The 55956-nt window shown below is 62.3% G+C and carries 53 protein-coding genes (2 of these 53 cut by a window edge); 31 read left to right on the top strand and 22 right to left on the bottom strand.

Annotation, left to right across the window (positions count from 1 at the left end; all coding sequences use genetic code 11):
* Together ilvA and HX875_RS15745 are read left to right on the top strand one after the other, a co-directional pair.
* Nucleotides 1-943, top strand: the 3' portion of a protein-coding gene (ilvA, locus tag HX875_RS15740; RefSeq protein WP_177043834.1) for a threonine ammonia-lyase, biosynthetic. It extends 572 nt beyond the left edge of the window; only the last 943 of its 1515 coding nucleotides appear in the window; its start codon lies beyond the left edge, outside the window; its stop codon occupies nucleotides 941-943.
* Nucleotides 944-983: 40 nt separating this feature from the next.
* Entirely contained in the window at nucleotides 984-1397 is a 414-nt protein-coding gene (locus tag HX875_RS15745) for a DUF2269 family protein (RefSeq protein WP_076013032.1), read from the top strand.
* Nucleotides 1398-1517: 120 nt separating this feature from the next.
* Here the strand turns inward: HX875_RS15745 and HX875_RS15750 are convergent, their stop codons facing one another.
* Nucleotides 1518-2174 carry an HAD family hydrolase gene (locus HX875_RS15750; RefSeq protein ID WP_177043835.1) on the bottom strand — a complete coding sequence of 219 codons (657 nt, stop codon included), beginning with the start codon at nucleotides 2172-2174 and terminating at the stop codon, nucleotides 1518-1520.
* A gap of 143 nt (nucleotides 2175-2317) precedes the next feature.
* Here HX875_RS15750 and HX875_RS15755 point away from each other — a divergent pair, with 143 nt between their 5' ends.
* Together HX875_RS15755 and ptsP are read left to right on the top strand one after the other, a co-directional pair.
* Nucleotides 2318-2797, top strand: a complete 480-nt coding sequence (locus HX875_RS15755) for an RNA pyrophosphohydrolase (protein WP_003176750.1) — start codon at nucleotides 2318-2320, stop codon at nucleotides 2795-2797.
* Between the two features lie 22 nt (nucleotides 2798-2819).
* Entirely contained in the window at nucleotides 2820-5099 is a 2280-nt protein-coding gene (gene ptsP / locus HX875_RS15760) for a phosphoenolpyruvate--protein phosphotransferase (RefSeq protein ID WP_010167790.1), read from the top strand.
* A gap of 112 nt (nucleotides 5100-5211) precedes the next feature.
* Here ptsP and HX875_RS15765 read toward each other — a convergent pair whose 3' ends face one another.
* Nucleotides 5212-5958 carry an NRDE family protein gene (locus HX875_RS15765; protein WP_177043836.1) on the bottom strand — a complete coding sequence of 249 codons (747 nt, stop codon included), beginning with the start codon at nucleotides 5956-5958 and terminating at the stop codon, nucleotides 5212-5214.
* Between the two features lie 89 nt (nucleotides 5959-6047).
* Here HX875_RS15765 and HX875_RS15770 point away from each other — a divergent pair, with 89 nt between their 5' ends.
* The 3 genes from HX875_RS15770 (at nucleotide 6048) to HX875_RS15780 (ending at nucleotide 8594) form a co-directional block, all read left to right on the top strand.
* A complete protein-coding gene (locus HX875_RS15770; RefSeq protein WP_177043837.1) occupies nucleotides 6048-6830 on the top strand; it encodes a sulfite exporter TauE/SafE family protein in 783 nt (260 codons plus the stop codon).
* Between the two features lie 66 nt (nucleotides 6831-6896).
* Nucleotides 6897-7709, top strand: coding sequence for a prolipoprotein diacylglyceryl transferase (gene lgt, locus HX875_RS15775; RefSeq protein ID WP_010167785.1), 813 nt, complete (start codon nucleotides 6897-6899; stop codon nucleotides 7707-7709).
* A 51-nt stretch (nucleotides 7710-7760) separates the two neighbouring features.
* Nucleotides 7761-8594, top strand: a complete 834-nt coding sequence (locus HX875_RS15780; RefSeq protein ID WP_076013026.1) for a thymidylate synthase — start codon at nucleotides 7761-7763, stop codon at nucleotides 8592-8594.
* 93 nt (nucleotides 8595-8687) lie between these two features.
* Here the strand turns inward: HX875_RS15780 and cadR are convergent, their stop codons facing one another.
* A complete protein-coding gene (cadR, locus tag HX875_RS15785) occupies nucleotides 8688-9137 on the bottom strand; it encodes a Cd(II)/Pb(II)-responsive transcriptional regulator (protein WP_017476559.1) in 450 nt (149 codons plus the stop codon).
* Nucleotides 9138-9222: 85 nt separating this feature from the next.
* On the opposite strand from cadR, the gene HX875_RS15790 reads away from it, so the two are divergent.
* The 7 genes from HX875_RS15790 to HX875_RS15820 all read left to right on the top strand — a co-directional run bounded on the left by HX875_RS15790 (nucleotide 9223) and on the right by HX875_RS15820 (nucleotide 18247).
* On the top strand, nucleotides 9223-11493 hold the full coding sequence (locus HX875_RS15790) for a heavy metal translocating P-type ATPase (protein ID WP_177043838.1): 2271 nt from the start codon (nucleotides 9223-9225) through the stop codon (nucleotides 11491-11493).
* Nucleotides 11494-11509: 16 nt separating this feature from the next.
* Nucleotides 11510-12373, top strand: coding sequence for a LysR family transcriptional regulator (locus HX875_RS15795; protein WP_177043839.1), 864 nt, complete (start codon nucleotides 11510-11512; stop codon nucleotides 12371-12373).
* 229 nt (nucleotides 12374-12602) lie between these two features.
* Nucleotides 12603-13667: a putative 2-aminoethylphosphonate ABC transporter ATP-binding protein gene (locus HX875_RS15800; protein WP_177043840.1), complete on the top strand. Its 1065-nt coding sequence runs from the start codon at nucleotides 12603-12605 to the stop codon at nucleotides 13665-13667.
* Between the two features lies 1 nt (nucleotide 13668).
* Nucleotides 13669-15393, top strand: a complete 1725-nt coding sequence (locus tag HX875_RS15805) for a putative 2-aminoethylphosphonate ABC transporter permease subunit (protein WP_177043841.1) — start codon at nucleotides 13669-13671, stop codon at nucleotides 15391-15393.
* 23 nt (nucleotides 15394-15416) lie between these two features.
* Nucleotides 15417-16442: a putative 2-aminoethylphosphonate ABC transporter substrate-binding protein gene (locus HX875_RS15810; protein ID WP_177043842.1), complete on the top strand. Its 1026-nt coding sequence runs from the start codon at nucleotides 15417-15419 to the stop codon at nucleotides 16440-16442.
* 126 nt (nucleotides 16443-16568) lie between these two features.
* A complete protein-coding gene (locus HX875_RS15815; RefSeq protein ID WP_177043843.1) occupies nucleotides 16569-17693 on the top strand; it encodes a TIGR03364 family FAD-dependent oxidoreductase in 1125 nt (374 codons plus the stop codon).
* On the top strand, nucleotides 17693-18247 hold the full coding sequence (locus tag HX875_RS15820) for a phosphonate degradation HD-domain oxygenase (RefSeq protein ID WP_177043844.1): 555 nt from the start codon (nucleotides 17693-17695) through the stop codon (nucleotides 18245-18247). The genes HX875_RS15815 and HX875_RS15820 overlap by 1 nt, the downstream gene beginning before the upstream one ends.
* Here HX875_RS15820 and HX875_RS15825 read toward each other — a convergent pair.
* The gene (locus HX875_RS15825) at nucleotides 18244-19617 is read right to left on the bottom strand and encodes a DUF3482 domain-containing protein (protein WP_177043845.1); all 1374 of its coding nucleotides are present in this window, start codon (nucleotides 19615-19617) and stop codon (nucleotides 18244-18246) included. The genes HX875_RS15820 and HX875_RS15825 overlap by 4 nt on opposite strands.
* A complete protein-coding gene (locus HX875_RS15830; protein WP_177043846.1) occupies nucleotides 19610-20989 on the bottom strand; it encodes a DUF2868 domain-containing protein in 1380 nt (459 codons plus the stop codon). The genes HX875_RS15825 and HX875_RS15830 overlap by 8 nt, the downstream gene beginning before the upstream one ends.
* A gap of 90 nt (nucleotides 20990-21079) precedes the next feature.
* On the opposite strand from HX875_RS15830, the gene HX875_RS15835 reads away from it, so the two are divergent.
* Nucleotides 21080-21592, top strand: coding sequence for a dihydrofolate reductase (locus HX875_RS15835; protein ID WP_177043847.1), 513 nt, complete (start codon nucleotides 21080-21082; stop codon nucleotides 21590-21592).
* Between the two features lie 167 nt (nucleotides 21593-21759).
* Here the strand turns inward: HX875_RS15835 and HX875_RS15840 are convergent, their stop codons facing one another.
* A complete protein-coding gene (locus HX875_RS15840) occupies nucleotides 21760-23151 on the bottom strand; it encodes an L-cystine transporter (RefSeq protein WP_177043848.1) in 1392 nt (463 codons plus the stop codon).
* 241 nt (nucleotides 23152-23392) lie between these two features.
* Here HX875_RS15840 and HX875_RS15845 point away from each other — a divergent pair, with 241 nt between their 5' ends.
* The 4 genes from HX875_RS15845 (at nucleotide 23393) to HX875_RS15860 (ending at nucleotide 28719) form a co-directional block, all read left to right on the top strand.
* Nucleotides 23393-24451, top strand: a complete 1059-nt coding sequence (locus tag HX875_RS15845; protein ID WP_256348106.1) for a haloacid dehalogenase-like hydrolase — start codon at nucleotides 23393-23395, stop codon at nucleotides 24449-24451.
* 211 nt (nucleotides 24452-24662) lie between these two features.
* Entirely contained in the window at nucleotides 24663-25196 is a 534-nt protein-coding gene (locus HX875_RS15850) for an RNA polymerase sigma factor (RefSeq protein WP_177043849.1), read from the top strand.
* On the top strand, nucleotides 25193-26140 hold the full coding sequence (locus HX875_RS15855; protein ID WP_177043850.1) for a FecR family protein: 948 nt from the start codon (nucleotides 25193-25195) through the stop codon (nucleotides 26138-26140). The genes HX875_RS15850 and HX875_RS15855 overlap by 4 nt, the downstream gene beginning before the upstream one ends.
* A gap of 131 nt (nucleotides 26141-26271) precedes the next feature.
* Nucleotides 26272-28719, top strand: a complete 2448-nt coding sequence (locus HX875_RS15860; RefSeq protein WP_177043851.1) for a TonB-dependent siderophore receptor — start codon at nucleotides 26272-26274, stop codon at nucleotides 28717-28719.
* Nucleotides 28720-28774: 55 nt separating this feature from the next.
* On the opposite strand, the gene ilvD is transcribed toward HX875_RS15860, so the two are convergent.
* From ilvD to HX875_RS15875, 3 genes are all read right to left on the bottom strand, one after another.
* Nucleotides 28775-30616 (bottom strand): dihydroxy-acid dehydratase, encoded by a 1842-nt coding sequence (ilvD, locus tag HX875_RS15865; protein ID WP_122716573.1) that lies wholly within the window; start codon nucleotides 30614-30616, stop codon nucleotides 28775-28777.
* 259 nt (nucleotides 30617-30875) lie between these two features.
* Nucleotides 30876-32069 (bottom strand): MFS transporter, encoded by a 1194-nt coding sequence (locus HX875_RS15870; protein ID WP_177043852.1) that lies wholly within the window; start codon nucleotides 32067-32069, stop codon nucleotides 30876-30878.
* A 198-nt stretch (nucleotides 32070-32267) separates the two neighbouring features.
* On the bottom strand, nucleotides 32268-33464 hold the full coding sequence (locus HX875_RS15875) for a class I SAM-dependent rRNA methyltransferase (protein WP_177043853.1): 1197 nt from the start codon (nucleotides 33462-33464) through the stop codon (nucleotides 32268-32270).
* Nucleotides 33465-33777: 313 nt separating this feature from the next.
* Between HX875_RS15875 and HX875_RS15880 the strand changes: the two genes are divergently transcribed.
* Nucleotides 33778-34590, top strand: coding sequence for an HDOD domain-containing protein (locus HX875_RS15880; RefSeq protein ID WP_177043887.1), 813 nt, complete (start codon nucleotides 33778-33780; stop codon nucleotides 34588-34590).
* A 21-nt stretch (nucleotides 34591-34611) separates the two neighbouring features.
* A complete protein-coding gene (gene mutM, locus HX875_RS15885) occupies nucleotides 34612-35424 on the top strand; it encodes a bifunctional DNA-formamidopyrimidine glycosylase/DNA-(apurinic or apyrimidinic site) lyase (protein ID WP_010167752.1) in 813 nt (270 codons plus the stop codon).
* On the opposite strand, the gene HX875_RS15890 is transcribed toward mutM, so the two are convergent.
* The 5 genes from HX875_RS15890 to HX875_RS15910 all read right to left on the bottom strand — a co-directional run bounded on the left by HX875_RS15890 (nucleotide 35421) and on the right by HX875_RS15910 (nucleotide 40080).
* Nucleotides 35421-35672 carry a YfhL family 4Fe-4S dicluster ferredoxin gene (locus HX875_RS15890; RefSeq protein WP_003213796.1) on the bottom strand — a complete coding sequence of 84 codons (252 nt, stop codon included), beginning with the start codon at nucleotides 35670-35672 and terminating at the stop codon, nucleotides 35421-35423. The two genes, mutM and HX875_RS15890, sit on opposite strands and share 4 nt — an antisense overlap.
* A 183-nt stretch (nucleotides 35673-35855) precedes the next feature.
* Nucleotides 35856-36335, bottom strand: a complete 480-nt coding sequence (gene coaD, locus HX875_RS15895; RefSeq protein WP_003176711.1) for a pantetheine-phosphate adenylyltransferase — start codon at nucleotides 36333-36335, stop codon at nucleotides 35856-35858.
* Between the two features lie 114 nt (nucleotides 36336-36449).
* Nucleotides 36450-38045, bottom strand: a complete 1596-nt coding sequence (locus HX875_RS15900; RefSeq protein WP_177043854.1) for a GMC family oxidoreductase — start codon at nucleotides 38043-38045, stop codon at nucleotides 36450-36452.
* Nucleotides 38046-38078: 33 nt separating this feature from the next.
* Nucleotides 38079-38624, bottom strand: a complete 546-nt coding sequence (locus HX875_RS15905) for a twin-arginine translocation pathway signal protein (RefSeq protein ID WP_177043855.1) — start codon at nucleotides 38622-38624, stop codon at nucleotides 38079-38081.
* A 28-nt stretch (nucleotides 38625-38652) separates the two neighbouring features.
* Nucleotides 38653-40080, bottom strand: a complete 1428-nt coding sequence (locus HX875_RS15910) for a coniferyl aldehyde dehydrogenase (RefSeq protein WP_177043856.1) — start codon at nucleotides 40078-40080, stop codon at nucleotides 38653-38655.
* 147 nt (nucleotides 40081-40227) lie between these two features.
* Here HX875_RS15910 and HX875_RS15915 point away from each other — a divergent pair, with 147 nt between their 5' ends.
* Both HX875_RS15915 and HX875_RS15920 read left to right on the top strand, forming a co-directional pair.
* On the top strand, nucleotides 40228-40899 hold the full coding sequence (locus HX875_RS15915) for a TetR/AcrR family transcriptional regulator (protein ID WP_003213791.1): 672 nt from the start codon (nucleotides 40228-40230) through the stop codon (nucleotides 40897-40899).
* Nucleotides 40900-40938: 39 nt separating this feature from the next.
* Nucleotides 40939-41793 (top strand): sulfurtransferase, encoded by an 855-nt coding sequence (locus HX875_RS15920; RefSeq protein WP_177043857.1) that lies wholly within the window; start codon nucleotides 40939-40941, stop codon nucleotides 41791-41793.
* Nucleotides 41794-41914: 121 nt separating this feature from the next.
* Here the strand turns inward: HX875_RS15920 and HX875_RS15925 are convergent, their stop codons facing one another.
* The 4 genes from HX875_RS15925 to HX875_RS15940 all read right to left on the bottom strand — a co-directional run bounded on the left by HX875_RS15925 (nucleotide 41915) and on the right by HX875_RS15940 (nucleotide 46618).
* Nucleotides 41915-42910, bottom strand: coding sequence for a hydrolase (locus HX875_RS15925; protein ID WP_177043858.1), 996 nt, complete (start codon nucleotides 42908-42910; stop codon nucleotides 41915-41917).
* 252 nt (nucleotides 42911-43162) lie between these two features.
* Nucleotides 43163-43780, bottom strand: a complete 618-nt coding sequence (gene rsmD / locus HX875_RS15930; RefSeq protein ID WP_177043859.1) for a 16S rRNA (guanine(966)-N(2))-methyltransferase RsmD — start codon at nucleotides 43778-43780, stop codon at nucleotides 43163-43165.
* The gene (locus HX875_RS15935; RefSeq protein WP_177043860.1) at nucleotides 43780-45270 is read right to left on the bottom strand and encodes a M16 family metallopeptidase; all 1491 of its coding nucleotides are present in this window, start codon (nucleotides 45268-45270) and stop codon (nucleotides 43780-43782) included. The genes rsmD and HX875_RS15935 overlap by 1 nt, the downstream gene beginning before the upstream one ends.
* Nucleotides 45263-46618 carry a M16 family metallopeptidase gene (locus tag HX875_RS15940; RefSeq protein WP_177043861.1) on the bottom strand — a complete coding sequence of 452 codons (1356 nt, stop codon included), beginning with the start codon at nucleotides 46616-46618 and terminating at the stop codon, nucleotides 45263-45265. Before HX875_RS15940 ends, HX875_RS15935 begins: the two co-directional genes overlap by 8 nt.
* A gap of 231 nt (nucleotides 46619-46849) precedes the next feature.
* Here HX875_RS15940 and ftsY point away from each other — a divergent pair, with 231 nt between their 5' ends.
* The 4 genes from ftsY to rpoH all read left to right on the top strand — a co-directional run bounded on the left by ftsY (nucleotide 46850) and on the right by rpoH (nucleotide 50936).
* Nucleotides 46850-48265, top strand: a complete 1416-nt coding sequence (ftsY, locus tag HX875_RS15945) for a signal recognition particle-docking protein FtsY (RefSeq protein WP_177043862.1) — start codon at nucleotides 46850-46852, stop codon at nucleotides 48263-48265.
* A complete protein-coding gene (gene ftsE / locus HX875_RS15950) occupies nucleotides 48262-48933 on the top strand; it encodes a cell division ATP-binding protein FtsE (protein WP_003213784.1) in 672 nt (223 codons plus the stop codon). The genes ftsY and ftsE overlap by 4 nt, the downstream gene beginning before the upstream one ends.
* Entirely contained in the window at nucleotides 48930-49952 is a 1023-nt protein-coding gene (gene ftsX / locus HX875_RS15955) for a permease-like cell division protein FtsX (protein WP_177043863.1), read from the top strand. The genes ftsE and ftsX overlap by 4 nt, the downstream gene beginning before the upstream one ends.
* Before the next feature lie 129 nt (nucleotides 49953-50081).
* Nucleotides 50082-50936: an RNA polymerase sigma factor RpoH gene (gene rpoH, locus HX875_RS15960; protein ID WP_003176698.1), complete on the top strand. Its 855-nt coding sequence runs from the start codon at nucleotides 50082-50084 to the stop codon at nucleotides 50934-50936.
* A 210-nt stretch (nucleotides 50937-51146) separates the two neighbouring features.
* Here the strand turns inward: rpoH and mtgA are convergent, their stop codons facing one another.
* Nucleotides 51147-51869 (bottom strand): monofunctional biosynthetic peptidoglycan transglycosylase, encoded by a 723-nt coding sequence (gene mtgA, locus HX875_RS15965; protein ID WP_177043864.1) that lies wholly within the window; start codon nucleotides 51867-51869, stop codon nucleotides 51147-51149.
* A gap of 74 nt (nucleotides 51870-51943) precedes the next feature.
* Here mtgA and HX875_RS15970 point away from each other — a divergent pair, with 74 nt between their 5' ends.
* The 4 genes from HX875_RS15970 (at nucleotide 51944) to trmB (ending at nucleotide 54188) form a co-directional block, all read left to right on the top strand.
* Nucleotides 51944-52321: a DUF423 domain-containing protein gene (locus HX875_RS15970; RefSeq protein ID WP_003213781.1), complete on the top strand. Its 378-nt coding sequence runs from the start codon at nucleotides 51944-51946 to the stop codon at nucleotides 52319-52321.
* A 71-nt stretch (nucleotides 52322-52392) separates the two neighbouring features.
* Nucleotides 52393-52593: a sulfur carrier protein ThiS gene (gene thiS / locus HX875_RS15975; protein WP_010167710.1), complete on the top strand. Its 201-nt coding sequence runs from the start codon at nucleotides 52393-52395 to the stop codon at nucleotides 52591-52593.
* Nucleotides 52594-52658: 65 nt separating this feature from the next.
* Nucleotides 52659-53453, top strand: coding sequence for a thiazole synthase (locus tag HX875_RS15980; protein WP_177043865.1), 795 nt, complete (start codon nucleotides 52659-52661; stop codon nucleotides 53451-53453).
* A 9-nt stretch (nucleotides 53454-53462) separates the two neighbouring features.
* Nucleotides 53463-54188, top strand: coding sequence for a tRNA (guanosine(46)-N7)-methyltransferase TrmB (gene trmB, locus HX875_RS15985; RefSeq protein ID WP_177043866.1), 726 nt, complete (start codon nucleotides 53463-53465; stop codon nucleotides 54186-54188).
* Nucleotides 54189-54326: 138 nt separating this feature from the next.
* Here trmB and HX875_RS15990 read toward each other — a convergent pair whose 3' ends face one another.
* The 3 genes in view from HX875_RS15990 to rdgB are tightly spaced (at most 19 nt apart) and all read right to left on the bottom strand, a layout consistent with a single transcriptional unit that may run on beyond the window.
* Complete coding sequence (locus HX875_RS15990; RefSeq protein ID WP_177043867.1) at nucleotides 54327-54650, bottom strand: DUF3392 domain-containing protein; 324 nt, start codon at nucleotides 54648-54650, stop codon at nucleotides 54327-54329.
* Between the two features lie 19 nt (nucleotides 54651-54669).
* Nucleotides 54670-55872 (bottom strand): radical SAM family heme chaperone HemW, encoded by a 1203-nt coding sequence (gene hemW, locus HX875_RS15995; protein ID WP_256348107.1) that lies wholly within the window; start codon nucleotides 55870-55872, stop codon nucleotides 54670-54672.
* Nucleotides 55869-55956, bottom strand: partial view of an RdgB/HAM1 family non-canonical purine NTP pyrophosphatase gene (gene rdgB, locus HX875_RS16000; protein ID WP_177043868.1) — the 3' end only. 509 nt of this gene lie beyond the right edge of the window; 88 of the gene's 597 nt are visible here — the last part of the coding sequence; its start codon lies off the right edge, out of view; its stop codon occupies nucleotides 55869-55871. Before rdgB ends, hemW begins: the two co-directional genes overlap by 4 nt.

The following is a 55956-nucleotide window of genomic DNA, read 5'->3' on the forward strand; positions in this document are numbered from 1 at the left end:
GTACCTGCGGCCCGAAATCAAGATCATCGGCGTCGAGCCTGACGACTCCAACTGCCTGCAAGCCGCCATGGCCGTGGGCGAACGCGTGGTATTGCCGACCGTGGGCATCTTCGCCGACGGCGTGGCGGTGGCGCAGATCGGCCAGCACACCTTCGACATCTGCAAGGATTACGTGGACGAAGTGATCACCGTCAGCACCGATGAAATCTGCGCGGCGATCAAGGACATCTACGACGACACCCGTTCGATCACCGAGCCGGCCGGCGCCCTGGGCGTGGCGGGTATCAAGAAGTACGTCGAGACCCGTGGCATCACCGGGCAAACCCTGGTGGCCATCGATTCCGGGGCCAACGTCAACTTCGACCGCCTACGCCACGTGGCCGAGCGCGCCGAGCTGGGTGAAGGCCGCGAAGCCATCATCGCCGTGACCATCCCCGAGAAACCGGGCAGCTTCAAGGCCTTCTGCGAAGCCGTGGGCAAGCGCCAGATCACCGAATTCAACTACCGCTACCATTCCGGCCGTGAGGCGCACATTTTTGTCGGCGTGCAGACCCATCCGGAAAACGACCCGCGCAGCGCGCTGATCGCCAGCCTCACCAGCCAGGGTTTCCCGGTGCTGGACCTGACGGAAAACGAACTGGCCAAGCTGCACATCCGTCATATGGTCGGCGGCCATGCGGCGCACGTCAGCGATGAAGTGGTGTTTCGCTTTGAATTTCCGGAGCGTCCGGGTGCGCTGTTCAACTTTCTTAACAAATTGGGCGGGCGCTGGAACATCTCGATGTTCCATTATCGCAACCACGGCGCTGCCGACGGGCGCGTGGTGGCTGGCCTGCAAGTGCCGGCGGATGAGCGCCACCTGGTGCCTGCGGCGCTGGAGGCCATTGGCTACCCATACTGGGACGAAAGTGATAACCCGGCCTACCAGCTGTTCCTCGGTTGAGCGACTACGCTGACTGGGCGGCCTTCAAGGAATCGAGAACATGGAAACGCTGACCACCCTTAAAGTTATCCACATCGCGGCCACGGTGTTGCTGCTGCTCAGCGGCGTTGCGCTGGCGGTGCTGGCCTGGCGCAAGCGCAGTGCGGGGCCTGCCTATACCGTGCAGCGGCCATGGGTGTTTGTGTGGTTGTTGATGGGCATTTGCGTGGTGAGCATGCCGTTCACCGGCTGGTGGCTGGCGCATTTGATCGGCTGGCCGCTGGGGCAAACCTGGATTCTGGGCTCGAGTGTGATCTACACCGTGGCGGCGCTGAGCTGGTTCTGGCTGGTGGCGCGGCTTAATCGACTGCGGTTGGGCGGGGCGGGGAGTGTGAACTTCACCGTGGCGCTGGCGGTGGTGAGCCTGGTGGGGTTTGTGGCGATTGCCGGGTTGATGGGCGCCAAGCCGGTTTAAGGCTTGGGACCGAGTTGCCTTCATCGCGGGCAAGCCCGGCTCTCACATTGGACCCTGTTCACAAATCAAAATGTGTGAATACATTCAAGTGTGGGAGCTGGCTTGCCTGCGATGGCGTCCTCAGCCGCGCAGGCTAATCACCGGCCAGCCACGCTTCTGGGCTTCAGCCCGCAGATTCGGATCCGGATCCACCGCCACCGCGTGCGTCACCTGCTCCAGCAGCGGCAGGTCATTCATCGAGTCGCTGTAGAAGTAGCTGTCCTCCAGGTTGTACCCGGTCTCTTCCAGCCAACGATTCAAGCGCGTCACCTTGCCCTCGCGAAAGCACGGGATATCCGTACTGCGCCCGGTGTAACGGCCATCCTGCATCTCGCATTCCGTGGCAATCAGGGTCTCAACCCCCAGCCGCTCGGCAATCGGTGCGGTCACAAAGCGGTTGGTCGCGGTGATGATCACCAGCTTGTCGCCCGCCGCCCGATGCTTGGCCAGCAATTCAATCGCCTGTGGCAGCAGGATCGGCTCGATGCAGTCGCGCATGTAGTCGCGGTGCCATTCATCCAGCTGGGCCATCTCGGTGCGGCCGAGGATTTCCAGGCAGAAGTTCAGGTACTCGGCGTTATCCAGCTTGCCGGCCAGGTAATCCTGGTAGAACTCATCGTTGCGGGCCTTGTAGGCCACCGCGTCGAGAATCCCGCGTTCACAGAGGTAATCGCCCCAGGCGTGATCGCTGTCACCCCCCAAAAGCGTGTTGTCCAAGTCGAATAAAGCCAGGCGCATTGCAGTTACTCGCTGAAAAGTCTGTAAAAAGGCGTCCAGAATACGGTCTTTTCACAAGAGTGCACATAAGGTAAGCAGCCTCGTTGCCGCTGTATCAATCTTTGTGGAACAATGCGGTGACATGCGTTTGCGAGGTTGTTGCCGTGATCGACCCCGATGGTTTCCGTCCTAATGTCGGGATTATTCTTACGAATGATGCCGGACAGGTGCTATGGGCTCGCCGTATCAACCAAGATGCCTGGCAGTTTCCTCAAGGCGGAATCAACCCCGACGAAACCCCTGAAGACGCCTTGTACCGTGAGTTGAACGAAGAAGTAGGCCTGGAACGCGAAGATGTGCAAATTCTGGCCTGCACCCGAGGCTGGTTGCGCTATCGTTTGCCGCAACGTCTGGTGCGTACCCACAGCCAACCGCTGTGCATCGGCCAGAAACAGAAATGGTTTCTCCTGCGCCTGATCTCCAACGAGCAGCGGGTGCGGATGGATTTGACCGGTAAACCGGAGTTCGATGGCTGGCGCTGGGTCAGTTATTGGTATCCGTTGGGCCAGGTGGTGACATTCAAGCGCGAGGTTTATCGTCGCGCTCTTAAAGAGCTTGCCCCGCGCCTTTTAGCGCGCGACTGACGACGGAGTTCGACCCCGAGCCATGCTCAATACGCTGCGCAAGATCGTCCAGGAAGTTAACTCCGCCAAGGATCTCAAGGCGGCGTTGGGGATTATTGTGTTGCGCGTCAAGGAAGCCATGGGCAGCCAGGTCTGCTCGGTTTACCTGCTGGACCCCGAGACCAACCGTTTTGTCCTGATGGCCACCGAGGGCTTGAACAAGCGCTCCATCGGCAAGGTCAGCATGGCGCCCAATGAAGGTCTGGTGGGCCTGGTGGGGACGCGTGAAGAACCCCTGAACCTCGAAAACGCGGCCGACCACCCGCGTTATCGCTACTTTGCCGAAACCGGCGAAGAGCGCTACGCCTCGTTCCTCGGTGCGCCGATCATTCACCACCGCCGCGTTGTCGGCGTGTTGGTCATCCAGCAAAAAGAACGCCGCCAGTTCGACGAAGGCGAAGAAGCCTTCCTCGTGACCATGAGCGCGCAGCTCGCCGGGGTTATCGCCCACGCCGAGGCCACCGGCTCGATTCGCGGCCTGGGGCGCCAGGGCAAGGGCATCCAGGAAGCCAAGTTCGTCGGCGTACCGGGTTCGCCGGGTGCAGCCGTCGGTACCGCCGTGGTCATGCTGCCGCCGGCCGACCTGGACGTGGTGCCGGACAAGACCGTCACCGACATCGACGCTGAAATCATTCTGTTCAAGACCGCCCTCGAAGGCGTGCGCAATGACATGCGCACCCTGTCGACCAAGCTGGCCACCCAGTTGCGGCCTGAAGAGCGGGCGCTGTTCGACGTGTACCTGATGATGCTCGACGACGCGTCCCTGGGCAGCGAAGTCAAGGACGTGATCAAGACCGGCCAGTGGGCCCAGGGCGCGCTGCGCCAGGTGGTCACCGATCACGTCAACCGTTTCGAATTGATGGACGACGCCTATCTGCGCGAACGCGCCTCGGACGTGAAGGACCTCGGTCGCCGTCTGCTGGCCTACCTGCAGGAAGAGCGCTCGACCACGTTGGTGTACCCCGACAACACCATCCTGATCAGTGAAGAACTGACCGCCACGATGCTCGGCGAAGTGCCCGAAGGCAAACTGGTGGGACTGGTCTCAGTATTGGGTTCGGGCAACTCCCACGTCGCGATCCTGGCCCGGGCCATGGGCATTCCGACGGTGATGGGCCTGGTGGACCTGCCGTATTCCAAGGTCGACGGCATCGAAATGATCGTCGACGGCTATCACGGCGAGGTCTACACCAACCCCAGCGAAGTGCTGCGCAAGCAATACGCCGAAGTGGTGGAAGAGGAACGCCAGCTGTCCCAGGGCCTTGATGCCCTGCGGGAACTGCCGTGCGTGACCCTCGACGGCCACCGCGTACCGCTGCTGGTCAACACCGGCCTGCTGGCGGACGTGGCTCGGGCGCAACAGCGCGGCGCCGAAGGTGTAGGGCTGTACCGCACCGAAGTGCCGTTCATGATCAACCAGCGTTTTCCGAGTGAGAAGGAGCAGCTGGCGATTTATCGCGAGCAACTGTCCGCCTTCCATCCGTTACCGGTGACCATGCGCAGCCTGGACATTGGCGGCGACAAGTCACTGTCGTATTTCCCCATCAAGGAAGACAACCCCTTCCTTGGCTGGCGCGGCATTCGCGTTACCCTCGACCACCCTGAAATCTTCCTCGTCCAGACCCGCGCCATGCTCAAGGCCAGCGAAGGCCTGAACAACCTGCGCATTTTGCTGCCGATGATCTCCGGCACCCACGAGCTGGAAGAAGCCCTGCACCTGATCCACCGGGCCTGGGGCGAAGTGCGCGACGAAGGCGCCGACGTGCCGATGCCGCCGATTGGCGTGATGATCGAGATTCCGGCGGCGGTGTACCAGGCTAAAGAGCTGGCGCGGCAGGTGGACTTCCTGTCGGTGGGCTCCAACGACCTGACCCAGTACCTGCTGGCCGTGGACCGCAACAACCCGCGGGTGGCCGACCTTTACGACTACCTGCACCCGGCAGTGCTGCAAGCCTTGCAGAACGTGGTGCGCGACGCCCATGCCGAAGGCAAGCAAGTGAGTATCTGCGGCGAGATGGCCGGTGACCCGGCGGCGGCGGTGCTGTTGATGGCAATGGGCTTTGACAGCCTGTCGATGAACGCCACCAACTTGCCGAAGGTGAAATGGATGCTGCGCCAGATCAATTTGAGCCGGGCCAAGGAGCTGCTGGCGGAGTTGATGACCATCGACAACCCGCAAGTTATCCACAGCTCGCTGCAATTGGCGCTGAAGAACCTTGGGTTGGCGCGGATGATCAATCCGGCGTCTGCAAAAACCTTATAGATGGGTAACGCGTACGTAGCAGCTGTCGAGCCTTGGCGAGGCTGCGTCCGCGGTGTGTCAGGCACACCGCCAACGCAGCCTCGCCAAGGCTCGACAGCTGCTACGTGAGTAATTAGACCTTCAGTTCAACCTCACCCAGCTGGCCACCATACGGTCCAAAACTGCGCTCCACCATATGCCGCCTCCCGTCGGCATTCACAATCAGCGCCGTACTCGCCCGCGTCCCATAGCTGGGGCTGGCAATGAACACACTCGACAATAAACTCTCCGTCGCCAACCCCACGCCGGTGTCCGGCAGGTCGGCAAACGGTGCGGTTTGCGGGTCGCTCAAAATCCCCAGCAAGGCCTCAGGCTGCGGATCTTCCAATAAGGTCTCCAGCGCCGCCTTGGCCTTCACCAACTTCGGCCACGGTGTATCCAGCCCTGCATTGGATAACCCATAGACCCCCGCCACCAATTGAGTCGGCGCTGAATCCTTGGCGTTGTAATGCCACAGTTCATCCCGCGTTCCGACCAACAGGTTAAACCCGGCATATTCAATTGACCTGCCGTTAACATCGGCCAAATAGTCATCAATCGGCAGCGAACCACTGAGAAAGCGCGCTACCAACTCACCCCTGGACTTGCGCGCCGGCGGCTGGTGCGGATCCCGAATATTGGTCAGCGCCGCAAAGCGCCCATCTGCGCCAACCCCCAGCCAGGTCCCGCCCGCTTCCTGGTCGCGGCCCGCGTAAACATGAGGCACATCCAGCCATTGGGCCAACGGCAAGCTGGGCCGGGCATAAAATTCATCACGGTTGGCCGCGACGATCAGCGGCTGGGCGTGTCCCGGCCGCCAGGCGAAAACAATCAGGCACATAAGGCGATCCCTTTGTGTTTTGCCCACTCTACCCATAGAACCCTGTGCTTTGCATCCGTTAACATGCCGGTCTGTTTTCGGGGGCTGCCATGGAATTTCTGCTGTATTTGCTGCTGGGTTCCTGTGCGGGCATGCTCGCGGGGCTGTTCGGCGTGGGCGGCGGCATCATTATTGTGCCGGTGCTGGTGTTCAGTTTCACCTTGCAGGGCTTTGATCCCTCGGTGCTGACCCACCTGGCTGTGGGCACGTCCCTGGCGTCTATTATCTTCACGTCGGTGAATGCGGTGCGTGAGCATCACCGACGCGGCGCGGTGCGCTGGCCGATCTTCGTATGGATGGCCGTGGGCATCCTGCTGGGCGCAGGCGTCGGCGCGCTGACCGCCGAGGCGATCTCCGGGCCGCATCTACAGAAAATCATTGGTGTATTCGCCCTGGTGATCGCCGTGCAGATGACCCTGGAGCTCAAGCCCAAGGCCAGCCGCCAGGTGCCGGGCAAGCTGGGCCTGACGTTGGCGGGCGGGGTGATTGGCTGGTCGTCGGCGATTTTCGGTACGGGTGGCGGTTCGTTGACCGTGCCGTTCCTGACCTGGCGCAGCGTGCCGATGCAGCAGGCGGTGGCCACTTCATCGGCCTGCGGCTTGCCGATTGCCCTGGCCAGTGCGTTAAGTTTCATGATTCTGGGCTGGCATGATCCGCTGCTGCCCGATCATAGTCTCGGCTTTGTGTATTTGCCGGCGCTGCTGGGCATTGCCCTGACCAGCATGGTGGCCGCCCGTTTCGGCGCGCGCCTGGCGCACCGGTTGTCGCCGCGCTTGCTCAAGCGGCTGTTCGCCGGGCTGCTGTTTTGCGTAGGGCTGAATTTTTTGCTGTAACGCAGGCTTAATCGCGCACCGGCATGGTCCGATGCGCCATGACTATTGATTTAACGAGGAGTCGCAATGCTGCCTTACCCGCAGATCAACCCGGTGGCCGTGGCCATCGGTCCGCTGCAAATCCACTGGTACGGGTTGATGTACCTGATCGGCATCGGCGGTGCCTGGCTGCTGGCTTCCCGGCGCCTGAACCGTTTCGACCCGACCTGGACCAAGGAGAAGCTCTCCGACATGGTGTTCTGGATGTCGATGGGGGTCATCGTCGGCGGACGCCTGGGGTATGTGCTGTTCTACGACCTGCCAGCCTACATCGCCAACCCGACGCTGATCTTCGAGGTGTGGAAGGGCGGCATGGCGTTCCACGGCGGGTTTGTGGGCGTGATGATCGCCGCCTGGTGGTTTGGCCGGCGTAACGGCAAGTCGTTCTTCCAGCTGATGGACTTCGTCGCCCCGTTCGTGCCGATTGGCCTGGGTGCCGGGCGTATCGGCAACTTCATCAACGCCGAATTGTGGGGCAAGCCGAGCGATGTGCCGTGGGCCATGGTGTTCCCGCCGTTCAGCGACCCGGCGCAGTTGCCGCGGCACCCGTCGCAGCTCTACCAGTTCGCCCTGGAAGGGGTGGCGCTGTTCCTGATCCTTTATATCTTCTCGCGCAAGCCACGCCCAACCATGGCCGTGTCGGGCATGTTCGCGTTGTTCTACGGGATCTTCCGCTTTATCGTCGAGTTCGTCCGGGTCCCGGATGCGCAGTTGGGCTACCTGGCGTGGGGCTGGGTGACCATGGGTCAGATTCTCAGCCTGCCGATGATCATCGCCGGCCTGGGCCTGCTGTGGTGGGCTTACAATCGCCCCCAAGGCATCAAGAACACCGCGCTTTAAATTCGAACGCCGGGGCCCGAGGGTCCCGGCTTCAACGATACAGGTATACACATGAAGCAATATCTCGAACTACTGAACGATGTCGTGACCAATGGCCTGACCAAGGGCGACCGCACCGGCACCGGCACCAAGGCCGTGTTTGCCCGTCAGTTTCGGCATAGCTTGGCCGACGGCTTCCCGCTGCTGACCACCAAGAAGCTTCACTTCAAAAGCATCGCCAACGAATTGATCTGGATGTTGAGCGGCAACACCAACATCAAGTGGCTGAATGAAAACGGCGTAAAGATCTGGGACGAATGGGCCACCGAAGACGGCGACCTGGGCCCGGTGTACGGCGAGCAGTGGACCGCCTGGCCAACCAAGGACGGCGGCAAGATCAACCAGATCGACTACATGGTCGAGACGTTGAAGACCAACCCCAACAGCCGCCGCATCCTGTTCCACGGCTGGAACGTCGAGTACCTGCCGGACGAGACCAAGAGCCCTCAGCAGAACGCCCGCGACGGCAAGCAGGCCCTGCCGCCGTGCCACCTGCTGTACCAGGCGTTTGTGCATGACGGTCACCTGTCGATGCAGTTGTATATCCGCAGCTCCGACGTATTCCTCGGCCTGCCGTACAACACCGCGGCCCTGGCGTTGCTCACCCATATGCTGGCCCAGCAGTGCGACCTGATCCCTCACGAGATCATCGTCACCACGGGCGACACCCATGCGTACAGCAACCATATGGAACAGATCCAGACCCAGCTGGCGCGCACGCCGAAGAAGCTGCCGGAACTGGTGATCAAGCGCAAACCCGAGTCGATCTACGATTACAAATTCGAAGACTTTGAAATCGTGGGCTACGACGCCGACCCGAGCATCAAGGCTGATGTAGCGATCTGAGACCGCAGTGTCTGCATCGCAGGCAAGCCCGCTCCCACAGTTGAAATGCATTCCCCTGTGGGAGCGGGCTTGCCCGCGATGGCGCCACGCTTCTCAATGGCCGTGGCTCCTGCCCACATGCGAGGGCTCAGCCTCGCTGGCCGCGACACTCCCGCTGACTTCCAGCCGCTGCAAAATCCCGCACTGATCCAGATCCGGCCCGCCGCCACAGCGTTGGCGCAGGTCGAGCAACTGTTCCTGCAATGCCAGCAGCCCGTCGATCCGCGCCTTGACGTGGTGAATGTGCTCGTCGATCAATGCGTTCACGCTTTCGCACTGGTCCTGAGGGCTGTCCCGCAGGCCCAGCAGGCTGCGAATCTCCTCAAGCGTCATGTCCAGACTGCGGCAATTGCGGATAAACACCAGCCGTTCGGTGTGCGCCTGGGTGTACAGCCGGTAATTACCGTCACTGCGCGCAGGCGGCGGCAGCAGTCCTTCCTTCTCGTAATAACGGATGGTTTCCACCTGGCAATCCGTCAATTTTGCCAATTCGCCGATCTTCATCGCAGCAATCTCCAAAAGGGTGCTTGACCCTATAGTGGCTACAGGGTCTTTACTTGGCAACAGGCACCTTTACGGACGCGACAGAATGAGCGACTCCATCCACACCCCGCACAAGCACGACCATGATCATGACCACGCGCACGATCATGGCCCCAAGCTGCAACCTGTGCAGAAGCACGACCATGGCAGCCATGGTGATTCCTGCTGTTCCAGCAAGGCCGCGCCTGCGCTGGTGAAGCTGACCGAAGCCCCGACAGCGGGCTCGCGGCTGAGCACCTTCCGCATCGAAGCCATGGACTGCCCCACCGAACAGACGCTGATCCAGAACAAACTGGGCAAGCTCGCCGGCGTGCAGCAGCTGGAATTCAACCTGATTAACCGCATCCTCGGCGTGACCCACGACCTGCCGACTACTGCGCCGATTGTCGAGGCCATCAAGTCCCTGGGCATGCAGGCAGACCCCATCGAAGAAGGCGTGGCCCCGGCCGCACCGCCTGCGAAGAAACACTGGTGGCCGCTGGCTGTGTCCGGTGTCGGTGCCTTGGGCGCCGAAGTGCTGCACTTCACCAACGCCGCCCCGACGTGGGTGATTGCCCTGGTCGCATTGATCTCGATCTTCAGCGGCGGCCTCACTACCTATAAAAAGGGCTGGATCGCCCTGAAGAACCTCAACCTGAACATCAACGCCCTGATGAGCATCGCCGTGACCGGTGCGATCCTTATTGGCCAGTGGCCGGAAGCGGCGATGGTGATGTTCCTGTTCACCGTGGCCGAACTGATTGAGGCCAAATCCCTCGACCGCGCGCGCAATGCCATCAGCGGCTTGATGCAGATGACGCCGGAGCAGGCCACTGTGCGTCAGGCTGACGGCAGTTGGGTTGAACAAGACGTCAAAGTCATCGAACTGGGCGCCATCGTGCGGGTTCGTCCCGGCGAGCGTATTGGCCTGGATGGCGTAGTCACCTCCGGCCAGTCCGCCATCGACCAGGCGCCGATCACCGGCGAAAGCCTGCCGATTGAAAAGACCGTGGGCGACAAAGTCTTCGCGGGCACCATCAACCAGGCCGGTTCCCTGGAGTACAAAGTCACCGCCGCCGCCAACAACTCCACCCTGGCGCGGATCATCCACGCCGTGGAACAGGCCCAGGGCGCCCGCGCGCCGACGCAGCGGTTTGTCGACAGCTTCTCGAAAATCTACACCCCTGCAGTGTTCCTCTTTGCCTTGGGTGTGGCCCTGATTCCGCCACTGTTCATGGGCGGCGTCTGGTTCGACTGGATCTATCGCGCACTGGTGTTACTGGTGGTCGCGTGCCCTTGTGCGCTGGTGATTTCCACTCCGGTGACCATCGTGAGTGGCCTGGCTGCCGCGGCGCGCAAAGGCATCCTGATCAAAGGCGGCGTGTACCTGGAGGGTGGTTACAAGCTCGACTACCTGGCCCTCGACAAGACCGGCACCATCACCCACGGCAAGCCGGTGCAAACCGATTACCTGGCGCTGTTCCCGAACATGCAAGACAGTGCGCCGGCCCTGGCCGCCAGCCTGGCCGGGCGTTCCGATCACCCGGTGTCCCTGGCGATCGCCAACGCGGCTGTGGATAAGAATCTCAGCGTGCACACTGTGGATAACTTCGAGGCCCTGACCGGTCGCGGTGTGAAGGGCGAGATCAACGGCGAAGTCTATTACCTGGGCAACCACCGTCTGGTGGAAGAGCTGAACCTGTGCTCGCCGGCCCTGGAGAAGAAGCTCTTCGCCCTGGAAAAACAAGGCAAGTCCGTGGTCCTGTTGCTGGACAAGTCCGGCCCGCTGGCGCTGTTCGCCGTGGCCGACACCGTGAAGGACACCAGTCGCGAAGCCATCCAGCAGTTGCATGACCTGGGCATCAAGACCCTGATGCTTACCGGCGACAACACCCACACCGCCAAGGCGATCGCCGATCAGGTCGGCATCGACCAGGCCCAGGGCGACCTGTTGCCCACCGATAAACTGCAAGCCATCGAAGCGCTCTACGCCAAGGGCCACCGGGTCGGCATGGTCGGTGACGGCATCAACGACGCCCCGGCGCTGGCCCGTTCCGAGATCGGTTTTGCCATGGCGGCCGCCGGTACCGACACCGCCATCGAGACCGCCGACGTGGCGCTGATGGACGATGACCTGCGCAAGATTCCGGCATTCATTCGGCTGTCGCGGCAAACGTCGAGTATCCTCAAGCAGAACATCGCCCTGGCCCTGGTGATCAAGGCGATCTTCCTGGCGGTGACCTTCCTCGGAATGGCCACCATGTGGATGGCGGTGTTCGCCGACATGGGCGTGAGCCTGCTGGTGGTGTTCAATGGTCTGCGCCTGTTGCGCAAATAGTCGATGAGAGGATGGTGTGCTGAGTGCCGAGCTGAAGGCGTTTTACATGGTCGCCCGCCTGGGCAGTATTACCCAGGCGGCGAAAAAGCTCGGGCTGAGCCAGCCCACGGTGACCACCCAGATTCGTCACCTGGAAAGCCAGTACTCGGTAGAGTTGTTCTACCGCGGCGGGCGCCGCCTCACCGTCAGCGACGAAGGCGCGCGGCTGTTGCCGATGGTCAAGGCGCTGTTGCAGCAGGAAGCGGATATCGAGTTTTTCCTGCGCAACAGTGGCCAGGTGCAAGGCGCGTTGAGGATTGCCGCGACGGCGCCGTATTACATCCTCGACCTGGTCAAAACCTTCCGCGAGCGGCTGCCGCAGGTCGAGGTTTCGGTGGAAATCGGCAACTCCCAGCAAGTGCTGGAAGCGCTGGATGATTACCGCGTCGACGTCGCCGCCTCATCCCAGTTGCTTGAAGACCCGCGCCTGATTCGCCGGGTGCTGGGCATGGACCCGCTGGTGCTGGCGGTGCATCGCAACCATCCTCTGGCGGTGCTCGACCATGTACCGCTGACCGCGCTGGCCGGGCACACCTTGCTGATGCGCGAACCGGGCTCCACCACCCGCCGATTGACCGAAGAAATGCTGCAGGGTGCCGGCGTGAATTACGGGCCGCTGCTGGAGATCGGCAGCCGGGAATCGATCCGTGAGGCGGTGCTGCGCAATATCGGCATCAGCATCATTGCCCGTCAGGAAGTGCCCCACGACCCGCAATTGCGTGTGCTGACCATCGAGAATGCCCCGCAGATTCCTGAGTACTTGTACTGCCTCAAAGAGAGAAAGAGTGCGCGGTTGCCGGCGGCGTTTCTGGGGTTGGCGCAGGAAATGTCGCCGATCTGAAGGCGCCATCGCAGGCAAGCCAGCTCCCACAGTTGGAATGCATTTCGCTGGCCCGACTCGATCAACTGTGGGAGCCGGGCTTGCCCGCGATGGCGCCGGTCCAGGCAAAACCTTCCTCAAGCCCTACCCAAATCCACCAATACCACTATCGCCACGTTTTGCCTTTCTGCCACAAGAGGGACGCATTGCCTGCCTAGGATGAGCTTCATCAGTTTGATGAGGTGCCTCCATGAACACAGTCCTGAGCAACCCCGGCGCGCCAATGAAAGTGCGCGGTGTACAGAAACGCTTCGGCGCCTTCACCGCGCTGGATAACGTGTCCCTGGACGTCGCCGCCGGCGAACTGGTGTGCCTGCTGGGCCCGTCGGGCTGCGGCAAGACCACCTTGCTGCGCTGCATCGCAGGTCTGGAGCGTCAGGACAGCGGCGAGTTGTACCTCGGCGAACGCGACGTTTCCCTACTGGCACCCCAGGCGCGGGACTACGGCATCCTGTTCCAGTCCTACGCGCTGTTTCCCAATCTCACTGTCGAAGCAAACATCGGCTACGGCCTCACCGGCAGTGGTCGCGATGAAGTGCGCAAGCGCGTCGGGCAGATGCTGGAACTGGTGGGCCTGGTAGGCAGCGAAAAAAAATACCCCGGCCAACTCTCCGGCGGCCAGCAACAACGTGTAGCCCTGGCCCGCGCGTTGGCACCGGCGCCATCCTTGCTGCTGCTGGACGAACCCATGTCGGCCCTCGACGCCCGGGTGCGCGAGCATCTGTGCACCGAGCTGCGCCAGCTGCAACGCCGCCTGGGCATCACCACGTTGATGGTCACCCACAACCAGGACGAGGCCATGTTGATGGCCGACCGCATCGCCGTGATGAACAACGGCAAGGTCGAGCAATACGCCACGCCCCAGGAAATCTACGACCGCCCGGCCACGCCGTTCGTGGCCGAGTTTGTCGGCCAGGGCAACTGGCTGCCGTTCAGCCGCAACAGCGCCAGCCACGCCCAGGTCGGCGGGATGAATATGCGCCTGGCGGACAACGCAGGCGTTGCAAAGTCGGGCCGTCTGTTCTGCCGCCCGGAAGCCATCAGCGTCAACCCGCCGGTGCATGAAGAAAACCTGTTCCCGGCCAAGGTCCGCGAGATCACCTTCCTCGGCAACCGCTGCCGCATGAGCTTCGAGCTGGACCAACTGCCTGGCCATCCGCTGCTGGCCGAGCTGGCCCCGGAAGCCATGCCGCGCCTCGGCGCCCAGGACATCTGGGTCGCGCTGCCCCCGCGCAGCCTGCAGGTGTTTGCCTGAGATGGCCCGCGATATGACGCTGCCGATACCCGATAACGTGGCTCGACAGGTTTCCCGTGCCGACGTCGGCGACCGTATTTTTGTGGTCGGCGGCAAGCTGCTCTGGCTGTGCCTGTTGAGCGTTGCGGTGCTGATGCCGCTGGCGGCTATCTTCTGGCGCGGCTTCAGCAGTGAAGCCGGGCAGGGCGGCGGCCTGGTGGCCGCGCGGGAGTTGGTCACCAGCGATAACTTTCACTGGTTGCTGGGTAACAGCCTGAAAGTTTCCCTCAGCGTGGCGGCCATCGTCGTACCGCTGGCTTATCTGTTTGCCTACGCCCTGCAACGCACGTTGATTCCCGGCAAGGCGATCTGGCGCGGCATGTCGCTGCTGCCGTTGATGGCGCCGTCGATGCTGCCGGGGATCGCATTGGTCTACCTGTTCGGTAACCAGGGCATGCTGCGGGGGCTGCTGTCGGACAACATCTATGGTTTCTGGGGCATCGTGCTCGGTGAAGTGATCTACACCTTTCCCCATGCCTTGATGATTTTGTTGTCGGCGCTTTCCCTGGCGGATGCGCGATTGTTCGATGCCGCATCGAGCATGGGCGCCAGCCCGTCCCGGGCGTTTCGCAGCATCACCTGGCCCGCGACCCGCCAGGCGGTGTTCGCCGCGTTTTGCCTGGTGTTCACCCTGACCATCACTGACTTCGGCGTGCCCGTCGTCGTCGGTGGCGACTACCAGGTGCTGGCGCTGGAAGCCTACAAGGCCGTGGTCGGCCAGCAACAATTCGGCCGGGGCGCCTTGATCGGCATGGTCCTGCTGCTGCCGGCGCTGTTCAGCTTCGGTGTGGACGCCTGGTTGCGTCGCCGGCATGGCGACTCCATGAGCGGCCGCGCCCAGGTGTTCCAGCCGGCGCCGTCGAAGCTGCGGGATAGCTGCTACCTGGCCGTCGTCCTGCTGATCTGCGCGACCTTGCTGTTGGTGTTCGGCATGGCGGTCTATTCATCGCTGGTGAAATTCTGGCCCTACAACCTGTCGCTGTCGCTGGCCCACTACCAGTTCGAAGACACGGCCGGCGGCGGTTGGCTGGCCTATCGCAACAGCATCACCATGGCCCTGTGCACCGCGTTGATCGGCAGCGTGCTGATCTTCACCGGCGCCTACCTGATGGAAAAAACCCGCGGCCAGAAGGGCCTGAACCTGGCATTGCGCATGCTCAGCTTCGTGCCGATGGCGGTGCCGGGGTTGGTGCTGGGCCTGGGCTACGTGTTCTTTTTCAACCTCAATGGCAACCCGCTGCATGTGTTCTACGGAACCATGAGCTTGCTGGTGGTGTGCACCATTGCTCACTATTTGACCACCGCACAAATGACCGCCACTACGGCCTTGCGCCAACTGGATGCGGAGTTCGAAGCCGCCGCGCTGTCGCTGAAGGCGCCGCTGTACCGCCATTACTTGCGGGTCACCGTGCCGATCTGCCTGCCGGCGTTGCTGGACATCGTGCGCTACCTGTTCGTGTCGGCGATGACCACCGTTTCCGCCGCAATCTTCCTCTACAGCCCCGACACCATCCTCGCCGCCGTCGCCGTGCTGAACATGGACGACGCCGGCAACGTCGGCGGCGCGGCGGCCATGTCGACCCTGATTCTGTTCACCTCGGCGGGCGTGTCCCTGCTGCTGGCGTGGGCCTCACGCGGCTTGTTGCGCCGCTCCCAGGCCTGGCGCCAAACCGCGCCCGGCCAATAATTCACCCATAAAGGAACTGCACCATGTTCAAGCCCCTGGCGTTAGCCGCTGCTGTGCTCACTGCGTTCAGCCTGAATGCCTTTGCCGCCAAGACCGAGTTGACCGTGTACACGGCCCTCGAAGCCGAGCAATTGAAGACCTACAAACAGGCCTTCGAAAAGGTTAACCCGGACATCGAGATCAAATGGGTGCGCGACTCTACCGGCATCATCACCGCCAAGCTGCTGGCCGAAAAAGCTCGCCCGCAGGCTGATGTAGTGTGGGGCCTGGCGGCGTCCAGCCTGGCGATCCTCGACCAGCAAGGCATGCTGCAAAACTACGCACCGGCCGACTTGAGCAAGATCGGCGCGAACTACCGCGACGCCGCCAACCCGCCGGCCTGGGTCGGCATGGACGTGTGGGCCGCAACCATCTGCTTCAACACCGTCGAAGCTGAAAAGCAGGGCCTGAGCAAGCCGGTTAGCTGGCAGGACCTGACCAAGCCTGAGTACAAGGGCAAGATCGTCATGCCCAACCCGGCCTCGTCCGGCACCGGTTTCCTGGATGTGAGCGCCTGGTTGCAGACCTTCGGCGAAAAGCAGGGCTGGCAGTACATGGACGACCTGCACCAGAACATTGGCCAGTACGTTCACTCCGGTTCCAAGCCGTGCAAGCTGGCGGCATCGGGTGAATTCCCGATCGGCATTTCCTTCGAATACCCGGCCGTTCAACTGAAGCGCCAGGGTGCACCGCTGGACATCATCCTGCCGAAAGAAGGCCTGGGTTGGGACATCGAGGCTACCGCCGTGATCAAAGGCACCGCCCATGCGGACGCGGCACAGAAACTCGCCGACTTCTCCGCAAGCCCGGCGGCGATGGAGTTGTACAAGGAAAACTTCGCGGTCCTGGCCCAGCCGGGGATTGCCAAGCCGCAGACCGAATTGCCGGCTGACTACGAACAGCGGTTGATCAAGAACGACTTTGCCTGGGCCTCGAAAAACCGCGACAGCATCCTGACCGAATGGCGCAAGCGCTATGACGGTAAGTCGGAAAAGGTGGCCGGCCAGTAGGCATTTCGTTTGGGCTGATGGCCTCATCGCGGGCAAGCCCGGCTCCCACATTTTGGATTGTGAATACCTTCCAATGTGGGAGCTGGCTTGCCTGCGATAGCGGTCTCGAATTCAGGACATCACTTCATGACACAACTGCTGATCATCGGCGCCGGCATCCTCGGCCTGTCCCACGCCTACGCGGCCGCCAAGCGCGGCCTCAAGGTCAAGGTCTTCGAACGCAGCGCCACACCGCTGGGCGCCTCCGTGCGCAACTTTGGCCAGGCTCTGGTCACCGGCCAGCCGCCCGGGCCGATGCTCGACCTGGCCCGTGAAAGCCACGATATCTGGGGCCAGTGGGCGCAACTCGCCGGCATCCAGCTCAAGCGCAATGGCTCCTACCTGTTCGCCCGCACCGAAGCCGAAGAGCACCTGCTTGAAGCCTTCTGCGCCGGGCGCGCCCAGGAGCACGGTTATCGCGTCGAACTGCTCCGGGGTGCAGCGCTGCAAGACCTGTACGGCGGCCAGTTCGCCCATCACCGCGCTGCGCTCCATGGCCTGGACGATCAACAACTGTATTCCCGGGAAGCCATCCCGGCGCTGATCAACTACCTTGGCCGCGAACTCAACGTGGAGTTTCACTTCTCCACCCTGGTACGCGACATCGAGCCCGGCCAGGTGCACACCAGCGCCGGCTCCTTTCGCGGCGAGCAGATCATTGTCTGCTCCGGCCACGACTACCAGACTTTGCTGGCCGAGCAGATCGCCGAACTCAACCCGCAAATCTGCCGCCTGCAAATGCTGCGCGCCCGGCCTGCTGTGGATTTGAACCTGCAACATGCCCTGCTGACCGGTCTCAGCTGCGTGCACTACGGCGCTTTTGCGGATCTGCCGGAAGCGGCGCCGGTGCAGGCTGAAATCCTGCGTGAGGTGCCGCACCTGCATGAAAACGGCATCCACCTGCTGATCAGTCCGACACCGTACGGTGAACTGATCATCGGGGATTCCCATCATTACGGCAGCGATCCATCACCGTTCAACGCCGAACAGGTGGACAACTGGATGATCGAGCTGGCGGAGCACACCCTGGGCTGCAAGATCCAGGTCGTGGAGCGCTGGCAGGGCGTCTATGGTTCCCGTGGGCCGGCGCCGTTCTCGTTCCTGCGGGCGGCACCGGGGGTGAGTGCGGCGTTGATGCACACGGGTGTGGGCATGAGCGTCGGGCCCGCGATGGCCGAGCGCAATATCACAGAGCTATGGGGGAATGCGTGATGAACGCTGAGCAGGCAATCGCCGAAGTCTTTGGCTTATACGAACAGCACGGCACCGCCGATTACATCGGTGAGCCGGTGTCGCAGATCGAGCACATGTCCCAGGCGGCGCAGTTGGCCATGGCTGAAGGCTTCGATGATGAAGTGGTGCTGGCGGCGTTCTTCCACGATATCGGGCACATCTGCGGTCAAGGCGGCGAGAACATGGGCGGTTATGGCGTGGTCAGCCATGAACGGCTGGGCGCTGATTATCTGCGCCGGGCAGGTTTCAGCGAGCGCATGGCCAAGCTGGTGGAATACCACGTGCAGGCCAAGCGTTACCTGACCTTCAGCCAGCCGGATTACTACGCGCGCCTGAGCGAAGCCAGCCGCCGCACCCTGGGTTACCAGGGCGGCGTGATGACGGCCGAAGAAGCCCGGGCGTTTGAGCAGGACCCGCTGTGCGCCGTGAGTCTGCGCATGCGTCACTGGGATGAACAGGCCAAGGAAATGCACGTGCCGGTGCTGGACCTTGAGGTGCTGAAGTCCAAGGCCCGGCACCTGTTGGCGGCTTAGGTCTCGTCGAGGCGCTGGGCCAGGGCTTCGATCTGTTCCTGGCGCTCGGCCTGGCTCAGTTTCGGATGCGGGTTGAGGGACGACCATTGCGGGTGGGCGCGGGCCCTGTTCAGGGCTTCCGGCAGCTTGCCTTCGCGCCAGGTCTTGTCCTGGGGCGTGTCGACCTTGATGCTGTGGATCGCCGCATGCCCGCGCAGGTTCAGGGCCTTGAGCAGTTGCCGCTGGCGCAGGGCCAACAGGCGCAGCACGCTGTCGTCGACGGTCAGCTCGCGCTGGCCCTTGATCTTGCCCAACAGGCGGCTGCCATAGCTGCGAGCAGTTTGCAGGGCACCGCCGGCGATGGCCCCGGCGAGGGCGGCGGCGCCGAGAGTCAGGCCGCCCACCAGTAGATCCACACCCGCACCGGCTGCCGCGCCGGCCGCGATGCCGCCGCCGACCCGCACGCCCAGTTGCTTGAGGGTTTCGGGGTTGAACAGGTCATCGCCCCAACGGCCGTCCAGCAGCGGCAAGTCGCTGGCGGCGGCGTCTTGGGGGCGGAAGCCGAACAGTTTGAGCAGGGCCTCCACACACTTTTGTTCGCGCTGGCGCACGGCTTTGCGCAGTTCGCTGATGGCTTGTTGCTCCAATTCAGCTTCGCTGACTACGCTGCGGCGGCAGGCGGCGCAGTCGATCAGCAGTTCGGCAATCAGCCGCGCCGCGCTTTGCTGGCGGGCCTGGCGTTGGGCTTCCTGGTCGAGGATCAGCCGCTCCAGTTGCCCACGGGAATTTTCCAGCAGCAGGGCGAGGCTTTCATACAGGCGGCGCTCGCCGTCTTCCGGCGGCGCCACGCTGTCGAAACGCACCAGTGCGTGCAGGCCAAGGCGGGCCAGGGCTTCGCGCCAGTCCGGCTCGCGGTGGTCGGCGCTGCTGACAAAATTGAGCACCGGCAGCAGCGGTTTGCCGCAGCTGGCCAGTACTTGCAGCTCGTCGCGATATTTGGCCAGCACCGGTTCACGGGCGTCGATTACGTAGAGGCCAGCATCCGAGGCCAGCAGTTGGCGCAGCACCTTGGCTTCCTGCTCGAAACGCTGGCGGGCCTCGCTGCCTTCCAGAAAACGCGCCAGCCGAGCCGGGCCGTCGAGGCGTTCGCCGGGGCGGTCCAGGCGTTCGAGGTAGTCGAGCAGGGCGATGGCATCTTCCAGGCCGGGGGTGTCGTACAGCTCCAGCAAGGCTTCGCCATCTACCGACAGGCGTGCGCCCTCGACGTGCCGGGTGGTGCTGGGCCGATGGGACACTTCACCAAAACCGACGTCTCGCGTGAGGGTGCGCAACAGTGAGGTCTTGCCGACGTTGGTGTGGCCGACCACCGCGAGTTTCAGGGGCTTAGTCATGACCGGTCTCCAGCCAAGTGAGCGGCGCGCAATCGGCGAACGGAATCTCCAACTGTTGCAGTGCTGTGTGCCAATCACCCAGGCGTTCTGCGTCCAGGGCCTGGCCCGCCGGCGCCTGCAGCAGCCAGACCCGGGTGGCTGTGGCGCTGCGGGCCAGTTCGGCGATCAGCGCGAGGCTGCCGCGATCCGGCGAGCGCCGTGGGTCGCAGGCGATGGCCAGGCGTGCGGGCGGGAAGCGAGTGAGCTGTTCCAGCAGCTTGTTGCGCGATTCGCGGCTGTCGAGGATGCCGGCGTCCTTGACGCTGGCCGGGAGCTTCGGCGGCCACGGGCGCTGTTCGTCCAGCTCGATAGCCACCAGCAGGGCGCCGTCACTTTGCAGTTCACTGACGCCGCCGGTCACGTGATGCAATTGGTCGGGCGCTGCATCGTTGACGCCAAGCCGTTCGCTGCTGGGCATCAGCCGTTCGCGCAGTTGGCTGTAGCCGGGCAGGTTGAGGTCGAGGCTCAAGGCGGCGCGCCCGCGTTTCCAGCGCCACAGGCACAGCAGCGCGAGGATCAGCCGCGGCAGGATACCGTACACCAGCAGCACGCCCACCAGCCAGGCGGCCCAGGCCTGGCGGGCACTTTCGATATTCAGGGCGGCATCGCCGCTGGCGCGGATCATCTCGACGGTGGGCACGCTGAAGCCCAGCAACGCCGGCAGGGCGCCAAGGGTTTGGGTCACGGCGACAAAGGTGTCGGCCCGCAAAATGGTGGTTTCCCACACAAAGCCGTAGCGCCGAGTGGCCAACAGCGTCAGCAGGATCACCATGGCGCTGAGCAGCGCCAATAGCCATAGGCAGTTGACCAGCACGCCGACGGCCCAGCGATTGAGTTTGCGCCGTTGCAGCAACAGCAGCAGGGCGGGCGCCAGTTGCGCAGCCTTGGCGTCGCGGGCGAGTTTTTCGCTGAGCCATAACCACAGGCGCCCGAGGCTGGCGCCGTGTTCACCGGCAAACAACAGGCCCAGGGCCCAGCTCAACAACAGGATCAGGTTAAAGCCCAGCAGGCTGCCCAGGGCCCAGAACACATTCACCGGCACCAGGCCATTGCCCAGTGCGGCAAACGCCAGGCCGGCGCCGCTGATAATAGCGACCACCGCCAGCAGGATCAGCGCCAGGCGCGCACCTTGCAGCCAGCGGGTCAGGGCGGCGGTCAGGCCATCGCGTTCGGCCAGCCACAGCGCACGGTTCTGGATGCGCGTGGGCAAGTCACCGCCGGTGCTGCGGGCCAGGCGATTGGCTTCCTGGTCTTCCAGGGCGCCCGCGTGTTCCTCCCGCAGGCGCACGGTTTCGGTCAGCCAGAGTGTTTGCAGGGGATTCAGAGCAGTCACGCGTCGTCCTGTTGAGCCAGTGAGTCTGGAGCATAACCGCTGGAACGCCGGTTGGGGTATGCCGCGCGCGGCTCTGGTATTCTCGTCGCCATGAAAAAAACTCTCCCTTTAAGCCTGATCGCAGCCCTCGGTGAAAACCGTGTGATCGGCGTCGACAACAGCATGCCCTGGCATTTGCCGGGGGATTTCAAATATTTCAAGGCCACCACCTTGGGCAAGCCGATCATCATGGGGCGCAAGACCTGGGATTCCCTGGGTCGACCGTTGCCGGGCCGGTTGAACATTGTGGTCAGCCGTCAGACCGACCTGGCGCTGGAAGGTGCGGAAGTTTTTCCGTCACTGGACGCGGCCGTGGAGCGGGCGGAGGAATGGGCCAAGGCGCAGGGCATGGATGAGCTGATGCTGATCGGCGGAGCGCAGTTGTATGCCCAGGGGCTGGAACAAGCGGATCGCCTGTATTTGACGCGCGTGGCATTGAGCCCGGAAGGGGATGCGTGGTTTCCCGAGTTTGATTTGAACCAGTGGAAGCTGGTGTCGAATGTCGAGAATCCGGCTGAGGGTGACAAGCCGGCGTATCACTTTGAGGTTTGGGAAAAAGCCTAAAAACTCATGTGGCGAGGGAGCTTGCTGTGGCGAGGGAGCTTGCTCCCGCTGGGCTGCGAAGCGGCCCTAAAAGCTGATCTCTCAATCTCTCAGAAAACTCGGTCGCCTGCTTTGGGGCTGCTGCGCAGCCCAGCGGGAGCAAGCTCCCTCGCCACAAAGTTCAGCCGTTAAGCCTGCGCCAGTTCCGCATGCTCATCGGTATTGAGCAGCTCTTTATCCGTCTGCTGCATGATCTGGCTGGTAATCGCCCCCGCCGTCATCGAACCGTTCACGTTCAACGCCGTACGGCCCATGTCGATCAGCGGCTCAACCGAAATCAGCAACGCCACCAGTGACACCGGCAAGCCCATCGCCGGCAGCACGATCAGTGCGGCAAACGTCGCACCGCCGCCCACGCCCGCCACACCGGCCGAACTCAAGGTCACAATCGCCACCAGTGTTGCGATCCACAACGGGTCCAGCGGGTTGATGCCCACGGTCGGCGCAACCATTACCGCCAGCATCGCCGGGTAAAGACCTGCACAACCGTTCTGCCCGATCGTCGCGCCAAACGAGGCGGCAAAGCCGGCGATGGACTGCGGAATCCCCAGGCGACGGGTCTGCGCTTCAATGCTCAGCGGGATGCTCGCGGCGCTGGAACGGCTGGTGAAGGCAAATGTCAGCACCGGCCACACCTTGCGGAAGAACCGCAGCGGGTTGATCCCGGCCAGGGACAGCAGCACGCCATGCACCACAAACATCAGGCCCAGGGCGAGGTACGACACCACCACAAAACTGCCGAGCTTGATGATGTCTTGCAGGTTGGAGCTGGCGACCACCTTGGTCATCAGTGCCAATACGCCGTACGGGGTGAGTTTCATCACCAGGCGCACCAGGCGCATCACCCAGGCTTGCAGGGTGTCGATGGCGTTGAGGACTTTCTGGCCTTTTTCCACGTCATCCTTGAGCAGTTGCAGCGCGGCAACCCCGAGGAACGCAGCAAAGATCACCACGCTGATAATCGACGTCGGCTTGGCCCGGGCCAGGTCGGCGAACGGGTTCTGCGGGATGAACGACAGCAGCAGTTGCGGGATATTCAGGTCGGCGACCTTGCCCGCGTAATCACTCTGGATCACTTGCAGGCGCGCCATTTCCTGGGTGCCGGCCACCAGGCCTTCGGCGGTGAGGCCGAACAGGTTGGTCAGGCCGATACCGATCAGCGCCGCAATCGCCGTGGTGAACAGCAGCGTGCCGATGGTCAGGAAGCTGATCTTGCCCAGGGACGAGGCGTTGTGCAGGCGGGCCACGGCGCTGAGGATCGAGGCGAACACCAGCGGGATCACGATCATTTGCAGCAACTGCACGTAACCGTTGCCGACCAGGTCGAACCAGCCGATCGAGGCCTTGAGCACCGGGTTGCCGGCGCCGTAAATGGCGTGCAGCACCACACCGAAGATCACGCCGAGTACCAGCGCGAACAACACCTTCTTGGCGAGGCTCCAGTGGGTACGACGGGTTTGTGCCAGGCCCAGCAACAGGGCCACGAACACCAGTAAGTTGAGAATCAGGGGCAGATTCATTGAAGCTCCGTTGAGAAGGCAGCCAATCGCGTGAGCCTGCGATTGCGAACAGGGAAGCGTAACAGCTTGATATTTATTGATTTAATACCGTTATCGAATGGTGACTGTCGTTTTTGGAATAAGCGAATGGCGCCCAGGTGTATGGCGTTGGCGCGATCACGACGAAAGCGGTCGCGCTCGGACGGAAACTGTCACAGGGATTTGTTAGCGTCGATGTCTTTCACTCAGGGAGAAAACGCACATGAAGCTAGCGCCGAAACTGTTTGCCGCCGCGCTGTGCCTGGGCCTTGCGAGCCAGGCCTTTGCCGCCACCGAGTTGAAACACTGGCCGGCGGCGGCCGCCAAGCAACTGGACACGATGATTGCCGCCAATGCCAACAAGGGTAACTTCGCGGTGTTCGACATGGACAACACCAGTTACCGCTACGACCTTGAAGAGTCGTTGCTGCCGTACCTGGAAAACAAGGGCCTGATCACCCGCGACACCATGGACCCTTCCCTGAAGCTGATTCCGTTCAAAGACACCGCCGACCACAAGGAAAGCCTGTTCAGCTACTACTACCGCCTGTGCGAAGTCGACGACATGGTGTGCTACCCATGGGTCGCGCAGATTTTCTCCGGCTTCACCCTCAAGGAACTCAAGGGCTACGTCGACGAGATGATGGCGTCGGGCAAGCCAGTGCCGGTCACCTACTACGAAGGTGACGTGGTCAAGAACATGGAAGTGCAGCCGCCGAAAGTCTTCACCGGCCAGGCTGAGCTGTTCAACAAGCTGATGGAAAACGGCATTGAGGTCTACGTGATGACCGCCGCGTCCGAGGAACTGGTGCGCATGGTCGCGGCCGATCCGAAGTACGGCTACAACGTCAAACCCGAGAACGTGATTGGCGTGAGCACCCTGCTCAAGGACCGCAAGACCGGCGAACTGACCACCGCTCGCAAACAGATTGCCGCCGGCAAGTATGACGAGAAGGCCAACCTCGGCCTGGAGCTGACCCCGTACCTGTGGACCCCGGCCACCTGGATGGCCGGCAAGCACGCGGCGATCCTGACCTATATCGATGAGTGGAAAAAACCGGTGATCGTTGGTGGCGACACGCCAACCAGTGACGGCTACATGCTGTTCCACGATGTGGACGTGGCCAAGGGCGGCATCCACCTGTGGATCAACCGCAAGGACAAATACATGACCCAGCTCAACGGCATGATGGCCAAGCACGCGGCGGCCCAGGCCAAGGAAGGGTTGCCGGTGACGGCGGATAAGAACTGGGTGATCGTCAAGCCGGACGAGATTCAGTAATACCGAGGCGTGGCCATCGCAGGCAAGCCAGCTCCCACCTGGACCGAGTTCGCTCAGGCAACTCGGTCCATGTGGGAGTCGGGCTTGCCCGCGATGAGGCCATCAGCAGCACTGCAAAGCCCCAGCAAAAATAGATATCAATTGCGAACAAATCTCATCTTCTGCTAGCGTGCGCACTTCCTGAACATCCCGTTCTTCTCAAGGTAGTGCTGTGCTCTCCTGGAATTCTCAGATCGCGCGCCTGTTTGCGGAGCAGAAGAAGGCCCTCGAAGCCTTCGTCACCCGCCGCACCGGCAGCGCCCAGGTGGCCGCCGACCTGACCCAGGAATCGTTCCTGCGCCTGGCCCGCCTCGACTCCGGCGAGAAGATCGACAACCTCCCTGCCTTCCTCTTCACCATCGCCAGCAACCTGGTGCGCGACCATCAGCGCCAGGCCATCCGCCGCGAGCGCCTGGATGCCGGCGAGCCCAGCGAAGAACTGCCCTGCGGCAACCCAGGTGCCGACGAGCAATTGGCCGCCTATCAACAGGAGCAACTGATGCAGGATGCGATCCTGGCGCTGCCCGAAGCGACTCGGCAGATCTTCCTGCTCTATCATGTCGACGAACTTTCCTACCGCGAGATTGGCGAACGCTTGTCGATCACCCCGCGCAGTGTGGAATACCAATTGCGTCGGGCCTTGATCGAATGCCGTGCCTTTATCAAGGCGCGGCTGGCCTGTGATGAACAAGGACGCCGGTCATGATCGCCGCACCCACTGCCGACGAGTTGTTTGCCGAAGCGTCCGGCTGGTATTTCCGGCTCCAGGCCGACGATGTCACGGCGGCCGAAATCGAGGCGTTTTCCGTCTGGCTGGGGCAGGGCGCCGCCCAGGATGATGCGTGGCAGGAAGTCCAGGCGATGCTGGGCGGCCTGCGCGAACCGGCCCGGGTGATTCGCCGGGCCGAGCAAGCGGCCTGGCGCAAGCCGGCACGGCGTTGGGCGTATGCTGCCGCGATGCTTTTGGCGGTCGGGCTGACGCTGCAAAACACGCCATGGCTGGATCGCCTGCGGGCCGACTACGCCACCGGCACCGGTGAGTCGCGCACGGTCGAACTGGCGGATGGCTCGCAACTGCAACTCAACACTGACAGCGCGGTGCAGATCCGCATGAGTGCCGGTGAACGCCAGGTTCGCCTGCTGCGGGGCGAAGGGTTTTTCAGCGTGACCAAGGATCCATCGCGGCCTTTCGTGGTGCAGTCCGGCGATGGCTGGGTGAAGGTGGTGGGCACGCAATTCAGCGTCGCCCGCCGCGATGCACAGACCCAGGTGCAAGTCGCCCAGGGCAAGGTGCAGGTCAGCTCCGGCCTGGGTGAGCCGGTGTATCTGGAGCCGGGTCGTGCGGTGGAGTATCAGGATCAACGCCTGACGGCGGTCCACACGTTCGACCCCGCCAGTGGTTTTGCCTGGCGCCAGCGACAACTGGTGTTTCGCCAGCAGCCGCTGTCCGACGTGGTTGCCGAATTGAATCGCTACTGGCCCGGTAAAACACTGGTGCTCGGCGATGCGTTGCGCAACCGCGTGGTGTCTGGCGTGTTCGAGATCGACAAGCCCGATGCCGTCATCAAGGCGCTGGAATACACCCTTAACCTGCGTGCCGAGCATTACACCCCGTATTTGCTGGTGTTGCGCGAAGGCAAAGCGTCCTAGACGAATCTTTTTCAAAAAACTTTCAGGGTTTCTCCCCAAGCCATCGTCCTTGATCACTGAGGCGTAAATAGTAAGCACTCTCAAGTAGTGCCGCGCCCGTTCACTGACTTTTGCACCGGGGAGCATCATCCATGGCACACCGATTTGCCGCACGGCCCTTGCTGGCGCTGGCCATTTCCTTGGCGTGCGGCACTGCGCCGTTGTATTTGCAGGCTGCTGAGACGACGCAGGCCCAGACCTACCGCTTCGATATCCAGGAGCAAAGCCTGGACGGCGCGTTGGCGGCGTTTTCGGCGGTGACGCGGCTTCAGGTGCTGGTGCCCAGTGAGTTGACGCAGGGGGTGCTGTCGCCGGGAGTGAGTGGCAACCTGGGGCAGCGGGACGCCCTGGCGAGGTTGCTTGCGGGGACGGGGTTGAGTGCGGCATTTATCAACGCAGATACCGTGACCCTGGAAAAGCGTGTGTCATCAGGCACAGCCCTTGAAGTGGGTGCCACCACCATCAGCGCCGAGCACCTTGGCGCTACAACCGAAGGCACCGGCTCCTACACCACCGGCGCGGTGACCATCGGCAAGGGCGAGCAGAAGCTCAAGGACATCCCGCAATCGGTCAGCGTCATGACCCGCAAGCAGATGGATGACCAGAACACCACCAAACTCTCCGAGGTGGTCAAGCGCACGCCGGGCCTCACGGCGACCAAATCCCCCGGCCCCGGCATGTTCATCTTTTCCCGTGGCTTCGAGGTGGGCACCCTGCAATACGATGGTGTGGGTATCCCGCGTAACACCTACGCGCTGGGCAGCTACCTCACCGAGAACATGGCGATCTATGACCGGGTAGAGACCCTGCGCGGCCCGGCTGCCTTGCTACAGGGCGCCAACAGCCCCGGCGGCACCATGAACCTGGTGCGCAAGCGCGGCCAGCAGGCGCCGACAGTCACCATCACCGCCAAGGCCGGCTCCTGGGACCACTACGGCACCCAGGTTGATGCCGGCGGCCCGCTGAACTCGGAGGGCACCTTGCGCGGCCGGTTTGTGGCGGATTACGACACCACCAACTCCTTCGTCGACTACGCCGGCAGCTGGAACCAGACGGTGTATGCCGCCGTCGACTATGACTTCACCCCCGACACCACCGTCGGCGTCGGCATCAGTAACCAGAAAGGCCACGCCCGCCCGAACTTCATGTCGCTGCCACGTTATGCCAACGGCAGCGACATCGGCCTGCCACGTTCGACGTTTGTGGGGGCCAGCTGGAACCGCAACGTCAATAACCAGACCCAGGTGTTTGCCGATATCGAACATCGCTTCAACGATGACTGGAAGATGAAGGCTGCCCTGGTGGCCATGGATGAACACAACGACGCGACTTACCAAGCGACATGGGACACCATCCCCAACCCCGGTGACATCGGCACCGTGCGTTACGTGGACTGGGTCACCGACTTCAACACCAAGAGTCGCGGTGTGGACGTGTATGTCGACGGCAAGTTCGAAGGCTTGGGTTTGCGGCAGGAGATGGTACTGGGCGCCAACTATTCCAAACTCACCACGGATGATTTCTGGGCGCGCGCGGCAACGCCGGGTGCGGATATCTTCAACATCGACCACAACCGTCCGCAGCGCGACAGGAACCAGTTGTTCCAGGCAGGGAATGCGACGAAGAGCTGGTATGACATTCGCCAGAAGGGCATTTATGGCACCTGGCGCGTCCAGCTATTGGACCCGCTGACGTTGATCCTCGGTGCGCGCACCAGTTGGTATGACTATTCCTACAAGGACGAGAGCGGTTTCCAGGGTGTCTATGGCGACCCGACCCAGAGCACCACGCAAAGCAATGGCCACGTCACTCCCTACGCCGGCCTGGTCTATGCGCTCAACGAGCAATGGTCGGCCTACGCCAGCTATACCGACGCTTTTGAGCCCCAAACCAACCTGACCACCTCATTGACCGTGCTCAAGCCCATTGAGGGCCAGAACTACGAACTGGGCCTGAAGGGCGAACTGGCTGACGGCCGGCTCAATACGTCGTTCGCTATCTTCCGCTATGACCAGGAAAACCGTGCGGCTCAAGACCTGCAAGGCGGCAAAGTCTGTGGCGGCTGGTACTGCTCGCTCGCTTCCGGCAAGGTCCGCAGCCAGGGCTTTGAAGCCACCTTGAGCGGTGAGGTGTTGCCTGGCCTGCAACTGGTCTCCAGCTACACCTACAACACCACCAAGTTCCTCAAGGACGACACCTACGAAGGCAAGATCTTCAGCACCTGGACTCCTAAACACCTGCTCAAGGTGTGGGGTGACTACCAGTTGCCGGGCGATTGGGAGAAAGTCAGCGTCGGCGCCGGCGTCACCGCGCAAAGCAGCACCGTCGCCTATGACCGCACGTTCAGTGTGCCGGGCAACGCGCTGTGGGATTCGCGGGTGGCCTACAAGGTCAACCAGGAATTCACCGTCGCGGCGAACCTGAACAACATGTTCGACAAGAAGTACTACATCCCCGCGTACAACGCGAACTGGGGCAGCAATTACTATGGCGATCCGCGTAACGTGATGTTCACCATGACCTACACGCCGCAATTCTGATTCGAGCAGGCAAAAAAATGCCCCGCACCTGGCGGGGCATTTTTATGGGCGAGGCTTACAGGCCGTCGAGCATCGCCTTGTTACGTACTGCACCCTTGTCGGCACTGGTGGCCAGCAGGGCGTAAGCCTTCAACGCGGTAGTGACTTTGCGCGGACGCTTCTCTACCGGCTTCCAGCCTTTCTTGTCCTGCTCGACCCGGCGTGCCGCCAGTTCTTCATCGCTGATCAACAGGTTGATCGAGCGGTTCGGAATGTCGATCAGTACCTTGTCGCCATCCTGCACCAGGCCAATGGCGCCGCCGGCAGCGGCTTCCGGCGAAGCGTGGCCGATGGACAGGCCCGAGGTACCGCCGGAGAAACGGCCATCGGTCAGCAAGGCGCAGGCTTTGCCCAGGCCCTTGGATTTCAGGTACGAGGTCGGGTAGAGCATCTCTTGCATGCCCGGGCCGCCTTTCGGGCCTTCGTAGCGGATGATGACGATGTCGCCTTCCTTCACTTCGTCAGCGAGGATGCCGCGTACCGAGCTGTCCTGGCTTTCGTAGATCTTGGCGCGGCCTTCGAACACGTGAATCGACTCATCCACGCCGGCGGTTTTCACCACGCAGCCATCCAGGGCGATGTTGCCGTACAGCACGGCCAGGCCACCTTCTTGGGAGTAGGCGTGCTCGACGCTGCGGATGCAGCCGTTTTCACGGTCGTCGTCGAGGGTTTCCCAGCGGGTCGACTGGCTGAACGCGGTTTGCGTCGGGATGCCGGCCGGGCCTGCCTTGAAAAAGGTGTGCACGGCTTCGTCGTCAGTCTGGGTGATGTCCCACTTGGCGATGCCTTCGGCGATGGACTTGCTGTGCACGGTCGGCAGGTCGGTGTGCAACAGGCCGCCACGGGCCAGCGAGCCGAGGATCGAGAAGATCCCACCGGCGCGGTGCACGTCTTCCATGTGGTACTTCTGGATGTTCGGCGCGACTTTGCACAGTTGCGGCACGTGGCGGGACAGGCGGTCGATGTCCCGCAGGTCGAAGTCGATCTCGGCCTCCTGTGCGGCGGCGAGCAAGTGCAGGATGGTGTTGGTGGAACCGCCCATGGCGATGTCCAGGGTCATGGCGTTTTCGAACGCCTTGAAGTTGGCGATGTTGCGCGGCAACACCGACTCATCGTTCTCGGTGTAGTAACGCTTGCACAGCTCGACGATGGTACGGCCGGCCTGCAGGAACAGTTGCTCGCGGTCGCTGTGGGTGGCCAGTGTCGAGCCGTTGCCCGGCAAGGCCAGGCCCAAGGCTTCCACCAGGCAGTTCATCGAGTTGGCGGTGAACATGCCGGAGCACGAACCGCAGGTCGGGCAGGCGCTGCGCTCGTATTCCGCGACCTTCTCGTCAGAAGCGCTGGAATCGGCGGCGATGACCATGGCGTCGACCAGGTCCAGGCCATGGGAGGCGAGTTTGGTCTTGCCGGCTTCCATCGGGCCGCCGGAGACGAAGATCACCGGGATGTTCAGGCGCAGGGCGGCCATCAGCATGCCGGGGGTGATCTTGTCGCAGTTGGAGATGCACACGATGGCGTCGGCGCAGTGGGCGTTGACCATGTATTCCACGGAGTCGGCGATGATCTCGCGGCTCGGCAGGGAATACAGCATGCCGTCATGGCCCATGGCGATGCCGTCGTCCACGGCGATGGTGTTGAATTCTTTCGCTACACCGCCGGCGCGTTCGATCTCGCGGGCGACCAGTTGGCCCAGGTCCTTGAGGTGGACGTGGCCGGGTACGAACTGGGTGAACGAGTTGGCAATCGCGATGATCGGCTTCTTGAAGTCGTCATCTTTCATCCCCGTGGCGCGCCACAGTGCGCGGGCGCCGGCCATGTTGCGGCCGTGGGTGGATGTTTTAGAGCGGTAATCTGGCATGGAACACTCCGGGCGGCTAATCAGGTATCAAAGGGGAGTGAGCTTCTATTGACGTCTGGAACACTCAGAAAATGGCCGTGTGTCCGGAAGTTGCCTCAAACGCTGCGGGATCGCCGTGCGCATTGGCCTTGAGCTCATAAACCCGCCGGGGGATGACTGGCGATGAATAGGTCCGATTCTACACCGCTGGCGGCCGGAGGGAATGGCCGCGAGCGTGTAGATGGCGCTTACGAGACGTGTGGGTGTGCAAGTTTCACGCTCAGCGACCGACCCGGGCGTTCGTCACCACCCCCCAGACGCTGAACACGATGAAGCTGATGGCGATGGTCATCAGCAGGTTGCTTCCCGCTTGGGCGAGCGCGGCGCTGCTGACGGCGGCGGTGATGAACATGATGCTGTTGCCGGCCGAGGCGGCGGTGCCGGCGCTGCTGGAGAACAGCAACATGGCCGCAGAAATCGCGGCGGGGCGAACCAGGGTCACGGCCAGGGCGCTGATCAGCATCGGAATGAGCAGGCTGATGGTGGTCATGGCCTCAAAGCGGATGATTAGCGCCAATAACACGCCGGCGACGCCGAGCAGGCCCAGCCCGATATTGATTTGCCGCGTGAGCGAGATGTGTTTTTGCAGGGCGCTCGCCGCAACGCCACCCAGCAGATAGGCGATGCCGTACACCATCAGCACCACCGCGTACTGGTATTCGGACAGCTTCAACTCATCCATGAATATCAGCGGCGTCACGCTGATCAGCGCGAAGTAACAGGCAAATACCAGCGCGGCGATCCACCAATAGCGGATGAAATCCCGATTCCCAGCGATGGATTTCAGCGTGGTGATGATCGAGACGGGGGCTCTTTCAGGGCTGGCGGCCTTGGACGGCAATAACAGGCAGGCATGGATAAACATGCCCAGCGCCATTACCGCAAACCCGTAGAAGCTGCCCTGCCAATCGAATGTGGTTTGCAGCCAGGAGCCCAGCAGCGGCGACAGCGCAACAAACGAGCCGCTCAAGGTCATGTAATAGATGCGGATGCGGGCGCGGTCCTGTTCTTCGAACAGGTCTTCCACCAGCGCATGGCCGAGTACAAAAAAGCCACAGCCAATGGCCTGCACGGCGCGAAACAGCAGGAAGCTCGGGTAGCTTGTTGCGAGTGCGCAGCCGATCGAGCCGAGAGTGGAAACCACGATGCACCCCAGCAGCACTTCCTTGCGCCCGAATTTGTCTGAAAGCGGGCCGGCGATCAGTTGGGAAATTGCAAATACCAGGGTGAACAGGCTGATGGATAAGGCAACCTCGGCGGTTGACGTGTCGAACTTTGCGGCGAGGGCAGGAAAGGAGGGCAGCAGGATATTGATCGGGAAAAAGCTGATCAGGGAGATGCAGGTGATGAGGATGAAACGCGAGAAATGTTGGCGTTTTGCGTCGCCAATGGGCTGGGAGTAGGACTCAGACATTGTTGTTGTTTTCCGGAGTTAAACCAGAAACCGATACTAGTCTGCGAAAAATGGAATTCAATCAAAACCGTTGCGGGAAGCTATAGGGGCTTGTGTGGGAGCCGGGCTTGCCCGCGATGCAAGCACCTCGGTATGTCAGATACCCGGCGGTGATGCTATCGCAGGCAAGCCAGCTCCCACATTGGTCCGCGGTGTTACTTAGCTATTGGGCAACAACCGGCAAGTAATGCTCTTGATATACCGGGTCTCGGCAATCGCCGGGTGCACCGGATGGTCCGGGCCCTGGCCGCCGCGTTCCAGCATCTGGATATTGCGATCCAGGTGACGGGCGCTGGTCAGCAGGATGTTCTGCAGGTCATCTTCCGGCAAGTGCATCGAGCACGAAGCGCTGACCAGGATGCCGTCCTTGCTGAGCAGGCGCATGGCTTGCTCGTTCAGGCGGCGGTAGGCGCCTTCGCCGTTCTTCATGTCTTTCTTGCGCTTGATGAAGGCCGGTGGGTCGGCCACGATCACGTCGAAACGCTCTTCGCTGGCTTTCAGTTCTTTGAGGGCTTCGAACACGTCGCCTTCGATGCAGGTCATCTTTTCGGCAACGCCGTTCAGCGCGGCGTTGCGCTCTACGCCGTCGAGGGCGAAGGCGGAGGCGTCGACGCAGAACACTTCATTGGCGCCGAAGGCCGCGGCTTGCACGCCCCAGCCGCCGATGTAGCTGTACAGGTCCAGAACGCGCTTGCCCTTGGCATACGGGGCCAGGCGGGCGCGGTTCATGCGGTGGTCGTAGAACCAGCCGGTTTTCTGGCCCTGGATCACCGGCGCTTCGAACTTCACGCCGTTTTCTTCCAGAGCAACCCACTCCGGCACCAGGCCGAACACGGTTTCGACGTAGCGGTTGAGGCCTTCGGCGTCACGGGCGGCGGAGTCGTTCTTGAACAGGATGCCGCTTGGCTTGAGCACCTGAGTCAGTGCGGCGATCACGTCTTCCTTGTGGGCTTCCATGGTCGCCGAAGCGATCTGCACCACCAGGATGTCGCCGAAACGGTCGACCACCAGGCCCGGCAGCAGGTCGGAATCACCGTACACCAGGCGGTAGAACGGCTTGTCGAACAGGCGGTCACGCAGGGACAGGGCCACGTTGATGCGGTGCACCAGCAGCGATTTGTCCAGCGCCAGCTTGATGTCGCGCGACAGCAGGCGGGCGCAGATCAGGTTGTTCGGGCTCATGGCCACGATGCCGAGGGTCTTGCCGCCGGCTGCTTCCAGGATCGCCTGGTCGCCTGCCTGGAAGCCGTGAAGAGGTGTGGCGGCCACATCGATTTCGTTGCTGTAGACCCACAGGTGGCCGTTGCGCAAACGACGATCGGCGTTGGCTTTGAGACGCAGGCTTGGCAGGGACATGACGTCGCTCCGGAAAAAAGAGCGGGAGTATACCGTGTTGTGTAGTACTTGGCGGCGCCGCCGGACATGTGGGTGGTGATATCCCTGTGGGAGCTGGCTTGCCTGCGATAGCATCACCTCGGTTATCTGAAAGACCGAGCCGTCTGCATCGCAGGCAAGCCAGCTCCCACATTCGGTCCGGTTTCAGTTCGGGTTTTTGAGGTGTCAGCCCGGTTGCCATAAAGGTTAGAATCGCCGCCTAGTCCAGAGTGTGCCCCCTATGTCCCAAGAGCTATCCGCCGAACAGATCCAACAGAGCCTCCAGGGCATCAGCGTGCCGCCTCAACCGCAAATCATGGTGGATTTGCAGATGGAGCAGTACATGCCTGATCCGGACCTGGAAGTGATTGCCCGGCTGATCGGCCAGGACCCGGGCCTCTCCGGCTCGCTGCTGAAAATCGTCAACTCGCCTTATTACGGGCTGAGCAACAAGATCGTCTCGATCCAGCGCGCGGTGAACCTGCTGGGCAGCCGCTCCATCGTCAACCTGATCAACGCGCAGTCGATCAAGGGCGAGATGAGCGACGACACCATCGTCACCCTCAACCGTTTCTGGGACACCGCCCAGGATGTGGCCATGACCTGCCTGGCCCTGGCTAAGCGCACCGGCAGCCAGGCCGTCGATGAAGCCTACGCATTGGGGCTGTTCCACGATTGCGGCGTGCCGTTGATGCTCAAGCGTTTCCCGAATTACATGAGCGTGCTGGAAGAAGCCTATGCCAGCGCCGGCCCGGAATGCCGCGTGGTCGACACCGAGAACCAGGCGTTCAACACCAACCACGCCGTGGTGGGTTACTACACCGCCAAATCCTGGCGTCTGCCGGAGCATGTGACCGACGCCATTGCCAATCACCACAACGCCCTGGCGATTTTCAGCGATGAGTCCAACCACAAGCCGCAGCTGAAAAACCTGCTGGCGATCCTGAAAATGGCCGAGCACATCTGTGCGTCCTACCGCGTGCTGGGCAACCAGGTGGATGACCACGAGTGGAACGCCATCGGCCCGCTGGTGCTGGACCATATCGGCCTGTCGGACTACGACTTCGAGAGCCTGAAGTTGTCGATCCGCGAGCTGGGCGCGCACTAACCCTTTTTCCAAGAGGTACACATGCCCGAGTTACCGGAAGTCGAAACCACCCGGCGTGGTATTGCGCCGCACCTGGAAGGCCAGCGGGTCAGCCGTGTGGTGGTGCGTGAGCGGCGCCTGCGCTGGCCGATCCCGGAAGACCTGGATGTGCGCCTGTCCGGGCAGCGCATCGTGCTGGTGGAGCGGCGGGCCAAGTACCTGTTGATCAATGCCGAAGTCGGCACCTTGATCAGTCATTTGGGCATGTCGGGCAATTTGCGGCTGGTGGAAGCCGGGAGCCCGGCGGCCAAGCACGAGCATGTGGACATCGAGCTGGAGTCAGGCCTGGCCCTGCGCTACACCGACCCTCGACGTTTTGGCGCGATGCTCTGGAGCCTCGATCCGCTGAACCATGAACTGTTGATTCGCCTCGGGCCGGAGCCGTTGACCGACCTGTTTGACGGCGAGCGGCTGTTCCAGCTGTCCCGCGGGCGGTCGATGGCGGTGAAGCCGTTCATCATGGACAACGCGGTGGTGGTGGGCGTGGGCAATATCTACGCGACAGAAGCGCTGTTTGCCGCCGGGATTGACCCGCGCCGGGAAGCCAAGGGCATTTCCCGTGGGCGTTACCTGAAGCTGGCGATCGAGATCAAACGCATCCTGGCCGCGGCGATCGAACGCGGCGGCACCACGTTGCGGGACTTTATCGGCGGCGACGGCCAGCCGGGGTATTTCCAGCAGGAATTGTTCGTCTATGGCCGTGGAGGCGAGGCGTGCAAGGTCTGTGGGACCGAATTGCGCAGTGTGACGCTGGGGCAGCGGGCAAGCGTGTTTTGCCCGCGGTGCCAGACTTAGGCCTTCCCGGTAATCAACCGGTACTTCTCCATCAGTTGCTCTTCCGTCTCCGGATGAGCCTCGTCCAGCGGGATGCAATCCACCGGGCAGACCTGCTGGCACTGGGGTTCGTCGTAGTGGCCGACACACTGGGTGCACAGGTTGGGGTCGATCACGTAGATCTCCTCACCCTGGGAAATGGCAGCGTTCGGGCACTCGGGTTCGCAGACGTCGCAGTTGATGCAATCGTCGGTGATGATCAGGGACATGGAAACTCCTGCCAGGGCTGTCAGCCAAGGCATCTGAAAACTAATGCGCGCAATTGTGCCGCATTGGCGCCCGCAGTGCGAGTCACAGCGATGGACTGTAGGAGCCGGCTTGCCGGCGATGGCGATGGGGCCGTTGCACCGTGGCGCCTGGATCGCTGGCAAGCCAGCTCCTACAGTTCGGGATTATTTCTTGAATCGCAGGGTTAGCGCATCCGCCACAGCCGGGTGCACAAACTTGGTGATATCCCCGCCCAGCGCGGCTATTTCCCGCACCAGCGTCGAAGAAATGAACGAATAACGCTCCGACGGCGTAAGAAACAGGCTTTCCACGTCCGGCGCCAGTTGGCGGTTCATGTTGGCCAGCTGGAATTCGTATTCGAAGTCCGACACCGCTCGCAGGCCGCGCAGGAACACATTGGCATTCTGTTCCTTGGCGAAGTGCGCCAGCAGCGTCGAGAAGCCGACCACTTCAACGTTGGGCAGATGCTTGGTGACCTCACGGGCCAGCTCCACGCGCTGTTCCAGGGGAAACAGCGGGTTTTTCTTGGGGCTGGCAGCGACCGCGATAATCACATGGTCGAACAAGCGCGAGGCGCGTTCGACCAGATCGCCATGGCCCTTGGTGATTGGGTCGAAGGTACCTGGGTACAACACTCGGTTCATCGCGTCGTCCTGGCGGAGTCCGTTGGGGAACCGGATGGTATCGCAGCATTACCGGTGGGCCAAGTCGACTTATTCAGAAGAAAGCACTATAGACACCGCGAATATCCGGTTTTTTCAGGCCGTTTTCAGACGTTCGGCCAGCGCCGTCGCCAGTTGCGCCGTCAGTCCGTACACCGACAATTGCGGGTTTGCCCCAATGCTGGTGGGGAACAGCGAGCCATCGTGAATCGATAGATTGCGCAGTTGGTGATGGCGCCCAAGGCTGTCGGCCACGGCGTTTTTCGGCTCTTCACCCATGGCGCAACCACCCATCACATGGGCACTGCCAAGCCGGGTGCGGTGCAATTCCAGGTTCAGGCCGTCAATCATGCTGCGGGCTTCGGCCAATGTGTTCACGTAGCGTGCATCGCCGTGCAGCGGCATCACCGACTTGGCGCCACCGGCAAACTGAATCTCCGCCATGCTGTGAAACGCCCGGCGCAGGCCATCCCAGGCGTAGGGCGAGACCTGATAGTCGAGCACCGGCGTGCCATCGCCGCGCAATTCGACACTGCCGCCCGGGCTGTCGGGGTGGAAACCGTCCCGCAGCAGCGCCAGCATGGCGTGGGTCTTGGGCAGTTGGCCCATGTCCAGCGCGTTCTGCGTGCCGTAGCCGCCAAGCAAGGTACTGGCAAGCCCCGGATGCAACGGCGGCACTTCTAGCTTGTAGGACATTTTACCGGTGGTGCCGTCCTGCCATTGGAAGTGGTCGGAGTAGATCGACTGCGGCGCACCGTAGAACGGGTTGATCACTTCGTCGAACAACCCGGCGGAAAAATTCACCAGGTGCAGGAAGGTACGTTTGCCCAGGCGTGAATGAGGGTCGGGCGCGTCGGAGCGCATCAGCAGCGCCGGGCTGTTGATACCGCCGCCGGCCAGCACGTAGTGCTTGGCTTTGACCGTGATCTTGCGGCCGGTGGGGGCCACGCAGTACTGATCCATGGCCACGCATTCGAGGCTGGTGATGGTGTCACCGCTGAATTTCAGGCGTTCGGCGCGGGCCAGGTACAGCAGCTCGCCGCCTTTCTCCAGGGTGGACGGAATGGTCGTCACCAGCATCGATTGCTTGGCATTCACCGGGCAGCCCATGCCGCAATACCCCAGGTTGAAACAGCCGCGCACGTTGCGCGGGATCACGTGCCAGCTGTAGCCGAGCTTTTCGCAGCCTTTGCGAATCACGTCGTTGTTGGCATTCGGCGGCATGGCCCAGGGCGCGATGCCCAGGCGCTGCTCCATTTTTTCGAACCAGGGCGCCATCTCGGCGCTGCTGTGGCCCTTCACTGCGTACTCGCTGGCCCAGTGGGCGAGGGTCGGGTCCGGGGTGCGGAAGCTGGAGGTCCAGTTGATCAGCGTGGTGCCGCCGACGGCGCGGCCCTGCAAAATGGTGATCGCGCCGTCCTTGCTCATGCGCCCGATGCCTTCCTGGTACAGGCTGGCGTAGGCCTCGTCCTCCAGTAGCTTGAAGTCATTGCTGGTTTTCAGCGGGCCTTCCTCGATCAGCAGCACCTTGTAGCCGGCGGCGCTGAGGATTTCGGCGGTGGTGCCACCGCCGGCGCCGCTGCCGATGATCGCGATGTCGGCCTCCAGGGTCAGGTCCTGGTCGAGGGCGGCGCCATTGTGGGTCTTCCAGCCGCGGGCCATGCCATCGCGGAACAGATCAGGTACGGGCATCAGGGTCGTCTCTTGTTTTTATAGGGATGCGAATCAGATTTTCGGTGGGCCGGGGTAACCGCAATGCGCCCAGGACTCGGGGCGGAAATACCAGGCCATGATCACCAGCTTGAGCAGCGAGCCCTGGCCCATGCGCAGCAGGTTCAGGTAGCTGTTTTCCCAGCGGTGCAGGAAATTGCGGATCTGCTCGGCGCTGGCGTTTTCCCAGCTGCCCCACACGCCGGTCAGCGGCCCGCGGGTGACGGCCATGCCCAGTACGTCGAACAGTTGCTGGGTGAGCTTGAACATCTCCGGCGACAGGTGCTGCAGGCTGAAATCTAGTTTTTTCAGGGTGTCGTCGATGCCGGCCACCACCACTTCGGCGCTGGCTGCGCCCTCCAGCAGCACCGGAATCACCGCCCGCAGAAACGGCAGGTCACTGCTGCGCAGCATCGCAAAGCCGCTGGCCGGGGTGCTGCTGGAGCAGCCACTGAGGCTGGCACCCAGCCCGGCGGTGGCCAGGAAGGCGCTGGCGCACAGGCCGAGTTTCAGTACGCCGCGCCGTGACAGCGCGGGTGATTCAGTCAGGCTAGGGTTCATTCTTATTGTTATCCCGGTGCTGGGGTTGTTAGCGGACGAACAGCTTCTGGATCAACTTCTGGATGGATTTGCCGTAGGGCGGGTAAATCAGCTTGGCCGCGTTCAGGCGTTGCTTGATCAGCACGCCCTTGGCCTTGCTGAAGGTCAGGAAACCCTCGTGGCCGTGGTAGTGGCCCATGCCCGACGGGCCGATGCCGCCGAAGGGCATGTCGTCCTGGGCCACGTGCAGCAGGGTGTCGTTCAGGCACACGCCGCCGGAATGGGTCTCGTGCAGTACGCGGTTCTGTTCGGCCTTGTTGTAGCCGAAGTAATACAGCGCCAGTGGGCGAGGTCGCTGATTGATGTAGGCGAAAGCCTGGTCGAGGCCGCGATAGGGCACGATCGGCAGCACCGGGCCGAAGATCTCGTCCTGCATCACGGTCATGTCGTCGCTGACATTCAGCAGCAGGCTGTGGGCCATGCGCCGGTCCTGGCCCTGGTCGTACAGCGGGACCAGGGTGGCGCCCTTGTCGGTGGCGTCTTTCACGTAGCCGTTGAGCCGGGCCAGTTGTCGTTCGTTGATGATGGCGGTGTAGTCCGGGTTGTCGGCCAGGGTCGGATAGAACCCGCGAACCGCCTTGCTGTAGGCCTCGACGAAGCCGTCTACACGGTCTTCCGGCACCAGCACGTAGTCTGGCGCCACGCAGGTTTGCCCGGCATTCAGGGCCTTGCCGAAGGCGATGCGTTCGGCGGCGTCCTTGAGCGGCACGTCGGCGGAAACAATCGCCGGTGATTTGCCGCCCAGTTCCAGGGTCACCGGGGTGAGATGTTCGGCCGCCGCGCGCATCACGTGCTTGCCGATGCTGGTGGCGCCGGTGAACAACAGGTGATCGAAGCGCAACTTGGAAAACGCCATGCCGACTTCCGCTTCGCCGAGCACCACGCACACCAGGTCTTCGGGAAAGATCTTCGCCAGCAGGGCCTTGAGCAGCTGGCCGGTGGCGGGGGTGGATTCGCTGAGCTTGAGCATCACGCGGTTGCCAGCGGCCAGGGCGCCCACCAGCGGACCGATGGCCAGGTACAGCGGATAGTTCCAGGGCACGATCACCCCGACCACCCCCAGCGGCTGATAGATGACCTTGGCCGACGCGGGCTGGAAGGCAATGCCTACAGCGCGACGGGAAGGTTTCATCCAGCCCTTGAGGTGTTTGCTGGCGTAGTGAATGCCATGCAGGCTGGGCATCAGTTCGGCGAACAGGGTTTCGTCGGCGCTGCGGTGGCTGAAATCACTGCTGATGGCGTTGATCAGCGCCTGGCGCTCGTCGCTCAGCAGGTCGCGCAGGGCCTTGAGCCACTGCTGGCGCTGGGCCGCCGGCGGCATCGGGTTGGCCGCGTAGGCCCGGCGTTGAGCGTCGAACAGGGCCTGGAGCTGGTCCAGCGCCTGGGAATCTTGCAGGTAGGCAACGTTGGCAGACATGGCGAAGTTCCCGATTGTTATTGGAATGCTTCAGTTTTTAGAGTCATTGCTCTAAATTGTCAAATAACATTGCACGAACGTGCCGATTTATCCGGACAAGGATAGTCCGTAAGATGCCGCCATCACGGGTCTAGAAGTTGATTTCCCATGGCACCACGAGTAAAGACCAGCGAGCGCATTGTGCAAACCAGCCTGGAGCTGTTTAACCAGCAGGGCGAGCGCAGTGTCAGCACCAACCATATCGCTGCCCATATGGAAATTTCCCCGGGCAACCTGTACTACCACTTCCCCAACAAGCAGGCGATTATCGCGGTGCTGTTTCGTGAGTACGAAGCGTTGGTGGACAGTTTCCTGCGCCCGCCCCAGGGCCGCGCGGTGACCGTGGAAGACAAGCGCTTCTACCTGCAGGCCGTGCTGGCCGGCATGTGGCGCTACCGCTTCCTGCACCGCGACCTCGAACACCTGCTGGAAAGCGACCCGGAACTGGCCACCGGCTACCGGCGGTTTTCCCAGCGCTGCCTGATCCAGGGCGCCGCCATCTACCAGGGGTTTGTCGATGCGGGCATCCTGAACATGGACCCGGTGCAAACCGAAGCGCTGACCCTCAACGCCTGGATCATCCTTACCTCGTGGGTGCGTTTCCTGTGCACCACCAATGAAAAGTCCACCCACCTGAGCGCCGAGGCGATCAAACGCGGTGTGTACCAGGTGCTGGTGCTGGAGGCCGGGTTTATCACGCCCAAGGCCAAGGATGCGGTGGATGCGCTGTTCAAAGAGTTTTATGTGCCGTTGAATCAGGCGCTGGAAGAAGTGAAGTAGGATGTTTCCCGAACGCTAACGTCGCCACAGGAGTCAGTCATGCCGCTTGCCCAACTGATCAGCCCCCAGCAACTGGCCGAGCGCCAGAAGGCCGGCGGGCTGGTGATCCTTGATTGCCGCTTTGCCCTGGAAGACCCGGATTACGGGCTGTGTAGCTACGCCGAAGGGCATATCGAAGGGGCGCAGTATGCGGATCTGGAACGCCACCTCAGCGGGCCGGTGACCAAGGGTGTGACCGGCCGCCATCCGCTGCCGGCGCCGGATGCGTTTATCCAGCAACTGCGGGCATGGGGCGTTAACGCCGACAGCGATATCGTTTTGTATGATGACGGCCCAGGTGCCTACGCCGCCCGCGCTTGGTGGCTGCTGGCCTGGCTGGGCAAGCGTGATGGGGTTTTCATCCTCGATGGCGGCCTGAAAGCCTGGCACTCGGCGGGTTTTCCCCTGAGCCTGGACGCGCCGGTGATCGAGCCCGGCGCCTTCAGCGGCAAGCCGGACAACCACTTGCTACTGGACGCCGAACACCTGCAAAAACGCCTCGGCCAACCCGGCCTGACCCTGATCGACGCCCGCGCCCAGCCGCGTTTTCGCGGTGACGTGGAGCCGATTGACCCGGTTGCCGGGCATATTCCGGGCGCGCAATGTGCGGCGTTCAATGAAAACCTTGGTGGCGACGGCCGTTTCCTGCCGGCCGAGCAGCTCAAGCAACGCTTTGCCGCCAAGCTGCAAGACCGCTCGCCGGATGAGCTGGTGGCGTACTGCGGCTCGGGCGTGACGGCCTGCCACAACCTGTTCGCCCTGTGCCTGGCGGGTTATCCGTTGGGCAAGCTGTATGCGGGGTCGTGGAGCGAGTGGATCACTGATCCTAAGCGGGAAGTTGCGACAGGCGACTGAGTTTCACCTGATTCATCTGGATAAAAAACTGTGGGAGCTGGCTTGCCTGCGATTGCGGTGTGTCAGCCACCTATTTGTTGGCTGATATACCGCAATCGCAGGCAAGCCAGCTCCCACAGTTTTATCGGCGTTGTGTCAGTAGCCACTCTGGGATGCGCCGTTCCAGGTAGTAACCGGGCTGCTTCAACGTGCCATCCACAAACCCCACATGCCCGCCCTTGGCCAGCAGCTCGAACTCGGTGCAATCCGACAGTTCGCTGGCCTCCGGCAGGCTGTGGGCGAACACGAACGGATCGTCAGCGGCCTGGATGATCAGGGTCGGCGTGCGAATCGTCCCCAGGTAATAGCGGCTGGAGGCGCGGCGGTAGTAGTCCTCGGCGCTGAGGAAACCGTGCAGCGGCGCGGTGACGCGGCCGTCGAAGTCCCAGAACGTGCGCATCTTCTCCAGCGAACCCAGGTCGGCCAGGGTTTTCAGGCCTGCCTCGCGGCCATCCTTCAGAAACCGGCTCTGCTTGACGCGAATATAGGCCAGCATTTCGCGCATGAAATGCTTCTGATAAACCCGTGAAAAACCGAGACCAATGCGATCGGCGCACTGATCCAGGCGAAACGGCACCGACACCGCTGCCGCGCCTTGCAACCCGGAGTCTTCGCCGGTTTCCCCCAAGTGCTTGAGCAGCACATTCCCGCCCAGTGAATAACCCACCGCATACAGCGGCGCCAGTGGGCGCTTGGCCCGTAAGTGAGCGATGGTTTCGGCCAGGTCTTCACTGGCGCCGGAATGGTAGCTGCGGGCGAGCAGGTTGGGTTCGCCGGAGCAGCCACGCCAGTTCAGCGCCACGCTGGCCCAGCCTTGAGCCGCCAGGGCTTTTTGCAGGCCGGCCACGTAAGGCGAGTTGGATGAGCCGGTCAGGCCATGCAGGACCAGCACCAATGGTGTTTGCGCGTCGTGAGGCCCATGCCAGTCGAGGTCGAGAAAGTCGCCGTCGGCCAGCCACAGGCGCTCACGCTGGCGTTCGATGTGGGTGGTTTTGCGCCACAGCGGACCCCACAGTGTTTGCAGGTGCGGGTTGCCGAGGCCGAAGGCGGGGGTGAAGCGGTCGGGCGTTTTTGACACGGTGGTTCTCGCGGCGTATGGCAGGACGGATGAGCAACCTGTGGCGAGGGAGCTTGCTGTGGTGAGGCGCTTGCTGTGGTGAGGGAGCTTGCTGTGGCGAGGGAGCTTGCTCCCGCTGGGCTGCGAAGCGGCCCTAAACGCTAACCCATCAGTCTCTCAGGAAACCCGGTCGCCTGCTTTGGGGCTGCTGCGCAGCCCAGCGGGAGCAAGCTCCCTCGCCACAGCAAGCTCCCTCGCCACAGGTTCAGGAGCTTAGGCGGCGTCTGCCGTCGTACGTTGCCACAACGCGTAATACACCCGCCCGGACTTCTGCTCCCGGTGCAGGCGCCACGTGCCCGGCAGGCCCAGCGTCGACGGTGCAGTCTCGCTTTCAGTGTAGATCCAGGCATCCGGCGCCAACCACTGGCGCTCTTCCAGCAGCGCACATACCGTCGGCAGCAGGTTCTGGTTAAACGGCGGATCCAGGAACACCACGTCAAACTCGCGGGCTTCCTGGGTCTCCAGATAGCGCAGCGCATCGGCGGTCTGCGCCTGGCCGGTGGTGCAACGCAGGGTGCCCAGGTGCTCCTTGAGGCTGGCCACCGCAACGTTGCTCGCATCCAGCGCCTGGCCCAATGCGGCGCCACGGGACAGCGACTCCAGGAACAGCGCGCCGCTGCCCGCGAACGGGTCCAGCACCTTGGCCCCGGCGATATACGGCGCGAGCCAGTTGAACAGGGTTTCACGCACGCGGTCTGGCGTCGGGCGCAGGCCCACGACGTCGGGGAAGCTCAGTTTGCGGCTGCCCCATTCACCACCAATGATGCGCAGTTGGCCCACACCGTTATGAACGTTGTGGACAGGTTTTTTGGGACGGGATGGACGGGCCATTAATGCTCCGGAACCCCGAGCGGTTGCTCGGCGGGTTTATCAGTGGGGGGCGGTAGTGGCTTTTGCGCAATCGTCGGGCCGGCGGTCACGATGACCATCTTGTCGGCACTCAAATGTTTGTTCAAAGCAGCTTTGACCTGATCAACGGTCAGCGCCTGGGATTGTTTCATGAAATCTTCCAGGTAGCTCAGCGGCAGGTTGTAGAAACCCATGGCGCCCAGCTGCCCGACGATGTCGGCGTTGCTCGCGGTGGACAGCGGGAAGCTGCCGGCCAGTTCACGCTTGGCGTCGTCGAGTTCCTTTTGTGTCGGACCGGTCTTGAGGTAGTCGGCCAGCACGTCCTGTACCAGTCTCAGCGTACCGGCGCTCATTTCGGCGCGGGTTTGCAGGTTGATCATGAACGGGCCGCGCACCTGCATCGGTGAGAAACCGGAGTATACGCCGTAGGTCAGGCCGCGTTTTTCGCGAACTTCACTCATCAAGCGGGTACCGAAGCCACCGCCGCCGAGGATCTGGTTGCCCAGGGACAGCGCGGCGTAATCCGGATCGGCACGGTCGATGCCCAGTTGTGCCAGCAGCAGTGTGGTTTGCTTGGACGGGAACTCGATATGCGTGGTGCCAGCCTTTGGTTCCACCGGCTGGGCGATTTTCGCCAGCGCCGGGCCTTTAGGCAGGGACGCGGAAACCTTGGCGGTCATGGCTTCGGCTTCGGCGCGGGTCAGGTCGCCGACTACAGAAATCACGGCGTTGCCGGCGGCGTAGGCCTTGGCGTGGAAGTCCTTCAACTGCGCGAGGGTCACCTTCGGCACGCTCTCGGCGTTGCCTTCGCTCGGGTGGGCGTAAGGGTGGTCGCCATAGAGCTGCTTGAACAGCTCGATGCTCGCCAGTTTGCCGGGGTTCTGCTTCTGGTATTCAAAGCCGGCCAGCAACTGGTTCTTGATTCGCGCCAGGGAGTCGGCCGGGAAGGTCGGCTTGCCGATCACGTCGTCAAACAACGCCAGGGCCGCATCGCGTTTGTCGCTGGCACTCAGGCTGCGCAAGGAAACCAGCGCCATGTCGCGGTAGGCACCATTGCTGAAATCCGCCCCCAGGCCGTCGAAACCGGCGGCAATCTGGCTGACATCCTTGCCCGGCACGCCTTCGTTGAGCATCGCGTTGGTCAACAACGCCAGGCCCGGGGTGTTGCCGTCCTGGCTGCTGCCGGCGGCAAACAGGATGCGCATGTCGAACATCGGCAGTTCATGGGCTTCGACGAACAGCACCTTGGCGCCTTCGGCGGTGGTCCAGGTTTGCACGTCGAGCTTGCGGTTGGTGGGTGCCTTGTCGTCCAGCTCGGCCAACGATTGCAGCTTGTTGGCCGACTTGGCCTGCTCCAGCGCCTGGCTGGCCACGGATTCGCTGGGGCGCAGGAAATACACCGCGCACGCGGCAGCCAAAGTGACCACGATCAGGCCGGGCAGCACCAGGCGGTTGTTTTTACGTTCACTCATGAGCGGTCTCCTCAGGCAAGACATGGGCGACGCTGAGACGTTCGCGGGTGAAGTAGGTGCGTGCAGCTTTCTGGATGTCTTCGGCGGTGACGCTTTGCAGCTCGGCAAGCTCGGTGTCCATGAGTTTCCAGGACAGGCCGACGGTCTCCAGGGAACCGATGGCGGTGGCCTGGCTGGTGATCGAGTCGCGCTGGTAAACCACGCCGGCGATGACCTGGGCGCGGATGCGTTCCAGTTCTTCAGCGCTCGGCGGCTTGGCCTTCAGTTCATCCAGCAGGCGCCACAGGCCGGCTTCAGCCTGGGCAACGGTCTTTTTCTTTTGCAGGTTCGGTGTGGCGGTCAGGGTGAACAGGCTGTCACCGCGGGTGTAGGCGTCGTAGCTCGACGAACCGCCGGATACCAGTTCTTCACCGCGCTCCAGTTGCGTCGAGATGCGTGCGCTGTAGCCGCCGTCCAGCAGCGCCGAGATCAGGCGCAGGGCGTTGACCGAGCGTTTGTCTTCAGCGGTGGCGAGGCTCGGCACGTTGAAACCCAGGATCACGCTCGGCAGTTTGGTCTGTACGTGCAGGGTCAGCAGGCGTTCGCCGGGCTCGGCCAGTTCCAGCGGGATTTTCGCCGGCGGCACGTCGCGCTTGGGGATCGGGCCGAAGTAGCGTTGGGCCAGGGCTTTGACCTCATCCGGGGTCACGTCGCCCACCACCACCAGCGTGGCGTTGTTCGGCACGTACCAGGATTGGTACCAGTGGCGCAGTTCTTCTACCTTCATGCGGTCCAGGTCGGCCATCCAGCCGATGGTCGGCGTGTGGTAACCGCTGGCGGGGTAGGCCATGGCCTTGAAGCGCTCGTAGGCCTTGGACATCGGGTTGTCGTCGGTGCGCATGCGGCGCTCTTCCTTGATCACCTCGATCTCGCGGCTGAACTCGTCGGCCGGCAGGCGCAGGCTGGCCATGCGGTCGGCTTCGAGCTCGAAGGCGACGCCCAAGCGGTCGCGGGCCAACACTTGGTAATAGGCGGTGTAGTCATCGCTGGTGAAGGCGTTTTCTTCGGCGCCCAGATCCCGCAGGATCAACGAGGCTTCGCCGGGGCCGACCTTGGCGCTGCCCTTGAACATCATGTGTTCCAGGGCGTGGGACAAACCGGTCTGGCCCGGGGTTTCGTAGCTGGAGCCCACCTTGTACCAGACCTGGGAAACCACCACCGGGGCGCGATGGTCTTCGCGCACGACCACCTTGAGGCCGTTGTCCAGGGTGAATTCGTGGGTGGGTTGTGGGTCGGCAGCCAAAGCTGAAAGGGGCAGACAAACTGTGCTGAGCAGCAGGCCTGCGGCGCGGCGGGCTAGAGCATTCATTCGTTTTTAAACCTGTTGGACTGCCCGCTTGGTCTTAGCGTCGGCGGGCGAGGAGGTGCTAGGATACTGATCCGACCTAGGGACGGCCACTGCGGCTGTCTTGTTGAGGCCCTATTTTGGCCTTCAAAATGTTGCGCATGAACGAGCTGGCTAAAAAACAGTCTGTTACGCATCGAATTTTATTTACCGGCGCGCCCCTTGGCGCGTCGCTACCTTGAGATAGCCGTCTCCATGTTTGGTTCCAACGACGACAAGAAGACCCCAGCTGCGGCTGGCGAGAAAAAAGGCCTGTTCGGATGGCTGCGCAAAAAGCCGCAGGAAACCGTCGTCGAACAGCCGCAGGTTCAAGCTGAGCCGATCCCCGAATCCATAGTAGAAGCCGAACCGGTTGCCGAAACGCCGGCCCCGGTGGTGTTGCCGATGGCCGAGCCGGTGTTGCAGCCGGTGGTTGAGCCAGAGCCAGAGCCAGAACCAGAACCTGCGCCCGAGCCGTGGCTGGTGTTGCCTGTGGCGGAAGAGCCCGTTGCGTTGGTTGAAGACGAGCAAGCCGAACACGTGACGCCGCCGATTCCGGCCGTTGTCGAGCCCGTGGCTGCCGTGGTGGAAGCGCCGCCCGTGGTTGAAGCGCCTGCACCGGTTGTCGCCGAGCCCGTTCCGGTCGTGGTTGCCGCCCCGGCGATCATCGAAGAACCTGCCGCCCCCGCCGAAACCGGCAAGACCGGCTTCTTTGCCCGCCTCAAGCAAGGCCTGAGCAAGACCAGCGCCAGCATTGGCGAAGGCATGGCCAGCCTGTTCCTGGGCAAGAAGACCATCGATGACGAGTTGCTTGAAGACATCGAGACCCGTCTGCTGACCGCCGACGTGGGCGTCGAAGCCACCGCCGTGATCATCCAGAGCCTGACCCAGAAGGTCGCGCGCAAGCAACTGACCGACGCCGATGCGCTCTACAAGTCGCTGCAGGCCGAACTGGCCAACATGCTCAAGCCGGTGGAAGCGCCGCTGGTCATCGATACGCAGAAAAAGCCGTTTGTGATCCTGGTGGTTGGCGTCAACGGCGCCGGCAAGACCACCACCATCGGCAAGCTGGCCAAGAAGCTGCAACTGGAAGGCAAGAAAGTCATGCTCGCCGCCGGTGACACCTTCCGTGCCGCCGCCGTGGAGCAACTGCAGGTCTGGGGCGAGCGCAACAAGATCCCGGTCATCGCCCAGCACACCGGCGCCGATTCGGCCTCGGTGATCTTCGATGCGGTGCAGGCCGCCAAGGCGCGCAACATTGATGTGCTGATCGCTGATACCGCCGGTCGCCTGCACACCAAAGACAACCTGATGGAAGAGCTGAAGAAAGTGCGCCGCGTGATCGGCAAGCTCGACGCCGACGCGCCCCACGAGGTGCTGCTGGTGCTGGACGCCGGTACCGGCCAGAACGCCATCAGCCAGGCCAAACAATTCCACCAGACGGTTCAGCTGACCGGCCTGGCATTGACTAAGCTCGACGGCACGGCCAAAGGCGGCGTGATCTTCGCCCTGGCCAAGCAGTTCGGGTTGCCGATTCGTTACATCGGCGTCGGTGAAGGCATCGACGACCTGCGCACTTTTGAAGCCGAACCCTTTGTACAGGCACTGTTTGCCGAGCGGGAGCGTTCATGATTCGTTTCGAACAGGTCGGTAAACGCTACGCCAACGGGCATGTCGGCTTGCATGAGCTGAGTTTCCGGGTGCGTCGCGGCGAATTCTTGTTTGTGACCGGCCATTCGGGTGCCGGTAAAAGTACCTTGTTGCGCCTGCTGCTGGCCATGGAACGCCCAACCACCGGCAAACTGCTGCTGGCGGGCCAGGACCTGGCCACCATCAGCAACGCGCAGATTCCGTTTTTGCGCCGCCAGATCGGCGTAGTGTTCCAGAATCACCAGCTGCTGTTCGATCGCACGGTGTTCAACAACATCGCCTTGCCGTTGCAGATTCTCGGCCTGTCCAAGGCCGAAATCGTCAAGCGCGTGGATTCGGCCCTGGAGCGCGTTGCGCTGTCGGACAAGACCGACCTCTACCCGGGCGACCTGTCCACCGGCCAGCAACAGCGCGTCGGCATCGCCCGCGCCATCGTGCATCGCCCGGCCTTGCTGCTGGCGGACGAACCCACCGGTAACCTTGACCCGCGCCTGGCCGCCGAAATCATGGGCGTGTTCGAAGACATCAACCGCCTGGGCACCAGCGTGCTGATCGCCAGTCACGACCTGGCATTGATCGCCCGCATGCGCCACCGCATGCTCACCCTGCAACGCGGCCGCCTGATCGGCGACGGGGAGGCTGGGGTATGAGTGCGACACGCAGCCCGAAGGTTTCCGAGCGCGTTGCGCCAAAACCGGCCGACCCGCAGCCACAGAAGAAAAAACGCGACGAAGACGATGGCCCGGACTTCGGCACCCTGGTACACGCCTGGATCGAAAGCCACCGCGCCAGCCTGGTAGACAGCCTGCGCCGCCTGGGCAAACAGCCGATCGGCAGCTTCTTCACCTGCCTCGTCATGGCCGTGGCCTTGAGCCTGCCGATGGGGTTGTCGCTGCTGCTGAATAACGTCGAGCGCCTGGGCGGCTCGTGGCAGCGGGCGGCGCAGATTTCCCTGTACCTGAACCTGGATGCCAGCGCCAAAGACGGCGAGGCCCTGCGGGACGAGATCAAAGGCCTCCCGGGTGTGGCCGAGGCTGAATACATCAGCCGCGATCAAGCCCTGGAAGAGTTCCAGCAACAGTCCGGCCTGGGTGAGGCGCTCAAGGAGTTGCCGCAAAACCCGCTGCCGGGCGTGGTGCTGGTCACCCCGAATGAAGTCGACAAGACGACCCTGGAAGCCCTGCGACAAAAACTCGCAGAGCTGCCGAAGGTCCAGCAGGCACAACTTGATCTAGTCTGGGTAGAGCGGCTGGCCGCGATCCTCAAGCTGGGTGACCGGTTTGTGTTCGGCCTGACGGTGTTGCTGGTGTCTGCATTACTTTTGGTGATAGGCAATACCATTCGTCTTCATATTGAAAACCGCCGCACCGAGATAGAAGTGATTAAACTCGTCGGCGGCACGGACAGCTATGTGCGTCGTCCATTTCTGTACATGGGCGCGCTTTATGGCTTCGGTGCGGGGATTTTGTCCTGGGGCGTGCTGGCTTTTGGCCTGAACTGGCTGAACGACGCGGTGGTAGGGCTCGCCGGCTTGTACGGCAGTGATTTCGCCCTGGCCGGCGTGCCGGCAGCCGACGGTCTGTCATTGTTGCTTGGGGCAGTGCTCTTGGGGTATATCGGTGCTTGGATTGCGGTCGCACGGCATTTACGTGAGCTGGCGCCGAAGTAGTTAATGTCAAGGTAATGTGGTTTCGTTTGTATTGACCGTATCAGTGGTTTAGGGAACTTGTCCTACGGTTCCCGGTCAATTTTCGCAGTGCTGAACTGCACGAGTTATGTGAGTCGGAGGTTTTTTCGTATGACCACTTCTTTGCAACCTGCTTATGCTCTGGTCCCGGGTGCGAACCTGGAGGCCTATGTGCACACGGTCAACAGCATTCCATTGCTGACGCCCGAGCAGGAGCGTGAACTGGCCGAGAGTCTCTACTATGAGCAGGATTTGGGGGCGGCTCGGCAGATGGTGCTCGCCCACCTGCGTTTTGTCGTACATATCGCCCGTAGCTATAGCGGCTACGGCCTGGCCCAGGCTGACCTGATTCAGGAAGGCAACGTTGGCCTGATGAAAGCTGTAAAGCGCTTCAACCCGGAAATGGGTGTGCGCCTGGTGTCGTTTGCCGTGCACTGGATCAAGGCGGAAATCCACGAGTTCATCCTGCGCAACTGGCGCATCGTGAAAGTCGCGACCACCAAGGCCCAGCGCAAACTGTTCTTCAACCTGCGCAGCCAGAAGAAGCGTCTGGCGTGGCTGAACAACGAAGAAGTGCATCGCGTGGCCGAAAGCCTTGGCGTTGAACCCCGTGAAGTGCGCGAGATGGAAAGTCGCCTGACCGGCCATGACATGGCCTTCGACCCGGCCGCCGAAGCGGACGACGACAGCGCTTTCCAATCGCCGGCCAACTACCTGGAAGACCACCGGTACGACCCGGCGCGTCAACTGGAAGACGCCGACTGGAGCGACAACTCCAACCACAACCTGCACGAAGCGCTGGAGGTGCTGGACGACCGCAGCCGTGACATCCTCTACCAACGTTGGTTGGCAGAAGAAAAAGCCACGCTGCACGACCTGGCGCAGAAGTACAACGTGTCGGCTGAGCGGATTCGTCAGCTCGAGAAGAGCGCGATGAACAAGCTGAAACTGTCGATCGCGGCCTAAACAGCTGCGAAGTGACAAAAAAATGCCCCGATCGAGAGATCGGGGCATTTTTGTATGCGCAAGTTGCCTTACGCCCTCGTAGCAGCTGTCGAGCCTTGGCGAGGCTGCGTCAGGCGCGACGCGGTATTGAAGACTGCGGCGTGGCCCACGCAGCCTCGCCAAGGCTCGACAGCTGCTACGACGAGAATGTTGGGAGGCCGCAGTGGTGTGTCAGTCGGACCAGGGGGCTTTGCGCGAGTTGTTCAACTCATTCAGGTAACCGTCGCCACCCAACTGACTCATCTGCTGCCGAATCCACGCGGCCCGTCGCGCGACATACGACGTTGGATGGCTGGCACTCCACACCCGCGGGTTAGGCAACACCGCCGCCAGATAGCTGGCCTGCTGGCGGGTCAGCGCCTTGGCGCTCACGCCAAAGTGATGCCGCGCCGCCGCTTCGGCGCCGAACACGCCTTCATCCCACTCCACGCTATTGAGGTACACCTCAAGAATTCGCTGCTTGGACCAGAAAATCTCGATCAGCCCGGTAAACCAGGCCTCCAGGCCCTTGCGGAAATAACTGCGGCCCGTCCACAGGAACAGGTTCTTCGACACCTGCTGGCTCAAGGTGCTGGCGCCCCGAATCGAGCCGCCGCGCTCGTTATGCTGGAGTGCCGCCTGGATCGCGCCGAAGTCAAAACCCCAATGCTGCGGGAAGCGCTGGTCTTCGCCGGCCATCACCGCCACTTTCAGTTCGTCGGAGATCTGGTCCCACGGCACCCAGGTGCGCTGTACGTCAATCGGCTCGCCATCGACCCAGGACTCGACCTTGCGCTCAACCATCAGCGCGGTCCCCGGCGGCGGCACGAAACGGAACAGCAGCACCAGCAGCACACTGCCAATGGCAAACCACTTGAGGACTTTGAGAAAACGCTTGAAGAGGAGACGCAGCATAGAGATGGCTTGGCCGAACCCGTTGAGCGGGCCATTATACAGACCCTGCCCACCGAGTCTGACTGGAGTTCCTCATGTTGCGTGGCTTTCTGATGCTGGCTGCCTTTTTCGGTTTCACCGGCGTTGCCCTTGGCGCGTTTGCCGCCCACGGCCTGAAAAACCGCCTGAGCGCCGAATACCTGGCGATTTTCCACACCGGCGTGACTTACCAGTTGGTGCACACCCTGGCGCTGTTCGGCGTGGCGCTGCTGGCGGCGCATATTCCGGGCCGCCTGGTGACGTGGGCGGGCGTGTCCTTTGCCGTGGGCATCCTGCTGTTTTCCGGCAGCCTGTATGTGCTGACCATGACCGGCATCAGCAAGCTCGGCATCATCACCCCGTTCGGTGGCCTCGCCTTCCTGCTGGGCTGGTTTTTCCTGGGCCTCGCTGCGTGGCGCTTGCAGGCTGCCTGACCAAGGGGCTTGGGCCGGCAACGCCAATCACGCTAGAATGCTGGCCCCTAAAAACGATGGCGGCCCGTGGCATGCGCATTCAGTTGAACGGCGAATCCTTTGAACTGCCCGACGGTGAAACCGTTGCGGCCCTGCTGACCCGTCTGGACCTGACCGGACGCCGCGTTGCAGTGGAGCTCAACCAGGATATCGTCCCGCGTAGCCAGCACGCCGAGACCGCGCTCACCGAAGGTGACCAGGTCGAAGTGGTCCACGCCATCGGCGGCGGCTAGCCGCCCGGCGCTCAAGGGCGCCAACCCGCATTCTGCAGAACCTCACCCCATTTCGAGGATTTCCCATGAGCATCGTTCGTAGCGACAAGCCTTTCGTCCTGGCCGGTCGGACCTTCCAGTCCCGTCTACTGGTCGGCACCGGCAAGTACCGCGACATGGAAGAAACCCGCCTGGCCATCGAAGCCTCGGGTGCCGAGATCGTCACCTTCGCCGTGCGCCGCACCAACCTCGGCCAGATCGAAGGCGAGACGAACCTGCTCGAAGTGTTGTCGCCGGATCGCTACACCTTCTTGCCGAACACGGCCGGCTGCTACGACGCTATCGAGGCCGTGCGCACTTGCCGCCTGGCCCGTGAGCTGCTCGACGGCCACAACCTGGTGAAGCTGGAAGTGCTGGCCGACCAGAAAACCCTGTTCCCCAACGTGATCGAAACCCTCAAGGCCGCCGAGACCCTGGTCAAGGAAGGCTTCGACGTGATGGTCTACACCAGTGATGATCCGATCATTGCTCGCCAGTTGGCCGAAATCGGCTGCATCGCGGTGATGCCGCTGGCCGGCCTGATCGGTTCCGGCCTGGGCATCTGCAACCCGTACAACCTGCAAATCATCCTCGAAGAAGCCAGGATCCCGGTGCTGGTGGATGCGGGCGTGGGCACTGCGTCCGACGCCACCATCGCCATGGAGCTGGGGTGTGATGCAGTGCTGATGAACTCGGCCATCGCCCACGCGCAGCAACCGATCATGATGGCTGAAGCCATGAACCACGCGATCGTCGCGGGCCGCCTGGCGTACCTCGCCGGGCGCATGCCGAAAAAACTTTACGCCAGCGCCTCCTCGCCGCTGGATGGTCTGATCAAGTAAGAGCCATTGATGACTGAATCAAACGAAACGCCGAACACCCTGGAAGAAGGCGACGAGTCCAAGCACCGCCGCATCAAGAGTTTTGTGATGCGCGCCGGTCGCATGACCGAAGGCCAGCAAAAGGGCCTGGAGCAGGGCACGCCGCTGTTCGTCCTGCCGCTGGTGGATGAGCCGGTGGATTACGACCAGGTGTTCGGCCGTTCGGCGCCACGCTCCCTGGAGATCGGCTTCGGCATGGGCCATTCCCTGCTGGAAATGGCCGCAGCTTCGCCGGAACAGGACTTTATCGGGGTTGAAGTACACCGCCCGGGTGTCGGCGCGCTGCTTAACGGCGTGCTGACTCAAGGCCTGACCAATCTGCGGGTCTATGACTGCGACGCGATCGAAGTGCTCAACCGCTGCATCGCCGACAACAGCCTCGACCGCCTGATGCTGTTCTTCCCGGACCCATGGCACAAGAGCCGTCACCACAAGCGCCGCATCGTCCAGGCTTCCTTCGCGGAACTGGTACGCAGCAAGCTGAAAGTGGGCGGCATCCTGCACATGGCCACCGACTGGGAACCGTATGCCGAATACATGCTGGAAGTGATGGATGTAGCCCCGGGCTACCGCAACCTGGCTGAAGACGGCAAATGCGTCCCGCGCCCGGCCGAGCGGCCGATCACCAAGTTCGAACGTCGCGGCGAGCGACTCGGGCATGGGGTTTGGGATTTGAAGTTCGAGAAAGTGGACTGATTAGCTGGAAGCCAATAACACAATCAACTGTGGGAGCTGGCTTGCCTGCGATAGCATCACCTCGGTATCACTGATACACCGAGGTGTCTGCATCGCAGGCAAGCCAGCTCCCACATTTGTTTTGTGCTGTGCTTAACGTCAGCGGCGATCCGCCACAACCCCAATCAACACCAGCACCACCAACAACACCGGCGCCAGGCTGTAGTTATTGAACTGGCTCAACCCCCGCACAATCCACGGCGTGGCATAGATCAGCGCTGCCCCGCTGCCGATCATGCACACCAGCGCCATCAGCGGTACGCGCAGCGCACCCGCAATGCTGCCCAACCGCGCTTCGACCCAGCTCTTGATGTCGGCGCCAAACAGCACCAGCAGGCAGCCGACGAGCGCCAGGGATATTTCCGACAGGTTGCTACGGCTCCAGCGGGACACGGTGGCGAGTAGATCGAGTACCAAATCCATTCGATTTCCTTAAGAGCAATCAGCTCAAAAACTTCTGCAGCAGGTCATTGAGAAAGAGTTGCCCGCGGTCGGTGGCCGCCAGGCGTGACGGTTCGACCTGCATTAAGCCACTTTGTTCGGCATCCTTACGGGCTTCATCGAGGCTCGCCAGGTCCAGGCCGGTACGCTCGGCGTACAGCTTCGCTTCGACACCATCGGTCAGGCGCAGGGCGTTCATCAGGAACTCGAACGGTAACTCTTCGTTGGTCAGTTCTTTCGCGCCGGCCTGGTAGTTTTTCGCCGGGTTGAGGTAGTCCTTCGGCGCCCGGGTTTTCCAGGTACGCACGATGCGCCCGTCCGGGTGGCTGAGCTTGCCGTGGGCGCCGGCACCGATGCCGATAAAGTCGCCAAAGCTCCAGTAATTCAGGTTATGCCGCGCCGGCCGGCCCGGTTGAGCGTAGGCCGAGACTTCGTACTGGGCGTAACCGTGCTCGGCGAGTAATGCCTGGCCGGCTTCCTGGATGTCCCACAGGGTGTCGTCTTCCGGCAGCACGGGCGGCTGGTTCCAGAACACGGTGTTGGGCTCCAGTGTCAGTTGGTACCAGGATAAATGCGTGGGCTTGAGGGCGATGGCCTGGCGCAGGTCGCCCAGGGCGTCGTCCAGGGACTGATCGGGCAAACCGTGCATCAGGTCCAGGTTGAAGTTGTCGAACCCGGCCTGGCGCGCCATGCCGGCGGCACGCACGGCTTCGTCACCGTTGTGGATGCGGCCCAGTGCCTCAAGCTTTTCCTGCTGGAAACTCTGGATACCAATCGACAGCCGATTGATCCCCAGCTTGCGGTACGCCACGAACTTCTCTTGTTCGAAGGTGCCGGGGTTGGCTTCCAGGGTGATTTCGATGTCGCCGGCAAACGGGATGCGCGCTTCCACGCCCTTGAGCAGTCGGCCCAGTGCAGCAGCGCTGAACAGGCTCGGCGTGCCGCCGCCGAAGAAGATCGAACTCAGCTCACGGCCATACACCGCGTGCAGGTCCTGATCGAGGTCGGCCAGCAATGCGTCGACGTACTCTTCTTCCGGCAGCACCTTGCTGGCGGTGTGGGAGTTGAAGTCGCAATAAGGGCATTTGCGCACGCACCACGGGATGTGGATGTACAGCGCCAGGGGCGGCAGGTGAGGCAGGGCCGCCCGAGGTGTTTGCGCGCCACCGTGAATCAGTGGCTGCGCGGAGGTGTTCTGGGTCATTTCAGGCCCAGACGCTGGCGCAGCAAATCCATTGCGCGGGCGCGGTGGCTGATCTGGTTCTTGTCGGCCGGGCTCAGTTCGGCG

This window comes from Pseudomonas yamanorum (assembly GCF_013386765.1).
GTDB classification, from domain to species: domain Bacteria; phylum Pseudomonadota; class Gammaproteobacteria; order Pseudomonadales; family Pseudomonadaceae; genus Aquipseudomonas; species Aquipseudomonas yamanorum_A.

What these genes read in the sequence shown, in the direction of transcription:
- HX875_RS15745 (WP_076013032.1), top strand. Translation starts at nt 984, where the DNA reads ATGGAAACGCTGACCACCCTTAAAGTTATCCACATCGCGGCCACGGTG.
- HX875_RS15750 (WP_177043835.1), bottom strand. Translation starts at nt 2,174, where the DNA reads ATGCGCCTGGCTTTATTCGACTTGGACAACACGCTTTTGGGGGGTGAC.
- ptsP (WP_010167790.1), top strand. Translation starts at nt 2,820, where the DNA reads ATGCTCAATACGCTGCGCAAGATCGTCCAGGAAGTTAACTCCGCCAAG.
- HX875_RS15765 (WP_177043836.1), bottom strand. Translation starts at nt 5,958, where the DNA reads ATGTGCCTGATTGTTTTCGCCTGGCGGCCGGGACACGCCCAGCCGCTG.
- HX875_RS15770 (WP_177043837.1), top strand. Translation starts at nt 6,048, where the DNA reads ATGGAATTTCTGCTGTATTTGCTGCTGGGTTCCTGTGCGGGCATGCTC.
- lgt (WP_010167785.1), top strand. Translation starts at nt 6,897, where the DNA reads ATGCTGCCTTACCCGCAGATCAACCCGGTGGCCGTGGCCATCGGTCCG.
- HX875_RS15780 (WP_076013026.1), top strand. Translation starts at nt 7,761, where the DNA reads ATGAAGCAATATCTCGAACTACTGAACGATGTCGTGACCAATGGCCTG.
- cadR (WP_017476559.1), bottom strand. Translation starts at nt 9,137, where the DNA reads ATGAAGATCGGCGAATTGGCAAAATTGACGGATTGCCAGGTGGAAACC.
- HX875_RS15790 (WP_177043838.1), top strand. Translation starts at nt 9,223, where the DNA reads ATGAGCGACTCCATCCACACCCCGCACAAGCACGACCATGATCATGAC.
- HX875_RS15800 (WP_177043840.1), top strand. Translation starts at nt 12,603, where the DNA reads ATGAACACAGTCCTGAGCAACCCCGGCGCGCCAATGAAAGTGCGCGGT.
- HX875_RS15805 (WP_177043841.1), top strand. Translation starts at nt 13,669, where the DNA reads ATGGCCCGCGATATGACGCTGCCGATACCCGATAACGTGGCTCGACAG.
- HX875_RS15810 (WP_177043842.1), top strand. Translation starts at nt 15,417, where the DNA reads ATGTTCAAGCCCCTGGCGTTAGCCGCTGCTGTGCTCACTGCGTTCAGC.
- HX875_RS15815 (WP_177043843.1), top strand. Translation starts at nt 16,569, where the DNA reads ATGACACAACTGCTGATCATCGGCGCCGGCATCCTCGGCCTGTCCCAC.
- HX875_RS15820 (WP_177043844.1), top strand. Translation starts at nt 17,693, where the DNA reads ATGAACGCTGAGCAGGCAATCGCCGAAGTCTTTGGCTTATACGAACAG.
- HX875_RS15825 (WP_177043845.1), bottom strand. Translation starts at nt 19,617, where the DNA reads ATGACTAAGCCCCTGAAACTCGCGGTGGTCGGCCACACCAACGTCGGC.
- HX875_RS15835 (WP_177043847.1), top strand. Translation starts at nt 21,080, where the DNA reads ATGAAAAAAACTCTCCCTTTAAGCCTGATCGCAGCCCTCGGTGAAAAC.
- HX875_RS15840 (WP_177043848.1), bottom strand. Translation starts at nt 23,151, where the DNA reads ATGAATCTGCCCCTGATTCTCAACTTACTGGTGTTCGTGGCCCTGTTG.
- HX875_RS15845 (WP_256348106.1), top strand. Translation starts at nt 23,393, where the DNA reads ATGAAGCTAGCGCCGAAACTGTTTGCCGCCGCGCTGTGCCTGGGCCTT.
- HX875_RS15855 (WP_177043850.1), top strand. Translation starts at nt 25,193, where the DNA reads ATGATCGCCGCACCCACTGCCGACGAGTTGTTTGCCGAAGCGTCCGGC.
- HX875_RS15860 (WP_177043851.1), top strand. Translation starts at nt 26,272, where the DNA reads ATGGCACACCGATTTGCCGCACGGCCCTTGCTGGCGCTGGCCATTTCC.
- ilvD (WP_122716573.1), bottom strand. Translation starts at nt 30,616, where the DNA reads ATGCCAGATTACCGCTCTAAAACATCCACCCACGGCCGCAACATGGCC.
- HX875_RS15870 (WP_177043852.1), bottom strand. Translation starts at nt 32,069, where the DNA reads ATGTCTGAGTCCTACTCCCAGCCCATTGGCGACGCAAAACGCCAACAT.
- HX875_RS15875 (WP_177043853.1), bottom strand. Translation starts at nt 33,464, where the DNA reads ATGTCCCTGCCAAGCCTGCGTCTCAAAGCCAACGCCGATCGTCGTTTG.
- mutM (WP_010167752.1), top strand. Translation starts at nt 34,612, where the DNA reads ATGCCCGAGTTACCGGAAGTCGAAACCACCCGGCGTGGTATTGCGCCG.
- HX875_RS15890 (WP_003213796.1), bottom strand. Translation starts at nt 35,672, where the DNA reads ATGTCCCTGATCATCACCGACGATTGCATCAACTGCGACGTCTGCGAA.
- coaD (WP_003176711.1), bottom strand. Translation starts at nt 36,335, where the DNA reads ATGAACCGAGTGTTGTACCCAGGTACCTTCGACCCAATCACCAAGGGC.
- HX875_RS15900 (WP_177043854.1), bottom strand. Translation starts at nt 38,045, where the DNA reads ATGCCCGTACCTGATCTGTTCCGCGATGGCATGGCCCGCGGCTGGAAG.
- HX875_RS15905 (WP_177043855.1), bottom strand. Translation starts at nt 38,624, where the DNA reads ATGAACCCTAGCCTGACTGAATCACCCGCGCTGTCACGGCGCGGCGTA.
- HX875_RS15910 (WP_177043856.1), bottom strand. Translation starts at nt 40,080, where the DNA reads ATGTCTGCCAACGTTGCCTACCTGCAAGATTCCCAGGCGCTGGACCAG.
- HX875_RS15915 (WP_003213791.1), top strand. Translation starts at nt 40,228, where the DNA reads ATGGCACCACGAGTAAAGACCAGCGAGCGCATTGTGCAAACCAGCCTG.
- HX875_RS15920 (WP_177043857.1), top strand. Translation starts at nt 40,939, where the DNA reads ATGCCGCTTGCCCAACTGATCAGCCCCCAGCAACTGGCCGAGCGCCAG.
- rsmD (WP_177043859.1), bottom strand. Translation starts at nt 43,780, where the DNA reads ATGGCCCGTCCATCCCGTCCCAAAAAACCTGTCCACAACGTTCATAAC.
- HX875_RS15935 (WP_177043860.1), bottom strand. Translation starts at nt 45,270, where the DNA reads ATGAGTGAACGTAAAAACAACCGCCTGGTGCTGCCCGGCCTGATCGTG.
- HX875_RS15940 (WP_177043861.1), bottom strand. Translation starts at nt 46,618, where the DNA reads ATGAATGCTCTAGCCCGCCGCGCCGCAGGCCTGCTGCTCAGCACAGTT.
- ftsY (WP_177043862.1), top strand. Translation starts at nt 46,850, where the DNA reads ATGTTTGGTTCCAACGACGACAAGAAGACCCCAGCTGCGGCTGGCGAG.
- ftsE (WP_003213784.1), top strand. Translation starts at nt 48,262, where the DNA reads ATGATTCGTTTCGAACAGGTCGGTAAACGCTACGCCAACGGGCATGTC.
- ftsX (WP_177043863.1), top strand. Translation starts at nt 48,930, where the DNA reads ATGAGTGCGACACGCAGCCCGAAGGTTTCCGAGCGCGTTGCGCCAAAA.
- rpoH (WP_003176698.1), top strand. Translation starts at nt 50,082, where the DNA reads ATGACCACTTCTTTGCAACCTGCTTATGCTCTGGTCCCGGGTGCGAAC.
- mtgA (WP_177043864.1), bottom strand. Translation starts at nt 51,869, where the DNA reads ATGCTGCGTCTCCTCTTCAAGCGTTTTCTCAAAGTCCTCAAGTGGTTT.
- HX875_RS15970 (WP_003213781.1), top strand. Translation starts at nt 51,944, where the DNA reads ATGTTGCGTGGCTTTCTGATGCTGGCTGCCTTTTTCGGTTTCACCGGC.
- thiS (WP_010167710.1), top strand. Translation starts at nt 52,393, where the DNA reads ATGCGCATTCAGTTGAACGGCGAATCCTTTGAACTGCCCGACGGTGAA.
- HX875_RS15980 (WP_177043865.1), top strand. Translation starts at nt 52,659, where the DNA reads ATGAGCATCGTTCGTAGCGACAAGCCTTTCGTCCTGGCCGGTCGGACC.
- trmB (WP_177043866.1), top strand. Translation starts at nt 53,463, where the DNA reads ATGACTGAATCAAACGAAACGCCGAACACCCTGGAAGAAGGCGACGAG.
- HX875_RS15990 (WP_177043867.1), bottom strand. Translation starts at nt 54,650, where the DNA reads ATGGATTTGGTACTCGATCTACTCGCCACCGTGTCCCGCTGGAGCCGT.
- hemW (WP_256348107.1), bottom strand. Translation starts at nt 55,872, where the DNA reads ATGACCCAGAACACCTCCGCGCAGCCACTGATTCACGGTGGCGCGCAA.